Consider the following 43,158-nt stretch of genomic DNA (forward strand, 5'->3'; position numbering starts at 1 on the left):
CCAGGTCATCGTCGCCCGCATTGGTGATGAAGTCACCGTGAAACGCTTCAAGCGCGAAGGCAGCAAAGTCTGGCTGATTGCCGAAAACCCTGAGTTCGCCCCTATCGAAGTCAACCTGAAAGATCAGGACCTGGTGATCGAAGGCTTGAGTGTCGGCGTCATTCGCCGCTAAAGGAGGCTCTATGCAGTTCCCTCACACACCACAGCATGCACAACTGCCACTGTTCGAAGCCTTCATGGCCCAACCCCTGGCGCCTATCCTCAAAGAGGTAGTCGAATCGCCCTGGAGCAACGAACCGGAAGCCTTCAGTGAACTGTCGTTACGCGGCGCTGCCGGGAACTGCCTGAGCCTGCTGGCGCCTATCCTCAGGGAACTGAGCCAGGATCAGGACGCGCGCTGGCTGACATTGATTGCCCCACCGGCAAGCCTGACCCAGACCTGGCTGCGGGATGCCGGCCTGAACCGCGAACGGATTCTGCTGCTGCACCCGCGCGGCGCCCAAAGCGCGCAACAACTGGCTTGCGAGGCTCTACGCCTGGGCCGCAGCCACACCGTTGTCAGCTGGCTCAACCCGCTGAACAGCAGTGCCCGTCAACAGCTCATCAGCGCAGCCCGCATGGGCGACGCACAAAGCCTGAATATTCGTCTGGGCTGACCGCTAGAAGCGTCGATGGACACGCTTGAATAACACAAGGCTTCTCCAGGATTGAGAAGCCGAAAGGAGGCGACGAACGACAGCAAAAAAACCGACAAACGGACTCAATGAAGAATCCGTGGCCCCTCTTCTTTCTCCAATTCGCCTTCAACCAGGCGACCCGCCATCTGCACACCCACACTCAACATGGCCTTGGCCACCTCGACATGCTGGCCTTGCAAGAAGGCTTTGGCATCCTCTGAAAAGTCCAGAGTGACCAGAGAACCCTCGTCCTCGGCCCTGCGCAGCTCGATACGACCGTCTGGCAATTCGACAATTTCTAGAAAGGACGTTGGCATAAAGGTCTGTTCTCCACGAAAGGCCGGGATTATATCAGTCATCGCCCCGACCTCGCTCGGGCCCAAAGGGTTTTCTTTATTGGCCTGACGTTACAAACATACATTTGTCATCAGAAACTCGGCCTGCAATCAAAACTGGCGACGGCTTTCTTATCGGAAAATGGCGTAATGGCCTGCTCTTGTTGATAACCGAGTTGACCCGGGAGTTCGGGGACATCTGGATACAGTGATTGAACGCCTACTCACCCTGAATGATGGGCCGTACTATCGGCGGCTCAACACTCATTCAGCCCGTCACGGAAGCGGATCGCCAAAGCCTTGAGGTTCTGACGCCATTGCTCCAGCTCTTCCCGGCTCAGCTCTGGCTCCTGCTCTTCTTCGTCGAGGTTCACCGCGACAATCAGAGGCTGGGTGACATCGCCCTTGGGTTTATGCGGCACTCGCGGCGGCTGGAACATCGCCGAATGGGCAGCCAGCAGCTTCGCCAGCCAGGTCTCGGGGTTATGGGCCAGCTCTACGAGCTCGGCCAACTCAGGGATGGCAATGCTTTCCAGCACCTCGCGGGTCAGCAGCAACTCCGCGCGGGGCGCATTGGCCTGCGGGAGGCGATAGAAGCCGGCGATTTCATGGCACAAGCCAAGCAGCGCGCCGTACAGGTGAAACAACACCGACTCTCGCCCTGCCTGCACCAGCGCCTGCGCATTCATTGCCCCGCCCGCTTCGGCTCGCGCCAAGGCTTCCAGCGACAGGCCGGCGAAGTAAATTTTCTGATTGGTACGGGTATAGAGTTCGTGGGCCATGACGGCAATCTCCACAACGAATAGATAACAGCAGGCTGGCCGTACAGTGTCATGGAACACTCCGGCCCACCGCAAGCCCAAAAGAAAGGCCGCGCACCCTTGAGAAGGTTACGCGGCCCGTCAGAAGCGCCCGAGGCGGACGTTAACGCTTGTCTTCGACTTTCCAGCTACCAGCGTCGTAGAACGCACGCCAGCCGGTCGGCTTGCCGTCGACTTCGGTCTGCACGTACTGCTCCTTGGTCTTGCGGCTGTAGCGGATCACCGCCGGACGGCCCTCAGGGTCCTTCTTCGGCGCTTCGCAGAGGAAGTGATACTTCGGATCGATCTCGTCTTTGTGCGGGATCAGCTCGAGCACCAGCGGTGCGCGGGTCTCACGGTTTTTCGGGAACTGGCTGGCCGCCAGGAACAGACCCGAGGCTCCGTCGCGCAGGATGTAGGTGTCGTTGACCTTCTCGCATTTCAGCTCGGGCATCTTCACCGGATCCATCTTCGGCGGCGCCGCGTCACCGCTCTTGAGCAGCTTGCGGGTGTTCTTGCAGGTCGGGTTGGTGCAACCGAAGAACTTGCCGAAACGACCGGTCTTGAGCTGCATCTCGCTGCCGCACTTGTCGCATTCCAGGCTCGGACCTTCGTAGCCCTTGATGCGGTAGCTGCCCTCTTCGATCTCGTAGCCCGCGCAATCCGGGTTGTTACCGCAGATGTGCAGCTTGCGTTTCTCGTCCAGCAGATAGGCGTCCATCGCCGTGCTGCAGATCGGGCAACGGTGCTTGCCGCGCAGTACCAGCGATTCGGATTCGCCCTCGTCGTCCGCGGCGATCTCGTCGCCCGGCACCAGGTTCACGGTAGCCTTGCAGCGTTCTTTCGGCGGCAGGCTGTAACCCGAGCAACCGAGGAACACACCGGTGGACGCGGTACGAATCTGCATCGGACGACCACAGGTCAGGCACGGGATATCGGTCATCACCGGCTGGTTGGCGCGCATGCCGCTGTCGCTGCCTTCGGCCACTTCGAGCTTCTTCTTGAAATCGCCGTAGAACTCGTCGAGGACGTTTTTCCAGTCGCGCTCGCCCTGGGCCACGTCATCGAGGTGCTCTTCCATGCCGGCGGTGAAACCGTAGTCCATCAGGTTGGAGAAGCTCTCGGACAGACGCTCGGTGACGATGTCGCCCATCTTTTCCGAATAGAAGCGACGGTTGTGCAGCGCCACGTAGCCACGGTCCTGGATGGTGGAAATGATCGCCGCGTAGGTCGAAGGACGACCGATGCCACGTTTTTCCATTTCCTTGACCAGGCTGGCTTCGGAGTAACGCGCCGGCGGCTTGGTGAAGTGCTGGCTCGGGTCGAGCTTGATCAGCTTCAGCACATCGCCCTGCGCCATGTCCGGCAGGACATCGTCGTCGCCCGGCTTGCTCATCTGCGGCATGACCCGGGTGTAACCGTCGAACTTGAGGATACGGCCCTTGGCACGCAGCTCGAAGCCACCAGCGGCGACGCTGACGGTGGTCGACAGGTATTGCGCCGGCAGCATCTGGCAGGCCACGAACTGGCGCCAGATCAGCTCGTAGAGGCGCTCAGCGTCACGCTCCATGCCCGACAGTTTGCTTGGGTGGGTGTTCACGTCGGACGGACGAATCGCTTCGTGCGCCTCCTGGGCCCCTTCCTTGCTGCTGTAGAAGTTCGGCGAGGACGGCAGGTATTTGTTGCCGAACTCTTCTTCGATATAGGTCCGCGCCATCGTCAGGGCATCAGCCGAGAGGTTGGTCGAGTCCGTACGCATATAGGTGATGTAGCCGGCTTCATACAGACGCTGGGCCATCATCATGGTTTTCTTCACCCCGAAGCCCAGGCGGTTGCTCGCGGCCTGTTGCAGGGTGGAAGTAATGAACGGGGCCGATGGCTTGCTGCTGGTCGGTTTGTCTTCACGCTTGGCGATGGTGTAGGTCGAAGCCTTGAGCTTCTCCAGCGCCGCCATGGCCTGGGCTTCGTTCAGCGGCTTGAAGGCTTCGCCGTTTTCACGGGCCACTTCGAAGCGCACATTGGCGCCCTTGGCGGTGCCGAGGTCGGCGTGAACTTCCCAGTATTCTTCAGGGATGAAGGCACGAATCTCGCGCTCACGCTCCACCACCAGCTTCACCGCCACCGATTGCACGCGACCGGCAGACAGGCCACGGGCGATTTTGGCCCACAGCAGCGGCGAAACCATGTAGCCCACCACGCGGTCGAGGAAGCGACGCGCCTGCTGAGCGTTGACTCGATCGATATCCAGCTCGCCCGGCTGGGAGAAGGCTTCCTGGATCGCCTTCTTGGTGATTTCGTTGAACACCACGCGCTTGTAGCGGCTGTCATCCCCACCAATGGCTTCCCGCAGGTGCCAGGCAATGGCTTCCCCTTCGCGGTCCAAGTCCGTTGCGAGATAGATGGTGTCAGCATCCTTGGCGAGCCGGCGCAGCTCTTCGATGACTTTTTCCTTGCCTGGAAGGATCTCGTACTTGGCTTTCCAGCCGTGGTCCGGATCGACTCCCATGCGCGAGACCAGCTGCTTGCGCGCCTTCTCCTTGGCCGACAGCGCCGGTGCTTCACCAGCAGCCGCCTTGCCACGCTTGGCGGCAGGCTCTTTGGCGGCGCTCGCCGAACCACTGGTGGGCAGGTCTCGGATATGGCCGATACTCGACTTCACCACGTATTGGTTACCCAAGTACTTGTTGATGGTCTTGGCCTTAGCCGGGGATTCCACAATGACCAGCGATTTGCCCATGGATCGGAAAATTCCTGAATTCGAGAAGTGAGAGGCGGTTGGCGCCTGACGCGGCACCGCTATATATAGTGGCAACAAGGTGAGGTCAAGCGCAGGGTTTTGCGCGACCTCGGCTTATGGCCGTGAAAAAAGACTGGGTTCGGCCTGCACCAAAGCAAAGCGTGGCACCTGCTCGCCGTCAACTTCGACCGACTCCAGGAACATGCTCAAGGGGCGCACCCAGAAGCCGTAATCGCCATACAGGGCTTGATAGAACACCACTTCCTCTTCCGTCTCGGAATGCCGCGCCACGCTGAAAACGCGGTACTGCGGTCCCTTGTAATGCTGATAGAGCCCGGGTTGTAATTGCATGTTCTGGCCCTCGCGCAAAATAAAAAATAATAAATCTTCAGAAAAACAAAAACCGGGGCACTGGGCCCCGGCTTCCGTCAACGCAACGCTTAAACGCGTTCGAAGACAGTGGCAATACCCTGACCGAGGCCAATGCACATGGTGGACACGCCAAAGGTGCCGCCATTCTGCTTCATGACATTGAGCAAGGTGCCGGAGATACGCGCACCGGAACAACCGAACGGGTGACCCAGGGCGATCGCGCCGCCGTGCAGGTTAACCTTCTCGTCCATCTTGTCGAGCACTTTCAAATCTTTCAGCACTGGCAGAGCCTGCGCCGCGAAAGCTTCGTTGAGCTCGAAGAAGTCGATATCGGCAATTCCCAGGCCCGCGCGCTTCAATGCTTTCTGCGTGGCCGGTACTGGACCATAGCCCATGATCGCCGGATCCACACCCGCCACCGCCATCGAGCGGATCACCGCCAGCGGCTGGATACCCAGGTCCTGGGCACGCTGCGCCGACATCACGATCATGCACGAAGCACCATCGGTGATCTGCGACGAAGTACCGGCAGTCACGGTACCGCCCTTCGGATTGAAGGCCGGCTTGAGGGCCGCCAGGCTTTCCAGGGTGGTCTCGGGACGAATGGTTTCGTCGTAGTCGAACAGTTTCAGGAAACCGTTCTCGTCGTAACCCTGCATCGGGATGATCTCGTCCTTGAACTTGCCTTCCACCGTCGCCTTGTGGGCGAGCTGATGGGAACGCACGCCAAAGGCGTCCTGCTGTTCACGAGTGATGCCGTGCATCTTGCCGAGCATTTCTGCGGTCAGGCCCATCATGCCCGAGGCTTTCGCCGCGTACAGGGACATGTGCGGGTTCGGGTCGACACCGTGCATCATGCTCACGTGGCCCATATGCTCGACGCCGCCAACCACGAATACGTCACCGTTGCCAGTCATGATGGCCTGGGCGGCGGTGTGCAGCGCGCTCATCGACGAGCCACACAGACGGCTGACGGTCTGGCCGGCCGAAGTGTGCGGGATCTGGGTCATCAGCGACGCCATGCGCGCGATGTTCCAACCCTGCTCCAGGGTCTGGTTCACACAGCCCCAGATCACGTCCTCGACTTCCGCCGGATCGACCTTGGAGTTGCGTTCCAGCAATTTGCTGATCAGGTGCGCCGACATGTCTTCGGCGCGGGTGTTGCGGTGCATGCCGCCCTTGGAGCGGCCCATCGGAGTACGACCGAAGTCGACAATCACGACGTCTCTAGGATTCAAGCTCATATATTCACTCTCGCTCTAGTAGGGGGCGCTTAACCGAAGAAGCTCTGGCCATTTTTGGCCATCTCGCGCAGCTTCGCGGTCGGGTGGTACAGCGCGCCCAGATCGGCGTACTGGTCGGCCAGGGCAACGAACTCGGCAACACCGATCGAATCGATGTAGCGCAGCGCACCGCCACGGAATGGAGGGAAACCAATACCGTACACCAAGCCCATATCGGCTTCGGCCGCGGTCTCGACGATGCCGTCTTCCAGGCAACGAACGGTTTCCAGGCACAGCGGGATCATCATCCAGTTGATGATGTCCTCGTCAGTGACTTCACGCTGCTCGTACACGATAGGCTTGAGCACTTCCAGCACCGACGGGTCGGCCACTTTCTTCTGCTTGCCTTTCTTGTCGGCCTCGTAGGCGTAGAAGCCCTTGCCGTTCTTCTGACCCAGACGCTTGGCTTCGTAGAGCACGTCGATTGCCGAACGACGGTCGTCTTTCATGCGATCCGGGAAACCTTCGGCCATCACGTCACGACCGTGGTGGCCGGTGTCGATGCCGACCACGTCCATCAGGTAGGCCGGGCCCATTGGCCAGCCGAATTTTTCCATGATCTTGTCAATGCGCACGAAGTCCACACCGGCGCTGACCAGCTTGGCGAAACCGCCGAAGTACGGGAACAGCACGCGGTTGACCAGGAAGCCCGGGCAGTCGTTGACCACGATCGGGTTCTTGCCCATTTTCTTGGCGTAGGCAACGGTGGTGGCCACGGCCAGCTCGCTGGACTTCTCGCCACGGATGACTTCGACCAGCGGCATCATGTGCACCGGGTTGAAGAAGTGCATGCCGACGAAGTTTTCCGGACGCTTGAGGGCCTTGGCCAGCAGGCTGATGGAAATGGTCGAGGTGTTGGAAGCGAGGATGGTGTCCTCTTTGACCTGGTCTTCGACTTCGGCCAGAACCGCTTGCTTGACCTTAGGGTTCTCGACGACCGCTTCGACCACCAGGTCGACGTGGCCGAAGTCACCGTAGGACAGCGTAGGACGAATGCCGTTGAGCACTTCGGCCATCTTCGCCGCGGTCATGCGGCCTTTATCGACACGGCCGACCAGCAGCTTGGCGGCTTCCGCCAGCCCCTGCTCGATACCATGTTCGTTGATGTCTTTCATCAGGATCGGCGTGCCTTTGGACGCCGACTGGTAGGCGATACCGCCACCCATGATGCCAGCACCGAGTACGGCGGCCTGCTTCACGTCCTGGGCGATTTCGTCGTAGGCCTTGGCCTTCTTCTTCAGTTCCTGGTCGTTCAGGAACAGGCCGATCAGGCTCTGCGCAGCAGAAGTCTTGGCCAGTTTGACGAAGCCTGCAGCCTCGACTTCCAGCGCCTTGTCACGACCGAAGTTGGCGGCTTTCTGGATGGTCTTGATGGCTTCGACCGGCGCCGGGTAGTTCGGGCCAGCCTGGCCGGCGACAAAACCCTTGGCGGTTTCGAAGGACATCATCTGTTCGATGGCGTTGAGCTTGAGCTTTTCCAGCTTCGGCTGACGCTTGGCCTTGTAGTCGAACTCGCCGGAGATGGCGCGCTTGACGGTAGCCAGAGCTGCTTCATGAAGTTTTTCCGGAGCGACGACAGCGTCGACCGCACCGACTTTCAGTGCGTCTTCGGCACGGTTTTCCTTGCCGGCGGCAATCCACTCGATGGCGTTGTCAGCACCGATGATGCGCGGCAGGCGAACGGTACCGCCGAAGCCCGGGTAGATACCCAGCTTGACTTCCGGCAGGCCGATCTTGGCGCTGGAGGACATGACGCGATAGTCAGCTGCCAGGCACATTTCCAGACCGCCGCCCAGCGCGATGCCATTGATCGCGGCAACAGTCGGAACGTTGAGGTCTTCGAAATCGCTGAAAATCTTGTTGGCTTCGAGGTTGCCTGCGACAAGCTCTGCATCCGGCAGCTTGAAGTTATCGACAAATTCGGTGATGTCGGCGCCGACGATGAAGACGTCCTTGCCACTGCTGACGATCACACCCTTGACCGACGCATCTGCCTTGATGGCGTCTACGGCCGAACGCAATTCGTTCAGGGTAAGACGGTTGAACTTGTTGACGGACTCACCCTTGAGGTCGAAATTCAATTCGACGATGCCACTTTCAAGAGCCTTAACCGTGATGGCTTTACCTTCGTAAATCATCAACTGATCTCCACGATATGGAAGCTGAACAGTACACGTCGGACGCTAACTTCTGACTCGGCAACGACGTTTCCATCGATGCTACGCCAATCCGCCAGGCACACCCGCCAACGCGATAGTCGGGATTCTGGAAGAGCCGTCTGGTAATACAAACGCTCAATTCATACGCCCGTTTGATTTGGGTACGCCACATTCAGGCAAAATCCGACAATTGTCAATCGCCCAAAAGGTTGTTTAAAACACGACTTCTTAGTCACTTCAGACGGGCACGCACCATCAACAAGCCTGCTCATCCCAGGACATTCATAGAATCAATCTTTAGAAAAGTCGCCCTAATGCGTGGCCCCCATAACCGATTCGCGGCTACGCTGGCACAACCCTGGAGCAAAAATATGGACGCCTGGCCGAAAACCAGGCGTAAGATCAGCGACAACTCTATCCCTGGCCGCTCAGAACCAGGGGATCAGAAAGGATTTACCGGCCTGCCTGGCCAACCCAGCCCGACCCTGTCGGGCTTTTTATTGCCTGCCTTTTTATTGCCTGCCTTTCAATAACCTGCGCCATTGCAGCGCAGGTCATGCCTCACGCCAATGCCTTGAGCACCGCGGCAATGTCTTGCAAAACACTGGCTTCGCCACGTTCGCCCCAATACAAGACGATCATCTGCCGGTCGGCCTCGACCTTGAACACGTTGGCCGGCAGTGTGCGAAAGTGCTCGAGCAAGACCGGATCCGCACAGGCTTCCCGCCATTGGTTGACCCAGATGCCCGGCGCGCTTTGCCAGTAGGCCCAGCAGGCCGGCTGCGCACCGCGCCGCGGCCGATGGTATTGCGCGCAGGGGCTTGGAGGCTGCGGATCCATCCAGTGCGGCCACTCCTGAGGCGCCAGTTGCATGCCCAGGCCCATGCGGCGCGCCTCCATGCGCAGGGCGATCTGCCCGCTCTGGCGGCGCGACGGGCGCAGCCATGCCAGCGGGCTCAAGACCACCGCGAGGATTGACACCACTATCCAGACCGTCATATCTGTACTCCCGATTCTTGATGAGCCGATTGATCCAGGTCGGAACCAATCCGCTTGAAACCAGCCATACTTGAAGCTATTGCAATCCTCAGGAGGAGCACCTCATGCCCTACCACCATATTCTGGTCGCCGTAGATCTAACCGAAGAGTGCGATCCTGTTATCCACCGGGCCCGCGAGCTGTCGGTCAGCAACAGCGCCAAATTGTCCCTGGTGCATATTGTCGAGCCGATGGCCATGGCGTTCGGCGGCGACGTGCCGATGGACCTGTCCCAATTGCAACAGCAGCAGTTCGACCAGGCCAAAGAGCGTCTCGATCGCCTCATCACCAAATACCCTGAGCTGTCCAAGGAATACAGCCACCTGACCTATGGCCAGCCACGCCAGGAAATCCACCACCTGGCCAAGGAACAGGAATGCGACCTGATCGTGGTCGGCAGCCATGGCCGCCACGGCCTGGCCCTGCTATTGGGTTCGACCGCCAACGACGTGCTGCACGGTGCCCCTTGCGACGTACTGGCCGTGCACCTGGTCAAGCGCTGAGCCCGCCGCAGGCAGAATTCTCCGCCCGCACCGGCCCTGCAAAAAGCCCGACATGAATGTCGGGCTTTTTTATTGACGCAAGGTCACTCAGGCATCCAGCTCGGCCCAGCGCTCGACCATCACATCCAGTTCAGCATTGAGCTGTTCCAACTGGGCGATGACCGCCGTGGTCTCGGCCGCAGGACGCTGATAGAAGCCGGCGTCAGCCATCTCCGCTTCCACGCTGGCGATCTGCTGCTCCATGGCTTCGATCTGGCCAGGCAACGCCTCGAGCTCCCGCTGCAACTTGTAGCTGAGCTTCTTCTTGGCCGCAGGCGCTTCCTGTGCCGCAGCAGGTGCCGCCGCGACAGGGGCAACCACCGCCGAATTCAGCTCGGCCTTGCCGGACTTGTTCTCGGTCACGCCCAGCAGGCGTGGCGAACCACCCTGGCGCAGCCAGTCCTGATAACCACCGACGTATTCGCGAACCTTGCCTTCGCCTTCGAACACCAGGGTACTGGTCACCACGTTATCGAGGAATGCCCGGTCGTGGCTGACCATCAGCACGGTGCCCTGGAAGGTCAGCAGCACCTCTTCCAGCAGCTCGAGGGTTTCCACGTCCAGGTCGTTGGTCGGTTCGTCGAGCACCAGCAGGTTGGCCGGCTTGCTGAACAGCTTGGCCAGCAACAGGCGGGCACGCTCGCCACCGGACAGCGCCTTGACCGGCGTGCGAGCACGCTGCGGGCTGAACAGGAAATCCCCCAGGTAGCTGAGCACGTGACGGCTCTGGCCATCGATATCGATAAAGTCGCGACCTTCGGCGACGTTGTCGATCACGGTCTTTTCCAGGTCCAGCTGGTGACGCAACTGGTCGAAGTAGGCCACGTCGATGCGCGTGCCCTCTTCGACCTTGCCGCTACTCGGCACCAGGCCGCCCAGCATCAGCTTGAGCAGTGTGGTCTTGCCGGTGCCGTTGGCGCCGAGCAGGCCGATACGGTCGCCGCGCTGCAGGACCATGGAGAAATCCTTGACCAGGAACGGACCGCCCGGATGGGCGAAGCTCACGTCTTCGAGCACCATTACCTGCTTGCCGGACTTGTCGGCGGTTTCCAGCTGGATATTGGCCTTGCCGGTACGCTCGCGACGCTCACTGCGCTCGACACGCAGGGCCTTGAGGGCGCGCACGCGGCCTTCGTTACGGGTACGACGGGCCTTGATGCCTTGACGAATCCAGACTTCTTCCTGGGCCAGGCGCTTGTCGAACAGCGCGTTGGCCGTCTCTTCAGCCGCCAGCACGGCCTCTTTGTGCACCAGAAAACTGGCGTAGTCGCCGTTCCAGTCGATCAACCCACCACGGTCCAGCTCGAGAATCCGGGTCGCCAGGTTCTGCAGGAAGGAACGGTCGTGGGTAATAAAGAGGACGGCGCCCTGGAAGTCCTTCAGGGCTTCTTCCAACCAGGCGATGGCACCGATATCCAGGTGGTTGGTCGGTTCGTCGAGCAGCAGCAGGTCCGGTTCGGACACCAGGGCCTGGGCCAGCAGGACGCGACGACGCCAGCCACCGGACAACTCGGCGAGGGTCTTGTCGGCCGGCAACTGCAGGCGGCTCAGGGTGCTGTCCACCAGCGTCTGCAAGCGCCAGCCATCACGGGCTTCGAGGTCGTGCTGGACGTGCATGAGCTTTTCCAGATCGGCATCGGTGACGATGTTCTGGCTCAGGTGGTGATACTGCGCCAGCAGTTCGCCAACGCCATCGAGGCCCTGGGCGACGACGTCGAACACCGTCCGCTCGTCGGCCACTGGCAATTCCTGCGGCAACTCGCCGATTTTCAGACCGGGCGCGCGCCATACGGAACCGTCGTCGGGCTTCTGATCGCCCTTGACCAGCTTCAGCATGCTGGATTTGCCAGTGCCGTTGCGGCCGATGATGCACACCCGCTCACCACGGGCGATCTGCCAGGACACCTTGTCCAACAACGGCATAGCGCCGAACGCAAGGGACACATCGCTGAATTTGAGCAGGGTCATGAGCTTCTCCAAAAACCGGGCGCGCATTCTACCTGAGTTGAGGCCTCAGAAGGCCGGCATTTTCGCTCCTGAAGCACCCTGAACAACATTTGCAGCGAACTGGCGACAAGAGGCCGGCAAAGCTTTCACCCGTAGCTGGCAAAAGGCTAAGCTAGGAAATAATCAGTGTTGGCATTGTCGGCACTTGTCATGATTTCTCTGCCCGGATGTCTCATGCGCAGTCGCCTTTTCAGTCTTTTATCCTGCCTGCTTCTTTCTGCCTCTGCCGTGCACACCGCTCAGGCCGCGGACCTCTCACTCCAGCGCCAATATTACGATGAAGCCAAGCGCGCTCTGGCCAAGGGCGACTCCGGCCCTTATTTCCGCTACAGCCAGGTCCTGGCCGACTACCCGCTCGAGCCCTATCTGGCCTATGACGAACTGACCGCCCGGTTAAAGACCGCCAGCAACGCCGAGATCGAAAAGTTTCTCCGTGAACACGGCGACCTGCCCCAGGCCAACTGGATGAAACTGCGCTGGTTGCGCTGGCTGGCCGAACGCGGCGACTGGGCCACCTTCGTCAAGTATTACGATCCCAAGCTCAATTTCACCGAGCTGGACTGCCTGAACGCGCAATACCAACTGGGCCACAACCTCAAGGCCGAAGGTTACGCCGCCACCGACAAGCTCTGGCTCAGCGGCAAATCCCTGCCGGCCACCTGCGATGCGCTGTTCGCCCAGTGGGCCGCCGAAGGCCAGTTGACCGAACAGAAGCGCTGGCAACGCGCCAAACTGGCCGCCGAAGCCCGCAACTATCCCCTGGCCAATAGCCTGGTCAAAAGCATGACCACCCTCGCCCCTCAGGGTCGGTTGCTGGTAGACGCTGCCCAGAAGCCCGAGCTGCTCAGCCAGCCGTCGCGCTTCACCCCGGCCAGCGAAGCCATGTCCGACGTGGTCGGCCTGGGCCTGCGTCGCCTGGCCCGCCAGGATCCGGACAGGGCCATGGCCCTGCTCGACGGTTATGCCAGCAGCATGCACTTCTCCCGTGACGAAAAAGTGGCGATTGCCCGGGAGATCGGCCTGACCCTGGCGCGGCGCTTCGACAGCCGCGGCCTGGAGGTGATGACCAAATACGATCCCGAGCTGCGCGACAACACGGTTTCCGAATGGCGCCTGCGCCTGCTGTTGCGCCTGGCTCGCTGGGAAGATGCCTACCAGTTGACCCGCAAGCTGCCCCAGGATCTGGCGACCACCAACCGCTGGCGTTACTGGCAAGCGCGCAGCCTGGAACTGGCCCAACCGCAGAACCCTCAGGCACAGACCCTCTACAAAGGCCTGGCCAACGAGCGCGACTTCTATGGTTTCCTCGCGGCCGACCGCACCCAACTGCCTTATCAGTTGAACAACAAACCGCTGGTGCTCAGCCAGCAGGTGATCAACAAGGTGCGCAATACGCCGGGCGTGCGGCGCGCTCTGGAATTCCATGCCCGCGGCCAGATCGTCGATGGCCGGCGTGAGTGGTACCACGTCAGCCGTCACTTCAGCCGTGACGAGATGGTCGCCCAGGCAAAGCTGGCCTACGACCTGAAATGGTACTTCCCGGCCATCCGCACCATCAGCCAGGCGAAGTACTGGGACGACCTGGACATCCGTTTCCCGATGGCCCACCGCGACACCCTGGTGCGCGAAGCCAAGGTCCGCGGCCTGCACTCGAGCTGGGTATTCGCGATCACCCGCCAGGAAAGCGCGTTCATGGACGACGCTCGTTCGGGCGTCGGCGCGGCCGGCCTGATGCAGCTGATGCCTGGCACCGCGAAGGAAACCGCACGCAAGTTCAGCATCCCGCTGGCCTCACCGCAGCAAGTGCTGAACCCGGACAAGAACATCCAGCTCGGCGCCGCCTACCTGAGCCAGGTGCACAGCCAGTTCAACGGCAACCGGGTGCTCGCTTCCGCCGCCTACAACGCCGGCCCCGGCCGCGTGCGCCAATGGCTCAGGGGCGCCGACCACCTGAGCTTCGACGTCTGGGTGGAGAGCATTCCATTCGACGAAACCCGCCAGTACGTGCAGAACGTGCTGTCCTATTCGGTGATCTACGGCCAGAAACTCAATTCGCCACAGCCACTGGTGGATTGGCATGAGCGGTATTTCGACGATCAGTAAGCGATAACGCCTCATAAAAAATGCCCGCAGCGATGCGGGCATTTTTGTTTCCAGCGCTGGCTCAGGAGGCAGGCTGCCCATCGCTGAACTGCAGCGCCGCCAGGCGCGCATACAGCGGATTGCTGGCGATCAATTCCTGGTGGGTACCCACCGCCACCAGCCGGCCCTGATCCATCACCGCGATCCGGTCGGCATTTTTCACCGTGGCCAGGCGATGGGCGATCACCAGGGTGGTGCGATTCTTCATCAGGCTCGGTAAGGCCTGCTGGATCAAATGTTCGCTCTGGGCATCCAGGGCGCTGGTGGCTTCATCCAGCAACAGGATCGGCGCATCCACCAGCAGCGCCCGGGCAATCGCCAGGCGCTGGCGCTGGCCACCGGAAAGCCCCAGCCCCGCATCGCCGAGATGGGTCTGATAACCCTCGGGCATTTTCTCGATGAAGTCGTGGGCGTAGGCAATCCTTGCCGCCTCCCTGACCTGCTCCGGGGTGGCCGAGGGTTTGCCATAACGAATGTTCTCCTCGATGCTGCCGAAGAACAGCGCCGGGCTTTGCGACACCAAGGCAAAACAGCGACGCACATCCTGCGGATCGAGCTGGGTCAAGGGCACGCCATCGAGCAGGATGCGCCCCTGCTCCGGGTCATAGAAACGCAGCAGCAGATCATAGATGGTCGACTTGCCCGCCCCCGACGGCCCGACCAGCGCCAGGGTTTCCCCCTCGCGAACGGTCAGGCTCAAGCCATCGACAGCATAACTGTCCGGACGCGACGGATAAGAGAAGCGCAGGTTCTCCAGCACCAGCTCGCCCCGTACCCGCTCGGGCAAGGTGGCCAGGCCATCGCTCGGCGGCTGGATGAGGTTTTCCGAACGCAGCAACTCGGCAATCCGCTCCGCCGCGCCGGCGGCCCGTTGCAGCTCGCCGATCACTTCGCTCAGGGTGCCGAAGGCACTGCCGACGATCAGGCTGTAGAAGACAAAGGCCGCCAGCTCGCCACTGGAAATGCGCCCGGCGATCACATCCATGCCGCCGACCCAGAGCATCACCCCGACCGCCCCCAGCACCAGCACGATCACCAGGGTAATCAGCCAGGCACGCTGGACGATACGCCGGCGCGCGGTGTCGAACGCATCCTCCACCGTCAGGGCGAAACGCCGCTCATCCTGGGGCTGGTGGTTATAGGCCTGGACCGTCTTGATCTGGCCCAGGGCTTCCGCCACGTAGCTGCCGACATCGGCGATACGGTCCTGGCTCAAGCGCGACAGGCTGCGTACCCGACGGCCGAAAATCAGGATCGGCACCAACACCAGAGGCAAGGCGATCACCACGATGCTGGTGAGCTTGGGGTTGGTGACAAACAGCAGCACGATGCCGCCGATCACCATCAGCGCATTGCGCAAGAACAGCGAGAGAGACGAGCCGATCACCGATTGCAGCAAGGTGGTGTCGGCGGTCAGCCGCGACTGGATCTCCGAGCTGCGGTTGTTCTCATAGAAGCCCGGGTGCAGGTAGATCAGATGATTGAACACCTGCCGACGGATGTCCGCCACGCAGCGTTCGCCGATCCACGACACCAGGTAGAAACGCACGAACGTCCCCACCGCCAGCCCCAGCACCAGCAGCAGAAACAGGCCGATGGACTGGTTGAGCAGATCCGGTGATCCGGTCATGAACCCCTGGTCCACCAACAGGCGGATGCCCTGCCCCATGGACAGGGTGATACCCGCAGTCACCACCAGCGCCAGCAACGCCCCCAGGGCCTGCCAGCGATAAGGCGCGATGAAACGACTGGCCAGGCGAATCGCCCGGCGTTGACGCGAAGAAAGCATGAAGTTCATCCGGAAGCACACCTGGGAACCGCCCCGCCCCATCCACCGCTGGGTGATCCAGCACAGTCATGAGGCGCAGCCCTGTTTGTCGGAACCGATTTCCTGGAACCTGTTTTCCTGGAACCTTCTTTTCCTGGAACTTCGGTAAATCACAATGAGTCAGGTTAATTATGTCCGCTGATACTGGAGCCTAGATGCTATTGGTCTAAGGTCCGAGTGGAAGTCCACAGGCATTTCTGTTGGACTGAGGACTGCACCGGATAGAAAACGCCGTAGTGGGACCTTGCAGGGAGTTGTCACAGCTTGGTCACCTGGCGGTTTTAAAGTAAGCGCACAACCTGATGAGGAGACAGGCCATGTCCTTGCAAAACAGCAGCAATGACAAGATTGAAGTGATTCGTACCCACCCCGACCAGTCTCTGGGATGCGCCATTATCGACGCTCAGGGTCGCGAAGTACCGATCACCGAAGACATGATCCAGAACGCCTGCCGCGAACTGGAAAAGCGACTGGTCAAGCCTGCGCAGCAAGATTGACACATAGCCTCACGTCCTCTTGACCCGGCCCTGAAGCCGGGTTTTTTATGCCTACCGGAAACACCCGGCTCGAGGCCCGATCAGCGAACCGACACCGATCCCAGGGCCGATACGATCTGCTGCAAGCCTGGCGCTTCGCCCTGGATACGCACGGCCAGCCCATCGATTTCACGTCGCGGCGGATAGCCCTTGCGCAACGCATCGAAGGCCGCGCGCTGCTCGGCCACGCTGCCCACCAGGCTGCGGCGGAAATCCGCATCGTCGCGCCGCGGGTCGTAGACCGCCCGACAGATCATCGCCAGGGACCAGGCCGGATCGCTATTGGCATCGAGGCTCACTTCCGACAGCCATGGCCGGGGCAGCAGGTCGCGCAAATGAATCGCTTGCGGCTGGCCGAGGTAATCGCAGAGCGCCTGATAGATCTGCGCCGTCCCGCGTTGCCGGCCATCGAGGCTGTAACCGGCGATATGCGGCGTGGCCAGCACGCACAGGTCGGCCAGAGCCACATCGACCTGGGGCTCGCCCTCCCAGACATCCAGCACCGCCTGCAGGTCTTCACGCTCGAGCAACACCTCGCGCAGCGCTGTGTTATCCACCACCGCGCCGCGGCTGGCGTTGATCAGCCAGGCCCCGGGGCGCAGCTGTTGCAGGCGCTGCTTGTCCAGCAGGTGCCAGGTCGGCAGCTCGCCGGCCTTGGTCAAGGGTGTGTGCAGGCTGATGACATCGCACTGGTCAAGGATCTGTTCCAGGCCGACGTAGTCGCCACCTTCCGCCACCTGCCGTGGCGGGTCGCAGACCAGGACCTTCCAGCCCAGGCCGCGCAACACCTCGATCAGCCGTCCTCCGACCTCGCCCGCGCCCACCACGCCGTACGTGCGTTGCGTCAGGTCGGCGCCTTCGATTTCCGCCAGGGTCAGCAGGCTGCCCAGCACATAGTCGACCACCCCGCGCGCATTGCAGCCCGGCGCGCTGGACCAGCGAATGCCCGCCTCGTGGAAATACTCGAGGTCCAGGTGATCGGTGCCAATGGTGCAGGTCCCGACAAAACGCACCTGGCTGCCTTCGAGCAGGGCGCGGCTGACCTGGGTCACCGAACGCACCAGCAACACATCGGCGCCCTCGATGGCGGCGCGGTCGATGGCCCGCCCCGGAAAACGGCGAATCTCGCCGAAGCCGGCAAAAAAGGCATCGAGCAGGGGAATATTTTCGTCGGCAACAATCAGCATGGCAGGCTCCTTTCGCGGAGCCGCAGTTTAGGCGTAGAAGGCCGTGTTGGGCCAGCGAGCAATCCACTTCGCCACCCTCCGCCAGCACTTACAAATCGACAACAGAGGTTTTTTCCTGACTCATCCGTCAATGCGTAGAATACGCCGCCCTGCGCATCAACCCTGTGGACGCTTCGCCTGTGAATTCCGTGACCGATATCCCTGCCACCTCCCTCAACCGCCCGGCCCGGGTGCGCCTTGAACTGCGCAGCCTGCTGGCCCTGTCCTTGCCGATCATGATCGCGCAGTTGGCGACCACGGCCATGGGCTTCGTCGATGCGGTGATGGCCGGGCGGTACAGCCCACGGGACCTGGCGGCGGTGGCGCTGGGCAACTCGATCTGGATCCCGGTGTTCCTGTTGATGACCGGCACCCTGCTGGCCACCACGCCCAAGGTGGCCCAGCGGGTCGGCGCCGGCACCTATGGCGAGATCGGCCCGATCGTGCGCCAGGCGCTGTGGCTGGCCCTGGCGGTCGGCCTGGCCGCCAGCCTGATTCTGCTCAGTGCCGAGCCGGTGCTGCACCTGATGAAGGTCGACCCGACGCTGATCGGCCCCTGCATGGAATACCTGCACGGCATCGCCAGCGGCCTGCCGGCGGTGGCGCTGTATTACGTGCTGCGTTGCTGCAGCGATGCCCTGGGCCGCACCCGGCCGAGCATGGTCATCGGCCTGTTCGGCCTGGCCCTGAACATCCCCATCAACTACATGTTCATCTATGGCTACCTCGGCGTGCCGGCCATGGGCGGCGTCGGTTGCGGCTGGGCCACCGCCATCGTGATGTGGGCGATGATGCTGGCCATGGCCGGCTGGACCCGCTGGGCCCCGGCCTACCAGAGCAGCCAGCTGTTCAAGCGTTTCGACTGGCCGCAGTGGGCGGTGATCAAGCGCCTGCTGAGCGTCGGCTTGCCGATCGGCATCGCGGTGTTTGCCGAATCGAGCATCTTCGCGGTGATCGCCCTGCTGATCGGCAGCCTCGGCGCCACGGTGGTGGCCGGGCACCAGATCGCCCTGAACATCAGCTCCCTGCTGTTCATGATTCCGTATTCCCTGGGCATGGCGGTCACCGTGCGGGTCGGCCAGGCCCTGGGCGCCGGCAATCCGCATCAGGCACGCTTCGCCGCCGGCGTCGGCCTGGGCGCGGCGCTGGCCTTCGCCCTGTTCTCCGCGAGCCTGATCCTGCTGCTGCGTGAATCCATCGCCTCGATCTACACCCCGGACACCGCGGTGATCCAGGTGGCGGCGATGCTGATTGTGTACGCCGCGCTCTACCAGTTCTCCGACGCGATCCAGGTGATCTGCGCAGGCGCCCTGCGCGGCTACCAGGACACCCGGGTGACCATGGTCCTGACGCTGCTCGCCTACTGGGGCATAGGTTTGCCGGTGGGTTATGTGCTGGGGCTGACCGACTGGTTCGGCCCTGCCAGCGGCCCGAGCGGGCTGTGGGAAGGTTTGATTGCCGGCCTGAGCTGCGCGGCGCTGATGCTGTCGATCCGCCTGGCACGCAGCGCGCGCAAGCGAATCCGCATCAGCCAGGCGGCGGGTTAACCGGACTTCTTGCGAATCCAGTACAGGTAGGTGCCGGCCTCTTCCTGCTGGGCGACCAGCTCATGGTCGAGGAACACGCAGAACTTGGGGATGTCGCGGCGGGTCGAGGGATCGGTGGCGATCACCTTGAGCAGGCCGCCGGGCTGCAGGTCACGAATATGCTGGTGCAGCATCATGACCGGCTCCGGGCAATTGAGCCCGGTGGCATCCAGCGTGCCGTCGACCGGCGTATCGATGATTTGACTCATAACTCACTCCTGAAACTGGCCGGCATTGTCGCGCAATGCCGGCATCGACGCTATCTGTGACATTGCGCCGCAACTATGCTCAACGTGCCTTGGGCTTCTTTTCATCCAGCCGGCGCAGGTAGCAGGTCACTTCTTCACGGTCGTGGTACAGCTGCTTGCAGCCGATCGCCACGCGAATGCCACGGGCCTTGAAGCCGTCTTCGATCCGTTCGAGCAAACGCTTCACTTCCGCGTAACGCTGCTTCATCGGCAGCTTCAGGTTGACCACCGCTTCGCGGCAGTGCCCCTCGCCGATCCAGGTTTCCAGCAAGGCGGCGTTGCGCGCCGGCTTCTCGACGATGTCGCAGACCATCCAGTCCACCGGCTGCTTGGGCTTGAAGGTGAAACCGTCGGCCATCAGGTGCTGCACCAGGCCAGTGTCCATCAGGCTTTCGGCCATCGGCCCGTTGTCGACGGCGGTGACCAGCATGCCGCGGTTGACCAGTTGCCAGGTCCAGCCACCCGGGGAGGCGCCCAGGTCGACGCCGGTCATGTCGCCGTGCAGGCGCTCGTCCCACTGCTCGCGAGGAATGAAGTGGTGCCAGGCCTCCTCCAGCTTCAGGGTCGAGCGGCTGGGCGCTTCACGAGGGAACTTCAAGCGCGGAATGCCCATCGGCCACATGGCCGAATTGCCGGCATCCGCCAGGCCGACGAAAACCTCGCGACCGCTTTTGAAGGTCAGCAGCAAGCGCGGCTTGCCGGCATCGTCCACCAGCTTGCCGGCCGCCGTCAGGGCCTTGCGCAGCGGCGCTTCGAATTTCTTGCAGAAGTTCGACAGCTCTTTGCCGTCATTGGTATCCAGCACTTCCAGCCACAGGCTGCCACAGGTCGGGAAGCTCGCCAGATGGGCCAGGATCACGCTGATGCGATCGGTTTCCGGCAGATCGACGAAGACGCCCCGCGCCCACTGTCGCGGGAAGATCAGCTCGGCGAAACGCAGCTCGCGCATCAGGCGCTCGGCGCCGTCTTCTTCGCTGCACACAAACTCGGCACAGGCAGTGCTCGGCTTGGCCTTGGCGTACCCGGCCACGTTCAGGCGCGCGGCATGGTCGGCGATCTCGGAACAGACTTCGCCTTCGAAGCCCGGCCGGCAGTGCATAAAGAGGGTGTTCATCGAATCTCCTGGGCAATTGGCAATGAATCATGCGCAAACCCGCTGTAGCAAAGCCTGTCACGAAAACCGGCGCATGATAGCCGAGTTCGGAACCTTGGACTTGTCCATAGAGTCCAGTTATTAGCCAGCTACTGAAAACAGGGCTAGCTTAAGAGCTCTGCCCTTCCCGTCAGGTCCGTAGCCGTGCGGACCAAAAGGAGTGATTCAATGCCGTCCCTCGATAGCCTGAAAACCCTTAAAACATTAAAAATCGACGACAAGACCTACCACTACTTCAGCCTGCCGGAAGCCGCCAAGCGCCTTGGCGATCTCGACAAGCTGCCGATGTCGTTGAAAGTCCTGCTGGAAAACCTGCTGCGCTGGGAAGACGAAAAGACCGTCACCGGCGCCGACCTCAAGGCCCTCGCCGCCTGGCTCAAGGAGCGTCGCTCGGATCGCGAGATCCAGTACCGCCCGGCGCGGGTGCTGATGCAGGACTTCACCGGCGTGCCGGCGGTGGTCGACCTGGCGGCCATGCGCGCGGCCATGGCCAAGGCCGGCGGCGACCCGCAACGCATCAACCCGCTGTCGCCGGTGGACCTGGTGATCGACCACTCGGTGATGGTCGACAAGTTCGGCAGCAGCACCGCCTTCGAACAGAACGTCGACATTGAAATGCAGCGCAACGGCGAACGTTATGCCTTCCTGCGCTGGGGCCAGAGCGCCTTCGACAACTTCAGCGTGGTACCGCCGGGCACCGGCATCTGCCACCAGGTCAACCTGGAATACCTGGGCCGCACGGTCTGGACCAAGGACGAAGACGGCCGCACCTACGCCTTCCCCGACACCCTGGTCGGCACCGACTCCCACACCACCATGATCAACGGCCTCGGCGTGCTCGGCTGGGGAGTGGGCGGCATCGAGGCCGAGGCGGCGATGCTCGGCCAGCCGGTGTCGATGCTGATCCCGGAAGTCATAGGCTTCAAACTGACCGGCAAGCTCAAGGAAGGCATCACCGCCACCGACCTGGTGCTGACCGTCACCCAGATGCTGCGCAAGAAAGGCGTGGTCGGCAAATTCGTCGAGTTCTATGGCGACGGCCTGGCCGACCTGCCGCTGGCCGACCGCGCCACCATCGCCAACATGGCCCCGGAATACGGCGCCACCTGCGGCTTCTTCCCGGTGGATGACGTCACCCTGGAATACCTGCGCCTGTCCGGCCGCCCGGACGCTGTGGTGAAACTGGTGGAGGCCTACAGCAAGATCCAGGGCCTGTGGCGCCTGCCGGGCAAGGAGCCGGTGTTCACCGACAGCCTGGCGCTGGACATGGGCACGGTGGAAGCCAGCCTGGCCGGGCCGAAGCGGCCGCAGGACCGGGTCTCGCTGCCGAACGTCGGCCAGGCCTTCACCGACTTCCTCGACCTACAGTTCAAGCCCACCAGCAAGGAAGAAGGCCGCCTGGAAAGCGAAGGCGGTGGTGGCGTGGCCGTGGGCAGCGCCGACCTGATAGGTGAAGTCGATTACGCCCACAATGGCCAGACCTATCGCCTGAAGAACGGCGCAGTGGTGATCGCCGCTATTACCTCCTGCACCAACACCTCCAACCCCAGCGTAATGATGGCTGCCGGCCTGGTGGCGAAAAAAGCCGTGGAAAAAGGCCTGAAGCGCAAGCCCTGGGTGAAGAGCTCGCTGGCCCCGGGCTCGAAAGTAGTCACCGACTACTACAAGGCCGCCGGGTTGACCCAATACCTCGACGCCCTGGGTTTCGACCTGGTGGGTTATGGCTGCACCACCTGCATCGGCAACTCCGGGCCCTTGCCGGAGCCGATCGAGAAAGCCATCCAGAAAGCCGACCTGACCGTCGCCTCGGTGCTGTCCGGCAACCGCAACTTCGAAGGCCGCGTGCACCCGCTGGTGAAAACCAACTGGCTGGCCTCGCCGCCGCTGGTGGTCGCCTATGCCCTGGCCGGCAGCGTGCGCATCGATATCAGCCGCGAGCCGCTGGGCGAAGACAAGGACGGCAAGCCGGTCTACCTGCGCGACATCTGGCCGAGCACCCAGGAAATCGCCGAGGCGGTCGCCCAGGTCAACACCCGGATGTTCCACAAGGAATACGCCGAGGTGTTCGCCGGCGACGCCCAGTGGCAAGCCATCGAAGTGCCGCAGGCCGCGACCTACGTGTGGCAGGCGGATTCCACCTATATCCAGCACCCACCCTTCTTCGACGACATCACCGGCCCCCTGCCGGTGATCAAGGATGTCAAGGGCGCGCGGGTCCTGGCGCTGCTGGGCGACTCGGTGACCACCGACCACATCTCCCCGGCCGGCAACATCAAGGCCGACAGCCCGGCCGGTCGCTACCTGCGCGAGCAAGGCGTGGAACCGCGGGATTTCAACTCCTACGGTTCGCGTCGCGGCAACCATCAAGTGATGATGCGCGGCACCTTCGCCAATATCCGCATCCGCAACGAAATGCTCGGCGGCGAAGAAGGCGGTAATACCATCTATATCCCCACCGGCGAGAAACTGGCGATCTATGACGCGGCCATGCGTTACCAGCAATCGGGCACGCCACTGGTGGTGATCGCCGGCCAGGAATACGGCACCGGCTCCAGCCGCGACTGGGCCGCCAAGGGCACCAACCTGCTGGGGGTCAAGGCGGTGATCGCCGAGAGCTTCGAACGCATCCACCGCTCCAACCTGGTGGGCATGGGCGTGCTGCCGCTGCAGTTCAAGCTCGACCAGAACCGCAAGAGCCTGAACCTCACTGGCAAGGAAACCCTGGATATCCAGGGCCTGACCGGCGTCGAACTGACGCCGCGGATGAACCTGACCCTGGTGATCACCCGCGAGGATGGCAGCCAGGAAAAGGTCGAGGTGCTGTGCCGCATCGACACCCTGAACGAAGTGGAATACTTCAAGTCCGGTGGGATCCTGCACTACGTCCTGCGACAGCTGATCGCCGCGTAACGCCATGCCGCAAAACCAACACCGCCTTCGGGCGGTGTTTTTGTTTCACTTATTCATCGCCCCCGCCTCGTTATACTGGCCCCCCGTTCGTTCTATCCAGTAACCGCTGACGCAGGTGGCGCGAGCGGCTGATTCCATTCTTTTCGCAACAAGGATTTCACATGACTGTTCTGCCATGGATGTACCTGGCACTTCTCTCCATTGGCTACGCCCTGGCCCTGAGCTACGGCCAACTGGGCCTGCTGGCGGCGGTTTCCGTCGCCTTGCTGCTGTGCGCGGGCTTTGCCGTGCGCCAGCAGAAAAGCCCTTACGCGCGCTACCTGGGGCACGGCCTGTTCGTGGTACTGGCCCTGGCGCTGGCCATGCACTGGCTGCCCGGTTTCTACAATGGTCGGGCGATCGGCCCGGAACGTTTCACCGCCGATGCCGTGCCGTTTTCCATGTACCTGAACCAGGACAAGCCGCTGATCGGCTTCTGGCTGTTGCTGGTCTGCCCCTGGATCATCGGCCGGCGTTCGCTGCGCCTGTCCCTCTATACCACCGCCCTGGCCTTGACCCTGACCGCCCTGGCGGCCCTGGGCGGCGCGGTGTTGCTGGGCATCATCAACTGGGCGCCGAAATGGCCGGATCAGGCCTGGCTGTGGGTGCTGAACAACCTGCTGCTGGTCACCCTGGTGGAAGAAGCGCTGTTTCGTGGCTACATTCAGGGCGGCCTGAGTCGTCGCTTCAAGCACCTGCCCTATGGTGAAAACCTGGCGCTGATGTGCGCGGCCCTGCTGTTCGGCCTGATGCATGTGGGCGCCGGCTGGCAATGGTGGCTGCTGGCGAGCATCGCCGGGGTCGGTTATGGCCTGGCCTACCGTTTTGGCGGCCTGGGCGCCGCGGTGGCCACCCATTTCGGCTTGAACCTGCTGCATTTCGGGCTGTTCACCTACCCGATGCTGGCAGGCTGACCCTTGCGAAGCCGGGGTTCCCTGAACAGGCCTCGGCTTCGCCGCTTCCCCTCGCCTCTCCTTGCAGAATCAGGTCTGTGTCAATGAAGCACTTCTCAAATTGCAGAAAAAAACTTCAATAATTGGCGAAGACCGCCGACAACCTATCAAAGCCTTGCGGATAGAAAAACCATGCGTAACAACCAGCCCGTCACCCAGCGCGAACGTACCTTTCCGACTCAGCAACGGTTGATCTCCACTACCGATGCCAAAGGCGTGATCACCTACTGCAACGATGCCTTCGTTGAAATCAGCGGGTTTTCTCGTGAGGAACTGGTCCGCGCACCGCACAACCTGGTCCGTCACCCCGACGTTCCGGCCGCGGTGTTCGCGCATATGTGGGCCACCCTGAAACAAGGCTTGCCATGGATGGGCATTGTCAAGAATCGCTGCAAGACCGGTGACCACTACTGGGTCAACGCCTACGTGACACCGGTCTTCGAAGGTCAGCAAGTGGTCGGCTACGAGTCGGTGCGGGTCAAGCCCACCGCCGAGCAGATCCGCCGGGCCGAAGCGCTTTACCAACGCATCAACCAGGGCAAGTCGGCGATTCCCAAACGCGATAAATGGCTGCCGATACTCCAGGACTGGCTGCCGTTCATCCTGGTCAGCCAGCTGAGCTTCCTGATTGGCGCCTGGCTCAACTCCTCCTGGGGCTTTGCCCTCGCCGCCGGCCTTTCCGTGCCGCTCGGCCTGCTCGGGCTGAGCTGGCAACAGCGTGGCCTCAAGCGCTTGCTGCGCCTGGCCGAGCAGACCACCTCCGACCCGCTGATCGCCCAGATGTACACCGACAGCCGTGGCGCCCAGGCGCGCCTAGAGATGTCGATCCTCAGCCAGGAAGCCCGCCTGAAAACCTGCCTGACCCGCCTGCAGGACACCGCCGAGCACCTCAACGAGCAGGCACGGCAGTCCGATACCCTGGCGCACAACAGCTCCAGCGGCCTGGAACGCCAGCGCGTGGAGACCGAACAGGTGGCCACCGCGGTCAACCAGATGGCCGCCACCACCCAGGAAGTAGCCAGCCACGTGCAGCGCACCGCCGATGCGACCCAGGAAGCCAACCGCCTCACCGGCCGCGGTCGCGACATCGCCGGGGAGACCCGCGAAGCGATCCAGCGCCTGTCGGTGGTGGTGGGCGAAACCGGCTTGACCGTGACCCAGCTGGCCAAGGACAGCGACGAAATCGGCGGCGTGGTCGATGTAATCAAGGGCATCGCCGACCAGACCAACCTGCTGGCGTTGAACGCGGCCATCGAAGCGGCTCGCGCCGGGGAAATGGGCCGCGGCTTCGCGGTGGTAGCCGACGAGGTGCGCCAACTGGCGCAACGCACCAGCGAATCCACCGGCCAGATCCACACCCTGATCGCCAAGCTCCAGCAAACCGCCAGCACGGCGGTGCAGACCATGGACGCCGGGCACCGTCAGGCCGAGGAAGGCGTGGCCCGGGTACTGGAAGCCGACCAGGCGCTGGTGGGTATCAGCGAAGCGGTGGCCAACATCACCGACATGACCACCCAGATCGCCGCCGCCACTGAGGAGCAGAGCGCTGTGGCCGAAGAGATCAGCCGCAACATCAGCACCATTGCCCAACTGGCCGACCAGACCTCGGAGCAGGCCCTGAACTCGGCGCAGCTCAGCGAAGAGCTGACCCGCACCGCCAACACGCAGTACTCGTTGGTCGAACGCTTCAACCGCTAAGCCGCAAAACAAAAAACCCGGAAGGTTCGCCTTCCGGGTTTTTTATTGCCTGTTTTTCAAGCCCTACGCGTGCCTTCTGTAGGAGGGAAGCTTGCTCGCGATGCGATCTGACAGTCACCACCGTTGTCGCCTTGAAAACAATCGCGAGCAATCGAGCGTCGACCGGCTGCTCCTACAGAAGAGTCGCTCAGCCGTTCAGTTGACGCAAAACCTCAGCAACCTTCCGCGCGGCCGCCTCCAGATGCTGCTCATGGCTGAAGCCGGAGGCCTTGAGCGGTTTCAAGTCATGGTCGGCGGCCGCCAGCCAGAACAGCTCGATAGCCGGCGCCAGCGCATAAGCTTCGACCGCCTCGCGGTTACCCAGGGCGTCGCGCTCGCCCTGGACGATCAGGGTCCTGGTGCGCAATTCGGCCAGGTGGGCGACCCGCGGTTTCTCCGGCTTGCCGGCGGCATAAAACGGATAACCCAGGCACACCAGCGCATCGGCGCCCAGCTCGTCGGCCAGCAAACTGGCCATGCGCCCGCCCATGGACTTGCCGCCGATGGCCAGCCGCCCAGCGACATGAGGTCGCACCTGGGCATATACCTCGCGCCAGCACTCCAGCAGCTTCGGCGCCGGGTTAGGCGGCCGTTTGCCACCATCGAGGCGACGCTGGGCCATGTAGGGAAACTCGAAGCGCAGGACGTTGACCCCATGCGCCGCAAGGCGTGCGGCCATGTCGCTCATGAAAGCGCTGTCCATCGGCGCGCCGGCGCCATGGGCCAGGATCAGGGTCAGGGGTTCGCCGGCCAGCGGCTCCTGCGCGACATCCCAGAGCCAGCCACGTTCCCGCACGCACTGCGCCCATTGATCCCCGTCAATAACAGCCCCTTGCCGTTTGCCCATGCTTACCTCGCTTTTAGTCTGCCTATAACTCCAGAAGAAGTGAGCGCGCCTTGCCGTGCGCAGTCGCTTTCACTTCAGCTGAACCGTGGATGGGGAACCATGAACACTTCTATCAGTACCGCCTACAACTACAAGGTGGTCCGCCAATTCGCCATTATGACGGTGGTGTGGGGCATCGTCGGCATGGGGCTCGGGGTTTTTCTCGCTGCCCAGTTGGTCTGGCCCGAACTCAACTTCAACCTGCCCTGGACCAGTTTCGGTCGCCTGCGCCCGTTGCACACCAACGCGGTGATCTTCGCCTTCGGTGGATGCGCACTGTTCGCCAGCTCCTTCTACTCGGTGCAACGCACCTGCCAGACCCAGCTGTTCGCGCCGAAAATCGCCGCGTTCTGCTTCTGGGGCTGGCAGCTTGTCATCCTCTTGGCAGCCATCAGCCTGCCGCTGGGCTACACCAGTTCCAAGGAATACGCCGAGCTGGAATGGCCGATCGACATCCTCATCACCATCGTCTGGGTGGCCTACGCCATCGTGTTCTTCGGCACGGTGATGAAGCGCAACACCAAGCACATCTACGTCGGCAACTGGTTCTTCGGCGGTTTCATCATCACCGTGGCCATCCTGCACATCGTCAACAACCTGGAACTGCCGGTCAGCCTGACCAAGTCCTACTCGGTGTATGCCGGTGCGACCGACGCCATGGTGCAATGGTGGTACGGCCACAACGCCGTGGGCTTCTTCCTGACCGCGGGCTTCCTGGGGATGATGTACTACTTCGTGCCCAAGCAGGCCGAGCGTCCGGTGTATTCCTATCGCCTGTCCATCGTGCACTTCTGGGCACTGATCACCCTGTACATCTGGGCCGGCCCGCACCACCTGCACTACACCGCGCTGCCGGACTGGGCGCAGTCCCTGGGCATGGTGATGTCGCTGATCCTCCTGGCACCGAGCTGGGGCGGCATGATCAACGGCATGATGACCCTCTCGGGGGCCTGGCATAAGCTGCGCACCGACCCGATCCTGCGGTTCCTGGTGGTATCCCTGGCGTTCTACGGCATGTCGACCTTCGAAGGTCCGATGATGGCGATCAAGACCGTCAACGCCCTCTCCCACTACACCGACTGGACCATCGGCCACGTACACGCTGGCGCCCTGGGCTGGGTAGCGATGATCTCCATCGGCGCGCTGTACCACATGATCCCGAAAGTCTTCGGTCGTCAGCAGATGCACAGCGTCGGCCTGATCAACGCGCACTTCTGGCTGGCCACCATCGGCACCGTGCTCTACATCGCCTCGATGTGGGTCAACGGCATCGCCCAAGGCCTGATGTGGCGCGCCGTCAACGAGGACGGGACGCTGACCTACTCCTTCGTCGAAACCCTGGTGGCCAGCCACCCGGGCTTTATCGTGCGCTTCGTCGGTGGCGCGATCTTCCTCTTCGGCATGTTGCTGATGGCCTACAACACCTGGCGCACCGTACGCGCGGCCCAGCCTGCCGAAATCACCGCCGCTGCGCAGATGGCCTGAGGAGTCCGCCATGAAACACGAAGTCATCGAGAAAAACGTCGGCCTGCTGATGCTGCTGATGGTGTTTGCCGTGAGCATCGGCGGTCTGACCCAGATCGTCCCGCTGTTCTTCCAGGACGTCACCAACAAGCCGGTGGACGGCATGAAGCCCTACACCGCCCTGCAGCTGGAAGGCCGCGACATCTACATCCGCGAAGGCTGCGTCGGCTGCCACTCGCAGATGATCCGTCCGTTCCGCGCCGAGACCGAACGCTACGGCCACTACTCGGTCGCTGGTGAAAGCGTCTGGGACCACCCGTTCCTGTGGGGCTCCAAGCGTACCGGTCCGGACCTGGCCCGGGTCGGCGCCCGCTACTCCGACGACTGGCACCGCGCGCACCTGTACAACCCGCGCAACGTGGTGCCCGAGTCGAAGATGCCGGCCTACCCATGGCTGGTCACCCAGCAGGTCGACAGCAGCCACACCGAAACCAAGCTGCGCGCCATGCGCACCCTCGGCGTGCCGTACAACGACGAGGATATCGCCGGCGCCGTCGCTTCCCTCAAGGGCAAGACCGAGATGGATGCCCTGGTCGCCTACCTGCAAGTGCTTGGCACTGCGATCAAGAGCAAGAGGTGAGCCATGGGTCTTGAACTCGATACCGGCATGATCCGCGGGCTCGGCACGCTGGTGGTGATGATTGCCTTCATCGGCCTGTCGATCTGGGTCTTCAACGCCAAGCGCAACCCGGAGTTCGCCCAGGCGCGCCTGCTGCCCTTCGCCGACGAACCTTCGCCGGAAGTGCCCGGCAATCCATCTGATGACGCTCAATCCGAAGAGCATGCGACAAGGAGCATTCGGCCATGACCACCTTCTGGAGTACGTACATCTGCGTACTGACCATAGGCAGCCTGATCGGCCTGACCTGGCTGTTGATCGGCACGCGCAAGGGCGAGACCAAGGGCAGCGTCGACCAGACCATGGGGCACGCGTTCGATGGCATCGAGGAGTACGACAACCCCCTGCCGCAATGGTGGTTCCTGCTGTTCGCCGGCACCCTGGTGTTTTCCGTCGGCTACCTGATCCTCTACCCGGGCCTGGGCAACTGGAAAGGTATCCTGCCGGGCTATGAGGACGGCTGGACCCAGACCAAGGAATGGGAAAAGGAAATGAACAAGGCAGACGCCAAGTTCGGTCCGATCTTCGCCAAGTTCGCCGCCATGCCCGTGGAAGAAGTGGCCAAGGACCCGCAGGCGCTGAAAATGGGCGGACGCCTGTTCGCCTCCAACTGCTCGGTGTGCCACGGCTCGGACGCCAAGGGCGCCTTCGGCTTCCCTAACCTCGCCGACAACAACTGGCGCTGGGGCGGCAACGCCGACACCATCAAGGCCACCATCATGGGCGGTCGCATGGCGGCCATGCCGGCCTGGGGCGAAGTGCTGGGCGAGGACGGGGTGAAGAACGTCGCGGCCTATGTGCGTCATGAACTCGCCGGCCTGCCGTTGCCTGCCGACAGCAGCGCCGACCTCGTCGCTGGCAAACAAGCCTTCAGCACCACCTGCGTCGCCTGTCACGGCGCCAACGGCCAGGGCACTGAAATCATGGGCGCGCCGAACCTGACGCAACCGGCGGGCTTCATCTACGGCACCAGCCTGACCCAGCTACAACAGACCATTCGCCACGGTCGCCAGGGCCACATGCCGGCGCAGAACGAACTGCTCGGCAACGACAAGGTCCAGTTGCTCGCGGCCTACGTCTACAGCCTGTCCCACAACGCGGCGAGCCAGCCGCAGACTGAAACCTCAAGCGAGCAATAACCGCTCCCTCCACTGCCGCATCGCTCGATGCGGCAGTTCCCTGTCTCTGCGCGACCAAGTGTCGCACCCTCTCTACTCCCTGCCTTTCAACTCTCCGGATTCGGGTCTAAGCTCCTTCGCAGTGGACTGGCACTGGCCGGTCACAGACCAGAAGTAGCCGCTCCATTCGAAGCCGTTGTTCGAGGACAGGCCGCAAAGGCTGGTTTATACCGGCTGTCGCGCCACTTACCGTCTGTCGCTCGTTCAATGGCTTTCCACACACCCGGTTACAACTGACCTGTACCCCCTCGCCTTTTTCATCCGCTGCGACATTTTGTCCGAGGCTGATTTTGTCCTTACTCCGCGCATGGAAAGGCCGCAGAATCAGCTTTTGAAAGCATTGACCCAGGTCATGGCGCGTTGCAATGACCCCCTGCTTTCTCCATACTTGCGGCCGATTTTTACTCCTAATAAAACACCCAAACCGTGGAACCTTAGAATGAGCACAGCAATCAGTCCGACTGCTTATAACTATAAGGTAGTCCGCCAGTTCGCCATCATGACGGTGGTCTGGGGGATCCTTGGCATGGGGCTCGGTGTCTTCATCGCCTCGCAACTGGTCTGGCCGGAGTTGAACTTCGGTCTGCCATGGACGACCTTTGGACGCCTGCGCCCGCTGCATACCAACCTGGTGATTTTCGCCTTCGGTGGATGTGCGTTGTTTGCCACTTCTTACTACGTCGTGCAGCGAACCTGCCAAACGCGACTGATTTCCGACAGCCTGGCGGCCTTCACCTTCTGGGGTTGGCAAGCCGTGATCGTCGGCGCGATCGTTACCTTGCCGCTGGGTTACACCACCACCAAGGAATACGCGGAACTGGAATGGCCCCTGGCTATCCTGCTGGCCATCGTCTGGGTCACCTACGGTCTGGTGTTCTTCGGCACCATCGTCAAGCGCAAGACCAAGCACATCTATGTGGGTAACTGGTTCTACGGTGCCTTCATCGTGGTCACCGCGATGCTGCACATCGTCAACCACGCTTCCCTGCCGGTCAGCTTCTTCAAGTCCTACTCGGCCTACTCGGGCGCGACCGACGCCATGATCCAGTGGTGGTACGGCCACAACGCCGTGGGCTTCTTCCTGACCACCGGCTTCCTGGGGATGATGTACTACTTCGTGCCGAAACAGGCCGAACGTCCGATCTACTCCTATCGCCTGTCCATCGTGCACTTCTGGGCGCTGATCACCCTGTACATCTGGGCCGGTCCGCACCACCTGCACTACACCGCGCTGCCGGACTGGGCGCAGTCCCTGGGCATGGCCATGTCGATCATCCTGCTGGCGCCAAGCTGGGGCGGCATGATCAACGGCATGATGACCCTGTCGGGCGCCTGGCATAAGCTGCGCACCGACCCGATCCTGCGGTTCCTGGTGGTATCCCTGGCGTTCTACGGCATGTCGACCTTCGAAGGTCCGATGATGGCGATCAAGACCGTCAACTCGCTGTCGCACTACACCGACTGGACCATCGGCCACGTACACGCCGGTGCCTTGGGCTGGGTAGCGATGATCTCGATCGGCGCCCTGTACCACATGATCCCGAAAGTCTTCGGTCGTCAGCAGATGCATAGCATCGGCCTGATCAACACCCACTTCTGGCTGGCTACCATCGGTACCGTGCTGTACATCGCCTCGATGTGGGTCAACGGCATCACCCAGGGCCTGATGTGGCGTGCAATCAACGATGACGGCACCCTCACCTACTCCTTCGTCGAAGCCCTGCAGGCCAGCCATCCTGGTTTCATCGTGCGTGCCCTGGGCGGTGCGTTCTTTGCCGCCGGCATGCTGTTCATGGCGTACAACGTGTTCCGTACCGTTCGCGCCTCGAATCCGGCTGACGCCGACGCCGCCGCTCAGATCTCTGTAGTTGGAGCTCACTGATGAAGCATGAAGCAGTAGAGAAGAATATCGGCCTGCTGGCCTTCTTCATGGTCATCGCCGTCAGCATCGGCGGCCTGACCCAGATCGTCCCGCTGTTCTTCCAGGACGTCACCAACAAGCCGGTGGAAGGCATGAAGCCGCGCACCGCCCTGGAACTGGAAGGCCGCGACGTCTATATCGCCAACGGCTGTGTCGGCTGCCACTCGCAGATGATTCGTCCGTTCCGTGCCGAAACCGAACGCTACGGCCACTACTCGGTCGCCGGTGAAAGCGTCTGGGACCACCCGTTCCTGTGGGGTTCCAAGCGTACCGGTCCGGACCTGGCCCGCGTTGGCGGTCGTTACTCCGATGACTGGCAGCGTGCGCACCTGTACAACCCGCGCAACGTTGTACCTGAGTCGAAAATGCCGGCTTACCCGTTCCTCGTAGAAAACAAGCTCGACGGCAAAGACACCGCGAAAAAAATGGAAGTCTTGCGCACGCTCGGCGTCCCTTACACCGACGAAGACATCGCCGGTGCCAAGGATGCCGTGAAGGGCAAAACCGAAATGGACGCGCTGGTGGCCTATCTGCAAGGCCTGGGCACCATCATCAAAAGCAAACGGTGATTTAGATGGATATCGGGATGATTCGTGGCCTGGGCACCGTAGTGGTGATGGTGGCCTTCATCGGCCTGGCGCTGTGGGTGTTCAGCCCCAAGCGCAAGTCCGAGTTCGAAGACGCGACCTTGCTGCCGTTCGCGGATGATCCCGAAGCCATCAAGCACGTCGAGCAAGCTTCTAGGAGTAACAAAGAATGACTACGTTCTGGAGTCTGTACGTCACAGTCCTCAGTCTGGGTACCATTTTCGCCCTGACCTGGCTGCTGCTGTCGACCCGCAAGGGCCAGCGCGCCGAGCAGACCGACGAGACGGTCGGCCACTCCTTCGACGGGATCGAGGAGTACGACAACCCGCTGCCGAAATGGTGGTTCATGTTGTTCGTCGGCACCATCGTCTTCGCCCTGGGTTACCTGGTGCTGTACCCGGGCCTGGGTAACTGGAAAGGCATCCTGCCAGGCTACAACTACCTGGATACCGAAAAGCAGACCCCCTTCGCCAACGGCCAGACCGGCTGGACCGGCGTGCACGAGTGGGAAAAGGAAATGGCCAAGTCGGACGCCAAGTTCGGTCCGATCTTCGCCAAGTTCGCCTCCATGCCGATCGAGGAAGTCGCCAAGGACCCGCAAGCCCTGAAGATGGGTGGCCGCCTGTTCGCCTCCAACTGCTCGGTCTGCCACGGTTCCGACGCCAAGGGCGCTTATGGCTTCCCGAACCTGACCGACGCCGACTGGCGCTGGGGCGGCGAGCCGGAAACCATCAAGACCACCATCATGGGCGGTCGTCACGCGGTGATGCCGGCCTGGGCCGAAGTCATCGGCGAGCAAGGCGTCAGCGATGTGGCGGCCTATGTGCTGACCAACCTCGATGGCCGCAAGCTGCCGGAAAGCGCCAAGGCCGATCCGGCCAACGGCCAGAAGATCTTCGCCGCCAACTGCGTGGCGTGCCACGGTCCGGCCGGTAAAGGCACCCCAGCCATGGGCGCGCCTGACCTGACCCACCCGGGTGCGTTCATCTACGGCTCGAGCTTCGCCCAACTGCAGCAGACCATCCGTTACGGCCGTCAGGGCCAGATGCCTGCCCAGGAACAGCTGCAAGGTAACGACAAGGTTCACCTGCTGGCCGCTTACGTCTACAGCCTGTCCCACAGTGACAAGCCGGCGGACGCCGAGTAAGGCAGACACCTTCGGGTAACAAAAAAAGGCCCCGCCAATTTCCATTGGCGGGGCCTTTTTATTTTCCTCTCCCCTTGCGTCCGTCGCTTCGCCCCCCGCTTGAGATTGCCTCCTCCACGCCAAGAGTAGTAACGTTGCTACATGAAACTTTTGTCGAGGGCATGACTATGGCCACCATCACCATCTCCAGTCGCGAATTCAATCAGGACACAAGTGGTGCCAAAAAAGCCTCAAGAAACGGCCCGGTCATCATCACCGACCGTGGCAGGCCCGCCCATGTGCTGCTAAGCATTGAGGACTACGAAAAACTGAGCGGCCTGAACACCAGCATCGTCGACATGCTGGCCATGCCTGAAGCGCCTGAAATCGATTTCGAAACAGAGCGCGCCACCATCATTCCTCGCGAGATCGATCTGTCCTGATGTTTTTGCTCGATACCAACGTTGTATCCGAATTACGCAAGCCCAACGCCGATCGCAACGTAGTGGCCTGGGCTCAGACCGTGGCACCAACCAGCCTGTTTTTGTCAGTCATTACATTATTGGAACTGGAAACCGGCATCCTGCGCCTGGAACGCCGTGATCGCACCCAAGGGGCGCTGCTGCGCGCCTGGCTGGAACTGCGCGTGATGCCCGCTTTCGACGGACGAATCCTGGCCATTGACCACGCCATCGCGTTGCGCTGCGCCCGGTTGCATGTTCCGGATCGCAGCAATGAATGCGATGCCCTGATTGCGGCGACCGCCCTGGAACATGGACTGACAGTCGTTACCCGCAACATCGCCGACTTCCAGTCCAGCGGTGTGCGACTGCTCAACCCGTGGAACGATTGAACGCGGTCGCGGCGAAAAGCGTCCATAATTCACAAGTCAATTGATTCAAGTCATTACACCATCAATTGATTTCCCCCAACGCGACCAAAGGTCGCACCCTTGAGCTAGAGCGACAGGCGTATCATTGCGCCACTGCAACACCCCTATTTGATCGCGGTCGGCACGTACTGACCGGGGCATTTCTCCACTGCCGTGGGATGCAATGATGAGCAACCAGATTCCGGTACATGACGTTACCCCTCCTGCCAAGAATTCGAACAACAGCGTAGACCTCTACGCCTCTCGGGAAAAAATCTACACACGCGCTTTCACCGGCCTCTTCCGCAACTTGCGGATGGTTGGCGGCGCGGCCCTGTTCCTGCTGTATTTCGGTACGGTGTGGCTCAACTGGGGCGGCCACCAGGCCGTCTGGTGGAACCTGCCGGAACGCAAGTTCTTCATCTTCGGCGCCACCTTCTGGCCCCAGGATTTCATCCTGCTGTCGGGGCTTTTGATCATCGCCGCCTTCGGCCTGTTCTTCATCACCGTGTACGCCGGGCGCGTCTGGTGCGGCTATACCTGCCCGCAAAGCGTCTGGACCTGGATTTTCATGTGGTGCGAGAAGGTCACCGAAGGCGACCGCAACCAGCGCATCAAGCTCGACAAGGCGTCTATGAGCGCCAACAAGTTCCTGCGCAAGTTCAGCAAACACAGCCTCTGGCTGCTGATCGGCTTTGTCACCGGCATGACCTTCGTCGGCTACTTCTCGCCGATCCGCGAACTGGCCATCGACTTCTTCACCGGCCAGGCCGATGGCTGGTCGTACTTCTGGGTCGGCTTCTTCACCCTCGCCACCTATGGCAACGCCGGCTGGCTGCGCGAACAGGTGTGCATCTACATGTGCCCCTACGCCCGCTTCCAGAGCGTGATGTTCGACAAGGACACCCTGATCGTGTCCTACGACCCGCGCCGCGGCGAAGGTCGCGGCCCACGCAAGAAAGGCGTCGACTACAAGGCCATGGGCTTGGGCGACTGCATCGACTGCACCATGTGCGTGCAGGTCTGCCCGACCGGCATCGACATCCGTGACGGCCTGCAGATCGAATGCATCGGCTGCGCCGCCTGTATCGACGCCTGCGACAACATCATGGACAAGATGGACTACCCGCGCGGCCTGATCAGCTACACCACCGAACACAACCTGTCCGGGCAGAAAACCCATAAACTGCGTCCACGCCTGATCGGCTATGCGCTGGTGCTGCTGGCAATGATCAGTCTGCTGATCACCGCCTTCTTCATGCGCTCGCTGGTGGGCTTCGATGTCAGCAAGGACCGCGTGCTCTATCGCGAGAACGCCGAAGGCCGGATCGAGAACGTCTACAGCCTGAAGATCATGAACAAGGACCAGCGCGACCATACCTATGTGCTGGACGCCGCCGGCCTGCCGGACCTCAAGCTGCAAGGCAAACGCGAGATCAAGGTGGCGGCCGGCGATATCGTCAGCATGCCGGTCGAGCTGTCGAGCTCGCCGGAGCAACTGCCGTCGAGCACCAACGAGGTGAAATTCATCCTCAAGGACGCCGACGACGAAAGCGTCCACATTGAAGCCAAGAGCCGGTTCATCGGCCCACAAATTCGTTAAGAGAAGTCATCATGCCCGCAGCGACCGCCACAAGCCCCTGGTACAAGCACCTCTGGCCCTGGATCATCATCGGTATCCTGGCCTGCTCGGTGACCTTGACCCTGTCCATGGTGACCATCGCGGTGAACAACCCGGACAACCTGGTCAACGACAACTACTACGAGGCCGGCAAAGGCATCAACCGCTCCCTGGACCGCGAACTGCTGGCCCAGACCCTGCAAATGCGCGCCAGCGTGCACCTGGACGACCTCACCGGCGAAGTCGACCTGCGCCTGAGCGGCAACAGCGCGCCCGCCACCCTGGAGCTGAACCTGATCTCGCCGACCCAGCCGGAAAAGGACCGCAAGATCACCCTCGCCCGTAGCGAGACCGAACAAGGCCGCTACATTGGCCAGTTGAGCGACAAGGTTGATGGTCGCCGTTTTGTCGAGCTGCTGGGGGTCGAAGGCGACAAGACCTGGCGCATGTTCGAAGAAGAACAGGTCAGCCACGACAAGGACCTGCTGCTGGGTGACGAACCGCTGCAAGGCGCGGAACACCTGGACAAGTAAGCGCCCTCCGAACATCGCCGGCAGGCCGCCTGCTGGCGATGAGGTCCGCCCACAGAACAAAGACCCGCGATGACCACGCCACTGCCCTGCTACCACTGTGCCCTGCCGGTTCCCACCGGCAGCCGCTTCACCGCCGTCGTGCTCGGCGCCACCCGCGAGTTCTGCTGCCCGGGTTGCCAGGCGGTGGCCGAAGCCATAGTCGCCGGCGGCCTGGAAAGTTACTACAGCCATCGCAGCGAAGCCTCGGCCAACCCGCAAGCCCTGCCGGTGCAACTGGTGGACGAACTGGCACTGTACGACCGGGCGGACGTGCAGCAACCCTTCGTCCGGCATGAGGGCGAGCTGGCCGAAACCACCCTGCTGATGGAGGGCATCAGTTGCGCCGCCTGTGGTTGGCTGATCGAGAAACACCTGCGCAGCCTGCCGGCGGTGGCCGAGGCGCGGCTGAACCTGTCCAACCATCGCCTGCATGTGCGCTGGGCCGACAGCCAGTTACCGCTGAGCCAGGTGCTCAGCGAACTGCGCCTGATCGGCTACGCCGCGCATCCCTATCAGGCCGACCGCGCCTCCGAGCAGCTGGCCAGCGAAAACCGCCTGGCCCTGCGCCAATTGGGCGTAGCCGGGCTGCTGTGGTTCCAGGCGATGATGGCGACCATGGCCACCTGGCCGGAATTCAATATCGACCTCAGCCCCGAGCTGCACACCATCCTGCGCTGGGTCGCGTTGTTTCTCACCACGCCGATCGTGTTCTACAGCTGCGCACCGTTTTTCAAGGGCGCCCTGCGCGACCTGCGCACCCGCCACCTGACCATGGACGTTTCCGTGTCCCTGGCGATTGGCGCCGCCTATATCGCCGGGATCTGGACCTCGATCACCGGGGTCGGCGAGCTGTACTTCGATGCCGTGGGCATGTTCGCCCTGTTCCTGCTGGCCGGGCGCTACCTGGAGCGTCGCGCCCGCGAACGCACCGCCGCCGCCACCGCGCAACTGGTGAACCTGCTGCCGGCCTCGTGCCTGCGCCTGGGCGCCGACGGCCAGAGCGAGCGCATCCTGCTCAGCGAACTGCGCCTGGGCGACAAGGTGCTGGTGCATCCCGGCGCCATCCTGCCGGCCGACGGTAAGATCCTCGATGGCCAGTCGAGCATCGACGAATCCCTGCTCACCGGCGAATACCTGCCGCAACCGCGGAGCATCGGCGACGCGGTCACCGCCGGCACCCTCAACGTCGAGGGCGCGCTGACCGTGGAAGTCCTGGCCCTGGGGCAGGACACGCGCCTGTCGGCCATCGTCCGCCTGCTGGACCGGGCCCAGGCGGAAAAACCGCGCCTGGCGGAGATCGCCGACCGCGCCGCCCAATGGTTCCTGCTGTTCTCCCTGATCGCCGCGGCCGCTATCGGCCTGCTCTGGTGGCAACTGGACGCCTCCCGGGCGTTCTGGATCGTCCTGGCCATGCTGGTCGCCACCTGCCCCTGCGCCCTGTCCCTGGCCACCCCGACCGCGCTGACGGCCGCCACCGGCACCCTGCACAAACTCGGCCTGCTGCTGACCCGAGGCCATGTGCTCGAAGGCCTGAACCAGATCGACACGGTGATTTTCGACAAGACCGGCACCCTCACCGAAGGGCGCCTGGCCCTGCGCTCGATTCTCCCCCTGGGCGACCTCGACAGCCAGCAGTGCCTGGGCCTGGCTGCCGCCCTGGAAAACCGCTCCGAACACCCAATTGCCCGGGCCTTCGGTCGCGCGCCGCTGGCCGCGGAAGAAGTCCTGAGCATGCCCGGGCTGGGCCTGGAAGGCCTGGTGGGCGAGCAACGTCTGCGTATCGGCCAGCCTGCCTTCGTCTGCGAGCTCAGCGCCTGCGCGGTCCCGGCGATGCCGGACGAAGCCGGCCAATGGCTGCTGCTGGGCGATACCCAAGGGCCGCTGGCCTGGTTTGTCCTCGACGATCGCCTGCGCAGTGATGCACCGGCGCTGCTGGCCGCCTGCAAGGCGCGGGGCTGGAACACCCTGCTGCTCTCAGGCGACAGCTCGCCGATGGTCGCCAGTGTCGCCGCCGAACTGGGCATCGACGAAGCCCGCGGCGGCCTGCGTCCGGACGACAAGCTGCAAGTGCTGCAACAACTGCATCGCCAGGGCCGCAAAGTGCTGATGCTCGGCGACGGGGTCAACGATGTGCCGGTGCTGGCCGCCGCCGACATCAGCGTGGCCATGGGCTCGGCCACCGACCTGGCCAAGACCAGCGCCGATGCGGTGCTGCTGTCCAACCACCTGGATGCGCTGGTGCAGGCCTTCGGCCTGGCCCGCCGCACACGCCGGATAATCGTCGAGAACCTGCTGTGGGCCGGGCTGTACAATGGCCTCATGCTGCCGTTCGCCGCCCTCGGCTGGATCACTCCGGTTTGGGCCGCCATCGGCATGTCCATCAGTTCGTTGACCGTGGTGCTCAATGCCCTGCGCCTGACTCGCCTGCCGCGTCAGCCCCAGGCCGAGGCCACGCCCCACACCCGCCCGCTGCCGGCCTGAGCCGCGCGGGCATGGAGCCTACCCATGCCAGCTCTCTACGTGATGATCCCGGCGGCACTGCTGATCGTCGCCATCGCCATCTACATTTTCTTCTGGGCGGTCGACAGTGGTCAGTACGACGACCTCGACGGCCCCGCCCATAGCATTCTGTTCGACGACCAGGACCCCAAGCACACCGCCGCGGTCGACGAGGCCCAGGGCCAGCCGACGACCGAGCAGCCGCCGCACAAAGACCAGGCGCCGCCTCATGCTTGAGCTGGCGCCACTGCTGGTTTCCGCGGTGATCCTCGGCCTGCTCGGCGGCGGTCACTGCCTGGGCATGTGCGGCGGCCTGATGGGCGCCTTGACCCTGGCCATTCCCCAGGAGCAACGCAGCCGGCGTTTTCGCCTGCTGCTGGCCTACAACCTGGGGCGCATCCTCAGTTACGCCACCGCGGGCCTGCTGATCGGCCTGGCCGGCTGGGCGGTGGCCAGCAGCCCGGCGGCCATGGCCATGCGCGTGCTGGCCGGCCTGCTGCTGATTGCCATGGGCCTGTACCTGGCCGGCTGGTGGAGCGGCCTGACCCGTATCGAAAGCCTCGGACGCGGCCTGTGGCGCCATATACAGCCCCTGGCCAACCGCCTGCTGCCAGTGTCGAGCCTGCCGCGCGCCTTGCTGCTGGGCGCGCTCTGGGGCTGGCTGCCGTGCGGCCTGGTCTACAGCACCCTGTTGTGGTCCGCCAGCCAGGGCAATGCCCTCGACAGTGCCCTGCTGATGCTGGCCTTCGGCCTGGGGACCTGGCCGGTGCTGCTGGCGACCGGCCTGGCTGCGGAACGGGTCACCGCACTGCTGCGCCGGCGCAGCGTGCGCATGACCGGTGGCCTGCTGGTGATCCTGTTTGGCATCTGGACCTTGCCCGGTCCACATCAGCATTGGTTGATGGGGCACTGAGGCAACTCTTCCCGACGTATTCGGCCCTCGGCAGAGACGACAAAAGGCCCGCCTGGCGGGCACCACCCACCCGCCACCCTTGATGCAAATCAAGATAGCCCGGGTGCTAACCCCCTAGACTCGCGAACACTGCCTGCCTACCGGGGGAATTCCCGCATGCTCGACGCCATTCGTTGGGACACCGATCTGATCCGCCGTTACGACCTGGCGGGACCGCGCTACACCTCCTACCCCACCGCTGTGCAATTCCACAGCCAGGTGGGCACCTTCGACCTGCTCCACGCCCTGCGCGAAAGCCGCAAGGCGCTGCGCCCGCTGTCGCTGTACGTGCACGTGCCGTTCTGCGCGAACATCTGCTACTACTGCGCCTGCAACAAAGTCATCACCAAGGACCGCGGGCGCGCCCTGCCCTACCTGCAGCGCCTGGAACAGGAAATCCAGCTGATCGCCTGCCACCTCGACCCCGGGCAGAAGGTCGAGCAACTGCATTTCGGCGGCGGCACCCCGACCTTTCTCAGCCATGACGAGCTGCGGCAGTTGATGGGCCATCTGCGCCAGCATTTCAACCTGCTGGACGACGATTCGGGCGACTACGGCATCGAGATCGACCCCCGCGAAGCCGACTGGTCGACCATGGGCCTGCTGCGCGAGTTGGGCTTCAACCGGGTCAGCATCGGCCTGCAGGACCTCGACCCGGCGGTACAGCGCGCGGTCAATCGCCTGCAGAGCCTGGAAGAAACCCGGGCGGTGATCGAAGCGGCGCGCACCCTGCAATTTCGTTCGATCAACATCGACCTGATCTACGGCCTGCCGAAACAGACACCGGACAACTTCGCCCGCACCGTCGAGGAAGTGATCAACCTGCAACCGGACCGGCTCTCGGTGTTCAACTACGCCCACTTGCCGGAACGCTTCATGCCGCAACGGCGGATCAACAGCCACGAGTTGCCGGCCCCGGCGGAAAAGCTGCAGATGCTGCAGCGCACCATCGAACAACTGACGGCCGCGGGTTATCGCTACATCGGCATGGACCATTTCGCCCTGCCCGACGACGAGCTGGCAATCGCCCAGGAAGAGTCGACCCTGCAACGCAACTTCCAGGGCTACACCACCCATGGGCACTGCGACCTGATCGGCCTGGGCGTCTCGGCCATCAGCCAGATCGGCGACCTGTACTGCCAGAACAGCAGCGACCTGAACCAGTACCAGAACCTGCTGGGCGGCGCGCAACTGGCCACCAGCCGCGGCCTGGTGTGCAATCAGGACGACCGCGTCAGACGCGCAGTGATCCAGCAGTTGATCTGCAACTTCAGTCTCGACTTCGAGACCATCGAGCAGCAGTTCAACATCGACTTTCGAGGCTACTTCGGCGAGTTGTGGCCGCAACTGCAAGCCATGGCCGAAGACGGCCTGATCAAGCTGAGCAACGAAGGCATTGAAGTGCTGCCGGCCGGGCGCCTGCTGGTGCGCTCGGTGTGCATGGTGTTCGACACGTATCTGGAGCAACAGAATCGACAGCGTTTTTCCCGGGTCATCTAGCCGCGACCTGACCGTTCGGCGCGGCAACTTGTCGCAGATGGTGGGCAAAAACTGTCTGGAGAGACAGGGCGCAAGCAAGCCTGATACTTGACGCCAAGACAATCGGCGACTGCAAGTGACGGTCAGCGCTGGAAATACCCTGAATGGACTGCACGAGCGCACTTTCCCGGAGTGGCCTGGAGGCTACGAACGGACAGCTTTACGACTAAGCGCCAATACGCCACGGACTGGCCGGAACCTCCTCCCGTGAGTTACCCTTACGGCTTATGTGTGTTTTCCCACAAGGATTCTATTGAATGTCCGAGCCAGTAAAACTGCGCGCTCACAACCAGGCCCATTGCAAGGATTGCAGCCTGGCCCCCCTCTGCCTGCCACTTTCTCTGAATCTGGAAGACATGGATGCGCTGGACGAAATCGTTAAACGCGGCCGCCCCTTGAAAAAAGGCGAGTTCCTGTTTCGCCAGGGCGACGCATTCGACTCCGTCTATGCTGTGCGCTCCGGTGCGCTGAAGACCTTCAGCCTCAGCGACAGCGGCGAAGAACAGATCACCGGCTTCCACTTGCCCAGCGAACTGGTCGGCCTGTCCGGCATGGACACCGAGATCCACCCGGTCTCCGCCCAGGCCCTGGAAACCACGTCGGTCTGTGAAATCCCCTTCGAACGCCTCGACGAACTGGCCCTGCAGTTGCCCCAACTGCGCCGCCAGCTGATGCGGGTGATGAGCCGCGAGATCCGCGACGACCAGCAGATGATGCTGCTGCTGTCGAAAAAGACCGCCGACGAGCGCATCGCCACCTTCCTGGTCAACCTGTCGGCACGCTTCCGCGCCCGCGGCTTCTCGGCCAACCAGTTCCGCTTGAGCATGTCGCGCAACGAGATCGGCAACTACCTGGGCCTGGCGGTGGAAACCGTGTCCCGGGTGTTCACCCGCTTCCAGCAGAACGCGCTGATCGCCGCTGAAGGCAAAGAGGTGCACATTCTCGACCCGATCCA

General features: G+C 62.4%; 39 protein-coding genes (1 of these 39 running past the window's edge). 26 read left to right on the forward strand and 13 right to left on the reverse strand.

The window, feature by feature from the left end:
- Together lexA and sulA are read left to right on the forward strand one after the other, a co-directional pair.
- Window positions 1–172 carry the 3' portion of a transcriptional repressor LexA gene (gene lexA, locus J4D52_RS13015; RefSeq protein ID WP_102676875.1) on the forward strand. The gene continues 437 nt to the left of window position 1, outside the view, so 172 of the gene's 609 nt are visible here — the last part of the coding sequence; the start codon falls outside the window, past its left edge; it ends in the stop codon at window positions 170–172.
- A 10-nt stretch (window positions 173–182) separates the two neighbouring features.
- Entirely contained in the window at window positions 183–656 is a 474-nt protein-coding gene (gene sulA / locus J4D52_RS13020) for an SOS-induced cell division inhibitor SulA (RefSeq protein WP_025804222.1), read from the forward strand.
- Window positions 657–760: 104 nt separating this feature from the next.
- Here the strand turns inward: sulA and J4D52_RS13025 are convergent, their stop codons facing one another.
- From J4D52_RS13025 to J4D52_RS13055, 7 genes are all read right to left on the reverse strand, one after another.
- On the reverse strand, window positions 761–994 hold the full coding sequence (locus J4D52_RS13025) for a hypothetical protein (RefSeq protein WP_009042980.1): 234 nt from the start codon (window positions 992–994) through the stop codon (window positions 761–763).
- Between the two features lie 275 nt (window positions 995–1,269).
- Window positions 1,270–1,794 carry a DUF6586 family protein gene (locus tag J4D52_RS13030; RefSeq protein ID WP_025804223.1) on the reverse strand — a complete coding sequence of 175 codons (525 nt, stop codon included), beginning with the start codon at window positions 1,792–1,794 and terminating at the stop codon, window positions 1,270–1,272.
- A 142-nt stretch (window positions 1,795–1,936) separates the two neighbouring features.
- Complete coding sequence (gene topA, locus J4D52_RS13035; RefSeq protein ID WP_025804224.1) at window positions 1,937–4,549, reverse strand: type I DNA topoisomerase; 2,613 nt, start codon at window positions 4,547–4,549, stop codon at window positions 1,937–1,939.
- Window positions 4,550–4,663: 114 nt separating this feature from the next.
- Window positions 4,664–4,900, reverse strand: a complete 237-nt coding sequence (locus J4D52_RS13040; protein ID WP_023968538.1) for a DUF1653 domain-containing protein — start codon at window positions 4,898–4,900, stop codon at window positions 4,664–4,666.
- An 89-nt stretch (window positions 4,901–4,989) separates the two neighbouring features.
- Window positions 4,990–6,165: an acetyl-CoA C-acyltransferase FadA gene (fadA, locus tag J4D52_RS13045; protein ID WP_009047962.1), complete on the reverse strand. Its 1,176-nt coding sequence runs from the start codon at window positions 6,163–6,165 to the stop codon at window positions 4,990–4,992.
- 29 nt (window positions 6,166–6,194) lie between these two features.
- Window positions 6,195–8,342 (reverse strand): fatty acid oxidation complex subunit alpha FadB, encoded by a 2,148-nt coding sequence (fadB, locus tag J4D52_RS13050; RefSeq protein ID WP_053278156.1) that lies wholly within the window; start codon window positions 8,340–8,342, stop codon window positions 6,195–6,197.
- A gap of 582 nt (window positions 8,343–8,924) precedes the next feature.
- Window positions 8,925–9,362: a hypothetical protein gene (locus J4D52_RS13055; protein ID WP_025804226.1), complete on the reverse strand. Its 438-nt coding sequence runs from the start codon at window positions 9,360–9,362 to the stop codon at window positions 8,925–8,927.
- 104 nt (window positions 9,363–9,466) lie between these two features.
- Between J4D52_RS13055 and J4D52_RS13060 the strand changes: the two genes are divergently transcribed.
- Complete coding sequence (locus J4D52_RS13060; RefSeq protein WP_007921319.1) at window positions 9,467–9,904, forward strand: universal stress protein; 438 nt, start codon at window positions 9,467–9,469, stop codon at window positions 9,902–9,904.
- Between the two features lie 87 nt (window positions 9,905–9,991).
- Here the strand turns inward: J4D52_RS13060 and J4D52_RS13065 are convergent, their stop codons facing one another.
- The gene (locus J4D52_RS13065; RefSeq protein ID WP_063429269.1) at window positions 9,992–11,911 is read right to left on the reverse strand and encodes an ATP-binding cassette domain-containing protein; all 1,920 of its coding nucleotides are present in this window, start codon (window positions 11,909–11,911) and stop codon (window positions 9,992–9,994) included.
- A 213-nt stretch (window positions 11,912–12,124) separates the two neighbouring features.
- On the opposite strand from J4D52_RS13065, the gene J4D52_RS13070 reads away from it, so the two are divergent.
- On the forward strand, window positions 12,125–14,053 hold the full coding sequence (locus J4D52_RS13070) for a transglycosylase SLT domain-containing protein (protein ID WP_063429267.1): 1,929 nt from the start codon (window positions 12,125–12,127) through the stop codon (window positions 14,051–14,053).
- 61 nt (window positions 14,054–14,114) lie between these two features.
- Here the strand turns inward: J4D52_RS13070 and J4D52_RS13075 are convergent, their stop codons facing one another.
- Complete coding sequence (locus tag J4D52_RS13075; RefSeq protein WP_164485750.1) at window positions 14,115–15,890, reverse strand: ABC transporter transmembrane domain-containing protein; 1,776 nt, start codon at window positions 15,888–15,890, stop codon at window positions 14,115–14,117.
- Window positions 15,891–16,237: 347 nt separating this feature from the next.
- Between J4D52_RS13075 and J4D52_RS13080 the strand changes: the two genes are divergently transcribed.
- Complete coding sequence (locus J4D52_RS13080; protein WP_007921326.1) at window positions 16,238–16,417, forward strand: PA1571 family protein; 180 nt, start codon at window positions 16,238–16,240, stop codon at window positions 16,415–16,417.
- Window positions 16,418–16,497: 80 nt separating this feature from the next.
- On the opposite strand, the gene pdxB is transcribed toward J4D52_RS13080, so the two are convergent.
- Window positions 16,498–17,643 (reverse strand): 4-phosphoerythronate dehydrogenase PdxB, encoded by a 1,146-nt coding sequence (gene pdxB / locus J4D52_RS13085; protein WP_063429264.1) that lies wholly within the window; start codon window positions 17,641–17,643, stop codon window positions 16,498–16,500.
- A 179-nt stretch (window positions 17,644–17,822) separates the two neighbouring features.
- Here pdxB and J4D52_RS13090 point away from each other — a divergent pair, with 179 nt between their 5' ends.
- On the forward strand, window positions 17,823–19,229 hold the full coding sequence (locus tag J4D52_RS13090) for an MATE family efflux transporter (protein WP_102676876.1): 1,407 nt from the start codon (window positions 17,823–17,825) through the stop codon (window positions 19,227–19,229).
- Here the strand turns inward: J4D52_RS13090 and tusA are convergent.
- Together tusA and rlmM are read right to left on the reverse strand one after the other, a co-directional pair.
- Complete coding sequence (gene tusA, locus J4D52_RS13095; RefSeq protein ID WP_007921329.1) at window positions 19,226–19,477, reverse strand: sulfurtransferase TusA; 252 nt, start codon at window positions 19,475–19,477, stop codon at window positions 19,226–19,228. The genes J4D52_RS13090 and tusA overlap by 4 nt on opposite strands.
- A gap of 79 nt (window positions 19,478–19,556) precedes the next feature.
- A complete protein-coding gene (gene rlmM / locus J4D52_RS13100) occupies window positions 19,557–20,630 on the reverse strand; it encodes a 23S rRNA (cytidine(2498)-2'-O)-methyltransferase RlmM (protein WP_102676877.1) in 1,074 nt (357 codons plus the stop codon).
- A 207-nt stretch (window positions 20,631–20,837) separates the two neighbouring features.
- Here rlmM and acnA point away from each other — a divergent pair, with 207 nt between their 5' ends.
- The 3 genes from acnA (at window position 20,838) to J4D52_RS13115 (ending at window position 26,269) form a co-directional block, all read left to right on the forward strand.
- The gene (gene acnA / locus J4D52_RS13105) at window positions 20,838–23,579 is read left to right on the forward strand and encodes an aconitate hydratase AcnA (protein ID WP_102676878.1); all 2,742 of its coding nucleotides are present in this window, start codon (window positions 20,838–20,840) and stop codon (window positions 23,577–23,579) included.
- 161 nt (window positions 23,580–23,740) lie between these two features.
- Entirely contained in the window at window positions 23,741–24,532 is a 792-nt protein-coding gene (locus J4D52_RS13110; protein WP_102676879.1) for a CPBP family intramembrane glutamic endopeptidase, read from the forward strand.
- Between the two features lie 171 nt (window positions 24,533–24,703).
- Complete coding sequence (locus J4D52_RS13115) at window positions 24,704–26,269, forward strand: PAS domain-containing methyl-accepting chemotaxis protein (protein WP_053278147.1); 1,566 nt, start codon at window positions 24,704–24,706, stop codon at window positions 26,267–26,269.
- A gap of 187 nt (window positions 26,270–26,456) precedes the next feature.
- Here J4D52_RS13115 and J4D52_RS13120 read toward each other — a convergent pair whose 3' ends face one another.
- Window positions 26,457–27,155, reverse strand: a complete 699-nt coding sequence (locus J4D52_RS13120) for an alpha/beta family hydrolase (RefSeq protein WP_102676880.1) — start codon at window positions 27,153–27,155, stop codon at window positions 26,457–26,459.
- Between the two features lie 99 nt (window positions 27,156–27,254).
- On the opposite strand from J4D52_RS13120, the gene ccoN (J4D52_RS13125) reads away from it, so the two are divergent.
- The 17 genes from ccoN (J4D52_RS13125) to fnr all read left to right on the forward strand — a co-directional run.
- The gene (ccoN, locus tag J4D52_RS13125; RefSeq protein ID WP_063429253.1) at window positions 27,255–28,679 is read left to right on the forward strand and encodes a cytochrome-c oxidase, cbb3-type subunit I; all 1,425 of its coding nucleotides are present in this window, start codon (window positions 27,255–27,257) and stop codon (window positions 28,677–28,679) included.
- Window positions 28,680–28,689: 10 nt separating this feature from the next.
- Complete coding sequence (gene ccoO / locus J4D52_RS13130) at window positions 28,690–29,298, forward strand: cytochrome-c oxidase, cbb3-type subunit II (protein WP_025804238.1); 609 nt, start codon at window positions 28,690–28,692, stop codon at window positions 29,296–29,298.
- 3 nt (window positions 29,299–29,301) lie between these two features.
- Entirely contained in the window at window positions 29,302–29,526 is a 225-nt protein-coding gene (locus J4D52_RS13135) for a cbb3-type cytochrome c oxidase subunit 3 (protein ID WP_009047946.1), read from the forward strand.
- On the forward strand, window positions 29,523–30,476 hold the full coding sequence (gene ccoP / locus J4D52_RS13140) for a cytochrome-c oxidase, cbb3-type subunit III (RefSeq protein ID WP_025804240.1): 954 nt from the start codon (window positions 29,523–29,525) through the stop codon (window positions 30,474–30,476). Before J4D52_RS13135 ends, ccoP (J4D52_RS13140) begins: the two co-directional genes overlap by 4 nt.
- 478 nt (window positions 30,477–30,954) lie before the next feature.
- A complete protein-coding gene (gene ccoN / locus J4D52_RS13145; RefSeq protein WP_097302678.1) occupies window positions 30,955–32,397 on the forward strand; it encodes a cytochrome-c oxidase, cbb3-type subunit I in 1,443 nt (480 codons plus the stop codon).
- Window positions 32,397–33,005, forward strand: coding sequence for a cytochrome-c oxidase, cbb3-type subunit II (gene ccoO, locus J4D52_RS13150; RefSeq protein ID WP_009042961.1), 609 nt, complete (start codon window positions 32,397–32,399; stop codon window positions 33,003–33,005). Before ccoN (J4D52_RS13145) ends, ccoO (J4D52_RS13150) begins: the two co-directional genes overlap by 1 nt.
- Before the next feature lie 5 nt (window positions 33,006–33,010).
- Window positions 33,011–33,196: a CcoQ/FixQ family Cbb3-type cytochrome c oxidase assembly chaperone gene (locus J4D52_RS13155; RefSeq protein ID WP_003175465.1), complete on the forward strand. Its 186-nt coding sequence runs from the start codon at window positions 33,011–33,013 to the stop codon at window positions 33,194–33,196.
- Window positions 33,193–34,170 (forward strand): cytochrome-c oxidase, cbb3-type subunit III, encoded by a 978-nt coding sequence (gene ccoP, locus J4D52_RS13160; RefSeq protein WP_009047944.1) that lies wholly within the window; start codon window positions 33,193–33,195, stop codon window positions 34,168–34,170. Before J4D52_RS13155 ends, ccoP (J4D52_RS13160) begins: the two co-directional genes overlap by 4 nt.
- Before the next feature lie 167 nt (window positions 34,171–34,337).
- A complete protein-coding gene (locus J4D52_RS13165; RefSeq protein ID WP_053278143.1) occupies window positions 34,338–34,592 on the forward strand; it encodes a type II toxin-antitoxin system Phd/YefM family antitoxin in 255 nt (84 codons plus the stop codon).
- Window positions 34,592–35,002: a type II toxin-antitoxin system VapC family toxin gene (locus tag J4D52_RS13170; protein ID WP_102676881.1), complete on the forward strand. Its 411-nt coding sequence runs from the start codon at window positions 34,592–34,594 to the stop codon at window positions 35,000–35,002. Before J4D52_RS13165 ends, J4D52_RS13170 begins: the two co-directional genes overlap by 1 nt.
- A 205-nt stretch (window positions 35,003–35,207) precedes the next feature.
- Window positions 35,208–36,623 carry a cytochrome c oxidase accessory protein CcoG gene (gene ccoG, locus J4D52_RS13175; RefSeq protein WP_102676882.1) on the forward strand — a complete coding sequence of 472 codons (1,416 nt, stop codon included), beginning with the start codon at window positions 35,208–35,210 and terminating at the stop codon, window positions 36,621–36,623.
- A gap of 11 nt (window positions 36,624–36,634) precedes the next feature.
- On the forward strand, window positions 36,635–37,174 hold the full coding sequence (locus J4D52_RS13180; RefSeq protein ID WP_025804245.1) for a FixH family protein: 540 nt from the start codon (window positions 36,635–36,637) through the stop codon (window positions 37,172–37,174).
- Window positions 37,175–37,243: 69 nt separating this feature from the next.
- A complete protein-coding gene (locus J4D52_RS13185) occupies window positions 37,244–39,694 on the forward strand; it encodes a heavy metal translocating P-type ATPase (RefSeq protein ID WP_110721737.1) in 2,451 nt (816 codons plus the stop codon).
- Window positions 39,695–39,718: 24 nt separating this feature from the next.
- Window positions 39,719–39,949, forward strand: a complete 231-nt coding sequence (ccoS, locus tag J4D52_RS13190) for a cbb3-type cytochrome oxidase assembly protein CcoS (RefSeq protein WP_102676884.1) — start codon at window positions 39,719–39,721, stop codon at window positions 39,947–39,949.
- Entirely contained in the window at window positions 39,942–40,625 is a 684-nt protein-coding gene (locus J4D52_RS13195; RefSeq protein ID WP_102676885.1) for a sulfite exporter TauE/SafE family protein, read from the forward strand. Before ccoS ends, J4D52_RS13195 begins: the two co-directional genes overlap by 8 nt.
- A gap of 156 nt (window positions 40,626–40,781) precedes the next feature.
- On the forward strand, window positions 40,782–42,164 hold the full coding sequence (gene hemN, locus J4D52_RS13200; RefSeq protein ID WP_063429238.1) for an oxygen-independent coproporphyrinogen III oxidase: 1,383 nt from the start codon (window positions 40,782–40,784) through the stop codon (window positions 42,162–42,164).
- A gap of 296 nt (window positions 42,165–42,460) precedes the next feature.
- Window positions 42,461–43,158, forward strand: a 698-nt coding sequence (fnr, locus tag J4D52_RS13205; RefSeq protein ID WP_207272130.1) for a fumarate/nitrate reduction transcriptional regulator Fnr, incomplete at its 3' end; no start/stop codon positions are given.

The sequence above is a fragment of the Pseudomonas sp. GW460-12-10-14-TSB1 genome (genome assembly GCF_017349775.1).
Taxonomy (GTDB): Bacteria; Pseudomonadota; Gammaproteobacteria; order Pseudomonadales; family Pseudomonadaceae; genus Aquipseudomonas; species Aquipseudomonas piscium.

What these genes read in the sequence shown, in the direction of transcription:
- topA (WP_025804224.1), bottom strand. Translation starts at nt 4,549, where the DNA reads ATGGGCAAATCGCTGGTCATTGTGGAATCCCCGGCTAAGGCCAAGACC.
- ccoO (WP_025804238.1), top strand. Translation starts at nt 28,690, where the DNA reads ATGAAACACGAAGTCATCGAGAAAAACGTCGGCCTGCTGATGCTGCTG.
- J4D52_RS13135 (WP_009047946.1), top strand. Translation starts at nt 29,302, where the DNA reads ATGGGTCTTGAACTCGATACCGGCATGATCCGCGGGCTCGGCACGCTG.
- J4D52_RS13075 (WP_164485750.1), bottom strand. Translation starts at nt 15,890, where the DNA reads ATGAACTTCATGCTTTCTTCGCGTCAACGCCGGGCGATTCGCCTGGCC.
- J4D52_RS13070 (WP_063429267.1), top strand. Translation starts at nt 12,125, where the DNA reads ATGCGCAGTCGCCTTTTCAGTCTTTTATCCTGCCTGCTTCTTTCTGCC.
- tusA (WP_007921329.1), bottom strand. Translation starts at nt 19,477, where the DNA reads ATGAGTCAAATCATCGATACGCCGGTCGACGGCACGCTGGATGCCACC.
- J4D52_RS13170 (WP_102676881.1), top strand. Translation starts at nt 34,592, where the DNA reads ATGTTTTTGCTCGATACCAACGTTGTATCCGAATTACGCAAGCCCAAC.
- J4D52_RS13055 (WP_025804226.1), bottom strand. Translation starts at nt 9,362, where the DNA reads ATGACGGTCTGGATAGTGGTGTCAATCCTCGCGGTGGTCTTGAGCCCG.
- J4D52_RS13115 (WP_053278147.1), top strand. Translation starts at nt 24,704, where the DNA reads ATGCGTAACAACCAGCCCGTCACCCAGCGCGAACGTACCTTTCCGACT.
- J4D52_RS13040 (WP_023968538.1), bottom strand. Translation starts at nt 4,900, where the DNA reads ATGCAATTACAACCCGGGCTCTATCAGCATTACAAGGGACCGCAGTAC.
- J4D52_RS13080 (WP_007921326.1), top strand. Translation starts at nt 16,238, where the DNA reads ATGTCCTTGCAAAACAGCAGCAATGACAAGATTGAAGTGATTCGTACC.
- J4D52_RS13155 (WP_003175465.1), top strand. Translation starts at nt 33,011, where the DNA reads ATGGATATCGGGATGATTCGTGGCCTGGGCACCGTAGTGGTGATGGTG.
- ccoN (WP_063429253.1), top strand. Translation starts at nt 27,255, where the DNA reads ATGAACACTTCTATCAGTACCGCCTACAACTACAAGGTGGTCCGCCAA.
- J4D52_RS13195 (WP_102676885.1), top strand. Translation starts at nt 39,942, where the DNA reads ATGCTTGAGCTGGCGCCACTGCTGGTTTCCGCGGTGATCCTCGGCCTG.
- ccoG (WP_102676882.1), top strand. Translation starts at nt 35,208, where the DNA reads ATGAGCAACCAGATTCCGGTACATGACGTTACCCCTCCTGCCAAGAAT.
- ccoN (WP_097302678.1), top strand. Translation starts at nt 30,955, where the DNA reads ATGAGCACAGCAATCAGTCCGACTGCTTATAACTATAAGGTAGTCCGC.
- J4D52_RS13025 (WP_009042980.1), bottom strand. Translation starts at nt 994, where the DNA reads ATGCCAACGTCCTTTCTAGAAATTGTCGAATTGCCAGACGGTCGTATC.
- J4D52_RS13065 (WP_063429269.1), bottom strand. Translation starts at nt 11,911, where the DNA reads ATGACCCTGCTCAAATTCAGCGATGTGTCCCTTGCGTTCGGCGCTATG.
- ccoS (WP_102676884.1), top strand. Translation starts at nt 39,719, where the DNA reads ATGCCAGCTCTCTACGTGATGATCCCGGCGGCACTGCTGATCGTCGCC.
- hemN (WP_063429238.1), top strand. Translation starts at nt 40,782, where the DNA reads ATGCTCGACGCCATTCGTTGGGACACCGATCTGATCCGCCGTTACGAC.
- J4D52_RS13165 (WP_053278143.1), top strand. Translation starts at nt 34,338, where the DNA reads ATGGCCACCATCACCATCTCCAGTCGCGAATTCAATCAGGACACAAGT.
- ccoP (WP_009047944.1), top strand. Translation starts at nt 33,193, where the DNA reads ATGACTACGTTCTGGAGTCTGTACGTCACAGTCCTCAGTCTGGGTACC.
- fadB (WP_053278156.1), bottom strand. Translation starts at nt 8,342, where the DNA reads ATGATTTACGAAGGTAAAGCCATCACGGTTAAGGCTCTTGAAAGTGGC.
- ccoO (WP_009042961.1), top strand. Translation starts at nt 32,397, where the DNA reads ATGAAGCATGAAGCAGTAGAGAAGAATATCGGCCTGCTGGCCTTCTTC.
- J4D52_RS13110 (WP_102676879.1), top strand. Translation starts at nt 23,741, where the DNA reads ATGACTGTTCTGCCATGGATGTACCTGGCACTTCTCTCCATTGGCTAC.
- acnA (WP_102676878.1), top strand. Translation starts at nt 20,838, where the DNA reads ATGCCGTCCCTCGATAGCCTGAAAACCCTTAAAACATTAAAAATCGAC.
- fadA (WP_009047962.1), bottom strand. Translation starts at nt 6,165, where the DNA reads ATGAGCTTGAATCCTAGAGACGTCGTGATTGTCGACTTCGGTCGTACT.
- rlmM (WP_102676877.1), bottom strand. Translation starts at nt 20,630, where the DNA reads ATGAACACCCTCTTTATGCACTGCCGGCCGGGCTTCGAAGGCGAAGTC.
- pdxB (WP_063429264.1), bottom strand. Translation starts at nt 17,643, where the DNA reads ATGCTGATTGTTGCCGACGAAAATATTCCCCTGCTCGATGCCTTTTTT.
- J4D52_RS13030 (WP_025804223.1), bottom strand. Translation starts at nt 1,794, where the DNA reads ATGGCCCACGAACTCTATACCCGTACCAATCAGAAAATTTACTTCGCC.
- J4D52_RS13185 (WP_110721737.1), top strand. Translation starts at nt 37,244, where the DNA reads ATGACCACGCCACTGCCCTGCTACCACTGTGCCCTGCCGGTTCCCACC.
- sulA (WP_025804222.1), top strand. Translation starts at nt 183, where the DNA reads ATGCAGTTCCCTCACACACCACAGCATGCACAACTGCCACTGTTCGAA.
- J4D52_RS13060 (WP_007921319.1), top strand. Translation starts at nt 9,467, where the DNA reads ATGCCCTACCACCATATTCTGGTCGCCGTAGATCTAACCGAAGAGTGC.
- ccoP (WP_025804240.1), top strand. Translation starts at nt 29,523, where the DNA reads ATGACCACCTTCTGGAGTACGTACATCTGCGTACTGACCATAGGCAGC.
- J4D52_RS13120 (WP_102676880.1), bottom strand. Translation starts at nt 27,155, where the DNA reads ATGGGCAAACGGCAAGGGGCTGTTATTGACGGGGATCAATGGGCGCAG.
- J4D52_RS13180 (WP_025804245.1), top strand. Translation starts at nt 36,635, where the DNA reads ATGCCCGCAGCGACCGCCACAAGCCCCTGGTACAAGCACCTCTGGCCC.